A 57,671-nucleotide genomic window follows, 5' to 3' on the forward strand; every position below is an offset into this window, starting at 1 on the left:
GTGCAGGCCCGCCGCGACCAGACCGGCGAAGTGGGCCATGTCGACCCACAGGTACGCCTCGACCTCGTCGGCGATCCGCCGGAACTCGGCGAAGTCCAGCTGCCGCGGGTACGCCGACCAGCCGGCGATGATCACCTTCGGCTTGTGCTCCTTGGCGAGCTTCTCGACCTCGGCCATGTCGACCAGACCGGTGGCGGGGTCCACGTGGTACGGGACCACCTTGAACTGCTTGCCGGAGAAGTTCAGCCGCATGCCGTGGGTGAGGTGGCCGCCGTGGGCCAGGTCCAGGCCGAGGATGGTGTCGCCGGGCTGGGCCAGCGCGAACAGGGCGGCCTGGTTCGCGGAGGCGCCGGAGTGCGGTTGCACATTCGCATACTCGGCGCCGAACAGCTCCTTGACCCGGTCGATGGCGATCTGCTCGGCGACGTCGACGTGCTCGCAGCCGCCGTAATAGCGGCGGCCCGGGTAGCCCTCGGCGTACTTGTTGGTGGCGACCGAACCCTGGGCCTCCATGACCGCGACCGGCGCGAAGTTCTCGGAGGCGATCATCTCCAGGGTCGACTGCTGGCGCTCCAGCTCGGCGTCGAGCGCGGCGGCGATGGCCGGGTCCAGCTCGTGCAGGGGCGTGTTCAGAAGCGACTTGTCAGACATAAGGGGCGTTACTCCTCAGCCGGCGGTGTGGGCGACGTACTCGTCGGCGGAGAGCAGGTCGGCCGGCTCCTCCGTGACGCGCACCTTGAACAGCCAGCCGCCCTCGAAGGGGGCGGAGTTCACCAGCGCCGGGTCGTTCACGACGTCCTCGTTGATCTCGGTGACCTCGCCGGTGACCGGGGAGTACAGGTCGGACACCGACTTGGTCGACTCCAGCTCACCGCAGGTGTCACCCGCGGTCACGGTCGAGCCGACCTCGGGGAGCTGGGCGTAGACGACATCGCCGAGCGCGTTGGCCGCGAACTCGGTGATGCCGACCGTCGACACGCCGTCCTCGGCGGTCGACAGCCACTCGTGCTCCTTGCTGTAGCGCAGCTGCTGGGGGTTGCTCATGGCCTGAATTCTCCTGTACGCGCGGGAGTGGTGATGAATGGGGGACTGCTGGAAACGCATGTGAGCAGCGCGAATGTGCGCAGGGTCACGCACGGGGCCGCTGTCGGTCTCCACTTGTGGGCCGGTCTCCGGATCTGGGCCAGTCTTCGCGTCTGGGCCAGTCTCTCGGTACGGCGTTACTTCTGCCGCTTGTAGAACGGCAGCGCCACGACCTCGTACGGCTCGTGGCTGCCCCGGATGTCCACGCCGACCCCGGCCGTGCCCGGCGCCGAGTGCGCGGCGTCGACGTACGCCATCGCGATCGGCCTGCCCAGGGTGGGGGAGGGCGCGCCGGAGGTGACCTCGCCGATGACCTCGCCGCCGGCGACGACCGGGTACCCGGCGCGCGGGACGCGGCGGCCCTCGGCGATCAGGCCGACGAGCACGCGGGGCGGGTTCTCCGAGGCGCGGGAGGCGGCGGCGGCGAGCGCCTCGCGCCCGACGAAGTCGCCCTCCTTCTCGAACTTCACCACCCGGCCGAGCCCGGCGTCGAAGGGGGTGAGGGAGGTCGAGAGCTCGTTGCCGTACAGCGGCATGCCCGCCTCCAGCCGCAGCGTGTCCCGGCAGGACAGGCCGCACGGGACCAGACCGACGCCTTCGCCCGCCTTGGTCAGCGCCTGCCACAGCTCGACGGCGTGCTCCGGCTTCACGAACAGCTCGAAGCCGTCCTCGCCGGTGTAGCCGGTGCGCGCGATGAGGGCGGGGACGCCGGCGACGGTGCCGGGCAGGCCGGCGTAGTACTTCAGGCCGTCGAGGTCGGCGTCGGTGAGCGACTTCAGGATGCCCGGGGACTCGGGGCCCTGGACGGCGATCAGCGCGTACGCGTCCCGGTCGTCGCGGACCTCGGCGTCGAAGCCGGTCACGCGCTCGGTCAGCGCGTCCAGCACGACCTGGGCGTTGGAGGCGTTGGCGACGACCATGTACTCCGTGTCGGCGAGCCGGTAGACGATCAGGTCGTCGAGGATGCCGCCGTCGGCCTGGCAGATCATGGTGTAGCGGGCGCGGCCGACGCCGACGGAGGCGATGTTGCCGACCAGGGCGTGGTTCAGGAAGGCGGCGGCCTCGGGGCCGGTGACGGTGATCTCGCCCATGTGGGAGAGGTCGAAGAGCCCGGCCTTCGTCCGCACGGCGTTGTGCTCGTCGCGCTCGGAGCCGTAGCGCAGGGGCATGTCCCAGCCGGCGAAGTCGGTCATCGTCGCGCCGAGCGAGCGATGCAGGGCATCGAGCGCGGTACGACGGGGTTCAGTGCTGCTCATCGGACGTTGTCTCCCAGGGCATGACGGGCGAGGTCGTTCCTCCCCATCTGTCATCGGAACCTGAGAGGTTCGCCGGGACCGCCACAGGGACGATCAACGGCTTGCACCTTGGGTGGAGCCGCGCGTCCCGGGCAGGGACGGAGCGGCCCGCTTTTCAGATGTGCCTCGCCCGCGCGGTAACGGGGCCTGAGAGATTCAAGGGAGGGACTTGCTCCTTCGGCGCCCCGGCGATGGACTGCTGGGGACTCTCCCGCGCGGATTCAAACGGCCGGTATGCAGTTGGCGCGCACATCATTGCACGGCCACGCCCGTCAACGGCAGGCCGTGTCTGTAACCGGGTTGTGGCAGGAAGTGAACGAAAATGCGGGAGATCATCCATTACCTTCTCTTTACGCTCAGTGGGGATGGGGAATCCTGACCCCGGAGGAGGACGATGACGGTGAACCGCACCACGGCCTACGCCACGACCTCGGGCATGGCGCTGCCCAAGCAGCCCGCGGCCCCGGCGGCCGAAGCCGGCGGCACGTACCTCGCACCCGTGGTCCGTGATCTGCGCGAGCGCTCCGGTCGCAGCCCGCGCGCGCTGCTCTTCGGCCCGCGGGACCTCGTCGTGATCACCGGCCTGCCCGGCAGCGGCAAGTCCACGCTGATGAAGCGGGCCGTGCAGGGCCCCCGCATCGACTCGCAGGACACCCGGGACCGCTGGGACACCCGCATGCCCCGCTTCCTCCCGTACGCCGTCTACCGCCCCCTGGTCCGTCTCGCGCACTACGCCGGACTGCGCCGCGCCGTGCGCTCCGGCGAGGGTGTCGTCGTGCACGACTGCGGCACGCAGGCATGGGTGCGTGGCTGGCTGGCCCGCGAGGCCCGCCGACGCGGCGGCAGCCTGCACCTGCTGCTGCTCGACGTCGCCCCGGACACGGCCCTGGAGGGCCAGCGCGAGCGCGGCCGAGGCGTCTCCCGTTACGCCTTTCTGCGCCATCGCCGAGCCGCGGCCCACCTGCTGAGCTCGGTGGAGCAGGGCAGCCTGCCCCAGGGCTGCGGGTCGGCGGTGCTGATCGATCGGGAGGCGGCGGACACTCTGTGCCGGATCGGTTTCACGGGCTGAATGGTCGCGGGGCTGTGCGGGGCGGACACCGGATAGCCTTCTGAGCCACATACGTGGTTCACAGCAGGCGGTCAGACAGATGGACTTCGCAGCGGATCTCCCCGCGGACTTCCCGGCAGGGGCACACCTCCACGCGCACGGCGGTTGGCCCGGCAACGAACTGGAGGAGGTGCTCTCGGCCTCCCTCGGCCTCCCCTCGGCCGGCGGCCGGATCATCGAGGTGCTGGGCCGCAGCTTCGTCTGGGTGCCGCTGCCCAACGGCGGCGGCCCCACCAGCGGTCCGCTGGACCTGCCGACCGTGGAGATTGCGGGCCAGGCGTACGTCCCGGTCTTCAGCTCCGAGGAACAGTTCCGCCAGGTCGTCGGGGCCCATATGTCGTACACCGTCGCCCCCGCCGTCGAATTCGCCCGCGGTCTGCCCCCGCAGGTGGGCATCGCCGTCAACCCCGACGGCACGGTCGGCGTCCCCCTGCCCCCGGCCGCGGTGGCCGAGCTCTGCCGGGTGGGCCGCACCCCGCTGGACGGCCTCACCACCGGCGGCCGCGTCAAGCTCTACGAACCCGACTGGCAGGACGACCCGGTCGACTTCCTCGCGGCAGCCTCGGCCGAGTTCGCCGAGACCGGCGTCGTCACCACGGCCCGCCGCTGTCTGGCGGCGATCGAGACGGCCCACCCGGTGATGTTCGTCGGCGTGGAACTCTCCCAGTGGGAGGGCGACTTGCGCGCGGCCCCCATGGACGCCCTCGCCCGAGCCCTGGGCCGCACCCCCACCCCCTGGCCGGTCAACCTGGTCCTCCTGGACGTGGCCCAGGACCCGGTGATCGACTGGATGAGGCAGAAGGTACGCCCGTTCTATCAGCGGGATTTCTAGGCGCCGGTGACGGGCAGCGCCCCCTTGGGGGCGCGGGGCTGTATCGATATGCGGCTCCGCCGCGGGGCGCGACAAGCCACGCACGACCCGCAGTCCGCAGACGACAATGGGCCCCGAGCTCTCAGCGGCTCCCCCAGCGGAGCGCCTAAGCTGGGCTCGAAACCCACGTTCCCCGAAAGGGCGGTAAAAGGTGAGCGCGAGCGGCACCGCGGCGACCGGCCAGGTCGAGCACATGCTGCGCCAGGTGACGCCGGGGCGTTACGACGCCTATGAGGCGCTCCTCCGCGCCCTCGCCACCCCGAACACCGGCCAGGTCTGGATGCTGCTGTGGCACGGCCAGGCCGGCTCCCCGGACGCCCAGTACGGAAACATGGAGGTCGACGGCCACGGCTACGCCCCGTGCGTCACCTCCGCCCAGGAGCTGTCGGCCAGCGGCTGGAACCGCTCCTACGAGGTCGTCGACGGCATCGACGTGGCCCGCACCCTCTACCCGGACCACTTCGGCCTCTGGCTGAACCCGCACGCCCCGGGCGGCGGCGTCGGCATCCCGTGGCTCGACCTGCGCCGCATCGCCACCGGCCTGGACCGCCAGCCCGCCGGCCCGCTCCGCCTGTCGGAGCCCGGCATCGAGATCCCGCAGTTCTACGCCCTGCTCGCGCAGAACGCCCACCGCACCCCCGCCGTCCGCTCCCTGCGCCGCGCCTGGGTGCAGCCGGCGCTCGGCGCGCCGTATCTGGCGATCGGGCTCGACGTGTACGACACCAGCCCGCCCGCCGTGGACTCGGTGCGCTCGATGATGCTCCAGTCCATCGGCGCGGTCCCGGACGGGCTGCCCGTCTCGACGGTGGCGATGTCCGACGAGGACGACCCGGTCGCGATGTGGATGCGGGCGACCGCCCGTCCGTTCTACGACCGCGAAGCACACGCCGCCGCTCCGGCGCAGGCTCCGGCGGCCGGCTACGGCTACCCACCGCCACAGGGCCGTTACTGATCATTCATGGGCTAACCTACCGAGCGGTCGGCAACCCTACTGTCGTAGGCGCAACGCACCCCCGGCTGCGGTTTCCCAGGTGAATCTCCGCGCGTAGATGCGATCGGAAGGTCCCGGTCCGCCCTCATACGCCCCAACTGGCGCGCGTCCGCCCCCCGTTACCCGCTGTTCGGATAACGGAACCCCGCAGACAGCATCACGGTTGCGCATACTTTCCTCGCCAGCTCTGGCAACAGATCGCCAAAGCGTTGAAGACTCCCGGTCAAGACACGGGGCGGCAGGCCCCGTGTGCGAGTTGGAGCAACCGCTACCGCGGCAGCCAGGGGGGCCGACAACCGTCGGCCGAGAGGGGTCAGACTCACCGTGACGGCACCGATCGAGACCACCGGATCGCAGGCCGACGCCCAGCCGGAGGCCGTGCTGAAGGGGGTCGAGGCCAAGAAGATCGAGGGCCGGTCACTCGGGCAGATCGCCTGGTCCCGCTTCAAGCGGGACAAAGTGGCGGTCGTGGGCGGCATCGTTGTCGTGCTGCTCATCCTCGTGGCGGCCCTGTCCCGTCCGCTCCAGGCCCTGTTGGGGCTCGACCCCAACGCCTTCCACCAGGACCTGATCGACCCCAACACCTCGCTGCCCAAGGGTGACTTCGGCGGGATGAGCTGGGACCACCCGCTGGGCGTCGAGCCGAAGTTCGGCCGGGACATCCTCGCGCGCATCCTGGAGGGCTCCTGGGTCTCCCTGGTCGTCGCCTTCGGCGCGACGCTGCTGTCCGTCGTCATCGGAACCGTGATGGGCCTGGTCGCCGGCTACTACGGCGGGCGGGTCGACACCGTCGTCAGCCGCCTGATGGACACCTTCCTCGCGTTCCCGCTGCTCCTGTTCGCCATCGCCATCTCCGCGACGCTCCAGGGCGGTGCCTTCGGCCTCGAAGGGCTGCCCCTGCACATCTCCGTGCTGATCTTCGTCATCGGCTTCTTCAACTGGCCCTACATGGGGCGCATCGTGCGCGGTCAGACCCTGGCCCTGCGCGAGCGGGAGTTCGTCGACGCCTCCCGGGGGATGGGGGCCGGCGGCCCGTACATCCTCTTCAAGGAACTGCTGCCCAACCTCGTCGCGCCGATCATCGTCTACTCGACGCTGCTCATCCCGACGAACATCCTCTTCGAAGCCTCGCTGAGCTTCCTCGGTGTGGGCATCCAGCCGCCCCAGGCGTCCTGGGGCGGAATGCTCAACCAGGCCGTCGACTTCTTCGAGGTCGACCCGCAGTACATGATCGTCCCCGGCCTGGCGATCTTCATCACGGTGCTGGCCTTCAACCTCCTCGGTGACGGCCTGAGGGACGCACTCGACCCCCGCAGCCGCTGACGTCCGCGGTCGCGACACCCGTCCGCGACCCGACGTCCCACCCAAGTGTCCACCTACGAAGGGGAATCCGACCATCATGCGAAGGTCAGCAATGGCCGCGATTGCGGTCGCCAGTAGCGCCGGCCTGCTTCTCGCGGGCTGCAGCAAGGCCGACGACGGCGCCGACACGCCCAAGGGCGCCGGCGTGAACGCCGCGACCAAGGGAGTGGTGAACGCCTCCACCCACAAGGGCGGAACGGTCACCTACGCCAGCTCCGACGCTCCCGAGTCGCTGGACCCGGGCAACATGTACTACGCCTACGGCTACAACTTCAGCCGCCTCTACGCGCGTCCCCTGATGACCTTCAAGCCCGCCCCCGGCGAGGCGGGCAACGAACTCGTCCCGGACCTCGCCGAGGGCGCGGGCACGCCCAGCGACGGCGGCAAGACCTGGACGTACAAGATCCGTCAGGGCGTCAAGTACGAGGACGGGACCGCGGTCACCTCCAAGGACGTCAAGTACGCGGTGGAGCGTTCGAACTTCGCGCGTGACGTGCTCTCGCTCGGCCCCAACTACTTCCAGAACCTGCTGGACAACCCGGACGACTACAAGGGCCCGTACAAGGACAAGAGCGAAAAGGGCATCTCGTCCATCGAGACCCCGGACGACCAGACGATCGTCTTCCACCTGAACAAGGCCTTCGCGGAGTTCGACTACCTCGTCAGCGCCCCGCAGACGGCCCCCGTGCCGAGGGCCAAGGACACGGGTGTCGACTACACCAAGAAGGTCGTCTCCTCCGGCTCGTACAAGTTCGAGAAGTACGAGGAGGGCAAGCAGATCGTCCTGGTCCGCAACCCCGAGTGGGACGCCAAAACGGACCCCCTGCGCAAGCAGTACCCGGACAAGATCGTGGTGAACCTCAAGGTCAACAAGGCCACGATCGACAAGGACGTGATGTCCGGGGACACGATGATCGACATCCAGGGAACGGGTGTCGACGCGCAGACCCAGGCGCAGATCCTGGGCAAGAAGGACGAGATGGCCAACACGGACAACGCGTTGGGCGGTCGTCTCATCTACGCGGCGATCAACACCAAGCTGGCGCCGTTCAACAACGTCGAGTGCCGCAAGGCCGTCGAGTACGCGATCGACAAGACCGCCGTGCAGACCGCGATGGGCGGCCCGATCCGCGGTGACATCGCCACCACGGTCCTGCCGACCGACGTCTCGGGTTACGAGAAGGCCGACCAGTACGCCACCCCGGGCAACAAGGGTGACGTCGCCAAGGCCAAGGAGCACCTGAAGGCCTGCGGCAAGGAGGGCGGCTTCAAGACCTCCATCTCGGCCCGCACCGACCGGCAGGGCGAGGTCGACGCGGCCACCGCGATCGTCGGCGCGCTGAAGAAGGTCGGCATCGACGCGGACATCAAGCAGTACCCGTCCGGCAAGTACTTCTCCGACTACGCGGGCGTGCCCAAGTTCAACGAGAAGAACAACATCGGCCTGATGATGATGCAGTGGGGCGCCGACTGGCCCACCGGCTACGGCTTCCTACAGCAGATCGCGCACGGCAAGGCCATCAGCCAGTCGGGTAACACCAACCTGTCCGAGCTGGACAACCCCGAGATCAACAAGCTGCTGGACGACGCGATCGGCAACACCGACGAGGCCGCCCGCACCAAGGCGTACACCGAGGTCGACCAGAAGGTCATGGAGCAGGCCGCCATCGTGCCGCTGACCTACTTCAAGGTCCTGCTGTACCGCACGCCGCACGCCACCAACCTGGTGTCGACGTCCGCCTTCAGCGGTCAGTACGACTACCTCAACGTCGGCACCGCCGAGAAGTAGCCCCGGAAGGCAGGTGAAGGCATTGGCGCCCGCGGACTAAAGTCATCCGCGGGCGCCCGCGCCGGTCCTCGTGATCTCGTACATCATCCGCCGGACGATCGCGGCACTGGTCCTGCTGCTCGTCGTCACCGCGGTCACCTTCGGCATCTTCTTCATCCTGCCGAAGCTCGCCGGGCAGACCGCCGACCAGCTGGCACAGCAGTACATCGGCAAGAACCCGACCCCCGAGGACATCGCGGCGGTCAAGGCGAACCTCGGTCTCGACCAGCCGGTCTACGTCCAGTACTGGGACTTCATCAAGGGGATCGTCTCCGGCGCCACCTACGACCTCGGCCCCACCACCGTCCGCTGTGACGCCCCCTGCTTCGGCTACTCCTTCAAGGACCACATCGAGGTCTGGCCCCAGCTGACCGAACGGCTGCCGGTCACCCTCTCGCTGGCTGTCGGCGCCGCCGTGCTGTGGTTGGTCGGCGGGATCGCGGCCGGTGTCATCTCCGCTCTCAAACCGGGCTCGTTCTTCGACCGGTCCGCCATGGGCGTGGCCCTCGCGGGCGTCTCCCTGCCCATGTTCTTCACCGGGCAGCTGGCCCTGCTGTTGTTCAGCTACAAGCTGGAGATCTTCGGCAGAACGTACGTCCCCTTCACCGAGAACCCGTCCCAGTGGGCCAACACCCTGTTCCTGCCGTGGTGTTCGCTGGCGCTGCTCTACTCGGCCATCTACGCCCGGCTGACCCGCTCGGGCATGCTGGAGACCATGAACGAGGACTTCATCCGCACCGCTCGGGCCAAGGGTCTGCGGGAGCGCAAGGTCGTCGTCCGACACGGTCTGCGGGCCGCGTTGACCCCGCTGGTGACAGTCTTCGGCATGGACATCGGCCTGCTGCTCGGCGGTGCCGTCATCACCGAGACGGTGTTCTCCCTGCACGGCATCGGCGAGTACGCGGTCCAGGCGATCACCGCCAACGACCTGCCCCCGATCCTCGGGGTGACCCTGCTCGCGGCGTTCTTCGTCGTCTTCATGAACCTGGTGGTGGACCTGTTGTACGCCACGATCGACCCGCGGGTGAGGCTCTCGTGACCGACCTGTCCAAGACCGGGGCCGCCGTGGGCGAGCCCGTGCGTGCCGGCGAGCCGCCCCGGGCGTTCCTCGAAGTGCGCGACCTGAAGGTGCACTTCCCGACCGACGACGGCCTGGTCAAGTCCGTGGACGGTCTCTCCTTCCAGCTGGAGAAGGGCAAGACCCTCGGCATCGTGGGCGAGTCCGGCTCCGGCAAGTCCGTGACCTCGCTGGCCGTGATGGGCCTGCACCGCCTCGGCAACCGCGGCAAGAACGTGCGGATGTCCGGCGAGATCTGGCTCGACGGCAAGGAGCTCGTCTCGGCGAGCCCCGACGAGGTGCGCCGGATGCGCGGCCGGCAGATGGCGATGATCTTCCAGGACCCGCTGTCCGCCATGCACCCGTACTACACGGTCGGCAGCCAGATCGTGGAGGCGTACCGGGTCCACAACAAGGTCGACAAGAAGACCGCCCGCCGCCGCGCCGTCGAACTCCTCGACCGCGTCGGCATCCCGGAGCCGGACAAGCGCGTGGACATGTACCCGCACGAGTTCTCCGGCGGTATGCGCCAGCGCGCCATGATCGCCATGGCGCTGGTGAACAACCCCGAACTGCTGATCGCGGACGAGCCGACCACCGCGCTCGACGTGACCGTGCAGGCGCAGATCCTCGACCTGATCCGGGATCTTCAGAAGGAGTTCGGCTCCGCGGTCGTCATCATCACGCACGATCTCGGCGTGGTCGCCGAGATCGCCGACGACATCCTCGTGATGTACGGCGGACGCTGCGTGGAGCGCGGCCCGGTCGACAGGATCTTCCACGAGCCGTCGCACCCCTACACCTGGGGCCTGCTCGGCTCCATGCCGCGGATCGACCGCGCGCAGACCGACCGGCTCATCCCGGTCAAGGGCCAGCCGCCGAGCCTCATCAACGTCCCCTCCGGCTGCGCCTTCAACCCGCGCTGCCCGTACGCGGACGTCCCCAAGGGCGGGATCACCCGCACCGAGCGCCCCGAGCTGCGCGAGGTCGGCAGCAGGCACTTCACCGCCTGCCACCTGTCGCAGGAGGACCGCACCCGGATCTGGACCGAAGAGATTGCGCCGAAGCTGTGAGCGAGACTGAGACCGGGGCCGCGGCGGCGGCCGTGAAAGCCGCGCCGGCCGACGACGAGAAACCGCTGCTCAAGGTCGAGGGCCTGGTCAAGCACTTCCCCATCAAGAAGGGCCTGCTCCAGCGGCAGGTCGGGGCGGTCAAGGCCGTGGACGGCATCGACTTCGAGGTGCGCCGGGGCGAGACCCTCGGCGTCGTGGGCGAGTCCGGCTGCGGCAAGTCGACCATGGGCCGGCTGATCACCCGGCTGCTGGAGCCGAGCGGCGGCAAGATCGAGTTCGACGGCACGGACATCACGCACCTCGACACCAGCGGCATGCGCCCGCTGCGCCGCGACGTGCAGATGATCTTCCAGGACCCGTACGGCTCGCTGAACCCCCGGCACACCATCGGCAACATCGTCTCGGCGCCGTTCCGGCTCCAGGGCGTCGAGCCCGAGGGCGGCGTCAAGAAGGAGGTCCAGCGCCTCCTCGAACTGGTGGGCCTGAGCCCCGAGCACTACAACCGCTACCCGCACGAGTTCTCCGGCGGCCAGCGTCAGCGCATCGGCATCGCCCGCGCCCTGGCCCTCAAGCCCCGGATGGTCGTGGCCGACGAGCCGGTCTCCGCGCTCGACGTGTCGATCCAGGCACAGGTCGTCAACCTGATGGACGACCTCCAGGACGAGCTCGGGCTGACGTACGTGATCATCGCGCACGACCTGTCCGTCGTCCGGCATGTCTCGGACCGCATCGCGGTGATGTACCTCGGCAAGATCGTGGAGCTGGCCGACCGGGACGCGCTGTACGCGTCGCCGATGCACCCGTACACCAAGGCCCTGCTGTCGGCGGTGCCGATCCCGGATCCCAAGCGGCGCGCGGAGAAGAGCGAGCGCATCCTGCTCCGCGGCGACGTGCCCTCGCCGATCGCCCCGCCGAGCGGCTGCCGCTTCCACACGCGGTGCTGGAAGGCCACGGAGATCTGCCGCACGACCGAGCCCCCGCTGGCCGAGCTGCGCCCCGGCCAGCGCGTGGCCTGCCACCACCCGGAGGACTTCGCGGACCAGCAGCCCCAGGACACGGTCCTGCTCTCCGTGGCCAAGGAGGCAGCGGAGCTGGTGTCCGACGAGGTGCTGGCGGAGTCGGCGCCCGCCAAGGACTCCGAGCCTGCTGCGAAGAAGCTCAAGGCGTCGGCGACGGACTCCGAGGCCGCCCCCGCGGCGGACCCCGACCCCGCTGCCGAGGAGTCCACCGAGAAGTAGCCCGGCATCGAGCCCCCGCCTTCCTTTGCAAGGCGGGGGCTTTGCGCTGCGCAAGAATGTACGAGTGCTACAGCAATTGTTCAGCCCGTCCGTCCAGCACACGCTCGACCTGATCGGCATCTTCGTCTTCGCCATCTCCGGCGCCCTGCTGGCGGTCCGCAAGAACTTCGACGTCTTCGGCATCGCCGTCCTCGCCGAGGTCACCGCCCTGGGCGGCGGGCTGTTCCGGGACGTGATCATTGGCGCCGTACCCCCGGCCGCCTTCACCGATCTGGGGTACTTCCTGACCCCGCTGCTCGCCGCGCTGCTGGTGATCTTCCTCCACCCGCACGTGGAGCGCATCCAGACCGGCGTGAACGTCTTCGACGCGGCGGGCCTCGGTCTGTTCTGCGTCGCCGGGACGGCGAAGGCGTACGACTACGGACTCAACCTCACCGCGTCCGCCACCCTCGGCCTCGCGACCGCCGTCGGCGGCGGTGTGCTGCGCGACGTCCTCGCCAACGAGGTGCCGTCACTGCTGCGCTGGGACCGCGACCTGTACGCGGTCCCGGCGATCGTCGGCGCCACGATGACCGTCCTGTGCATCCACTACGACGCCCTGACCCCGCTCACCAGCACCCTCGCGGCCGTCACGGCCTTCGTGCTGCGTCTGCTCGCGATGCGATTCCACTGGCGAGCTCCGCGGGCCTGGAACCGGCGGTCGACGGTGCGAGAGGAGTAGCCCCCGACGCCGTCCGGGTCCGGTGCCCGGTACCCATCACCTCGGTCAGCCAGCGGAACGCCGGCACCACCTGCGGCTTCCACAGCGCCATGGTGTGGCCGCCCGCGCTCTTCGGGATGAACACCACGTCCACGGTCGTCGGCGCCTTCGCGATCCGCTTGAGGGCCATGCCCGCCTCGTACCCGTCACGTGGCTGACCGGACATATAGAGTGCGACGCGCGGCGGGACATGGGCACCCTTGAGCAGCACATACGGGTTGTTCGCGGCCCGCAGCGCCTGCGTCTTCGCGGCGATCGACTTGCGTTCGACGACGGGGTCGTTGTAGCCGGACAGGCTGACCGCGGCCCGGTAGCGGTCGGGGTGGGCGACGGCCAGCTTCGCCGCGCAGTGCGCGCCCGCCGAGTACCCGGCGACCGCCCAGCCGTCCGGCGCGGCCTGCGCCCGGAAGTTGTCCATGACCATCTTCGGCACGTCGATGCTGAGCCAGCTGTCGGCGTTCACCTTGCCGGGGACGTTCGCGCAGCCGGTGTCCTGGCCGGGCAGCAGCGAGGTGCGCGGCGAGACGATGATGAACGGCGCGATCCGCCCGCTGCGCATCAGCGGGGCCAGCTGCTGGGTCACGTCCATCGACCCGAACCACGCCTTCGACGAGCCCGGATAGCCCGCCAGCACCTCGACGACCGGGAACTTGTAATTGCGGTAGGCGGGATCGTGGTACTGCGGCGGCAGCCAGACGTTGACCTCGCCCCGCACTCCGGACACCCGGCCCTTGAGCTGGGTGGTGAGCACCCCGCCCTCCGCGCGCATGCCCGGCCCCTTGCCCGGCTTGAAGGCCTGCCGGACCTTGGGCAGCTTCTCCAGCGCGATCCCGCCGGTGCCGCTCGCCCCGAGGTCGGCGGCCTCCTGCACATGGTCGCTGGTGCCGAGCAGGTCGCCCCAGTTGTCGTACAGCTGGTTGGAGTTGTTGACCATCGTGAAGACGAGGGCGACCGCGGTGCCCTGGGCGAACAGCACCATCAGCACCCGGGCGACGGCCCGTACGGCCTTGGGCCCGCGCACCCGCGACCAGAGGACCAGCGGCAGCGCGACGGCGACTACGCACAGCGCGATCAGCGTGTAGAGGAACGGGCTCCCGGTGAGACTCATGTCCTCATAGAGGGGGAGATCGGGCTCCGGGTTTCGGACGAGCGGTGATACTTACCGAAAAGTTGCTCACATCTCACCCACGGCCTCGCCCAAAAAGCTACCGCTTAGTAGTTTGCTGCTGTACCGTTCACCCATGCCAGAAGCAGCCTTCGCCCCGACGGCCCCGACGGCCCCGCGGGCCACGATCGGCGACAGCGAGTTCGACCGCGACACCGCGCTCACCCTGCGCGAGCCCGGCGTCTACGACATCGACCTCTCCGCCGGCTGGACCATCATCAGCGCCGTCAACGGCGGCTATCTGCTGGCCGTGCTCGGCCGCGCCCTCGCGGACGCCCTTCCGCACAGCGACCCGTTCACGATCTCCGCGCACTATCTGACGGCGTCCCAGCCCGGCCCCGCGGTGGTCCGCACGGACGTGGTGCGCACGGGGCGGACCCTGTCGACCGGCCAGGCCTCGCTCTTCCAGTTCGACGAACAGGGCCGAGAGGTCGAGCGGATCCGCGTCCTCGCCTCGTACGGCGACCTCGACGCACTCCCCGACGACGTCCGTACGACGGCCAGGCCGCCGGCGTTCCCGCCCATGGAGCACTGCTTCGGCCCCGAGGACACTGCATCTGATGTCCGACCACCGTCGGGTGGCGCCCCGGTCGACGGCAGCTCGGCCATCGCCGACCGCCTGATGCTCAAGCTCGACCCGTCCACCCTGGGCTGGGCGCTCGGGCAGCCTTCGGGCAAGGGCGAGATGCGGGCCTGGTTCGGCCTCGCGGACGGCCGCGACGCCGATCCGCTCTCGCTGCTCCTGGCGGTCGACGCCCTGCCCCCGACCGCGTTCGAGATCGGCATCTCCGGCTGGGTCCCGACGGTCGAACTGACCGTCCACATACGCTGCCACCCGGCTCCCGGCCCGCTGCGAGTGTCGATCACGACCCGCAACCTCGCGGGCGGCTTCCTGGAGGAGGACGCGGAGGTCTGGGACAGCGCGGACCGGCTGGTGGCCCAGTCGAGGCAGCTGGCGCGGGTGCGGTTGGCCTGAGGGCCGCATGGCCTGACGGCCGTGCGGGGGGATCGGTGCGGGCCGAGACCGTGGTGGGCTGAGATCGTGGTGGGCTGAGATCGTGGTGGAGTGAAGTCCGACCGGCTCCTGTCGATCCTCCTGCTCCTCCAGACGCGCGGCCGAGTGACCGCGCCAGAACTCGCCGAGCGGCTGGAGGTGTCGGTCCGCACCATCTACCGGGACGTGGAAGCCCTGTCGGCATCCGGCGTCCCGGTCTACGCCGAGCGCGGGCGGCACGGCGGTATCGAACTCCTCGCCGGATTCCGTACGGACGTCACGGGCCTGACCGCCGACGAATCGCGCGCCCTGTTCATCCTGGCCGCACAGGGCGCGCATGCCGCCCTCGGCCTGGACGAGGCGCTCGGCTCTGCGCTGCGCAAGGTGATGGCGGCCCTGCCGGCACCGCACCGCCCGGCTGCCGAGGTGACCTCACGCCGCATCCTCGTCGACGCCACACGCTGGAAGGGCGGCCCCCAACCCGCCCTGGACCTGGACGCGTTGCAGGACGCCGTCTTCGCCGACCGGCGCCTCAGGCTGCGCTACCGGCACAGCGGCGAGCGGGAGCAGCGGACGTACACCGTCGACCCGTACGGCCTGGTCTCGAAGGCCGGTGTCTGGTACCTGGTCGCCGACCGGCGAGGCGGGCCGCAGCTGTTCCGCGCGGACCGGGTGCGGTCGGCACGCGTCCTGGAGGACGTGGTGCGGCGTCGGCCGGGCGTCGAACTCGCCGACGTCTGGGAGGTGTTGCGCCGCCAGGTGGAGGAGCGGCCGGGCGGTATCGACGTGACGGTGCGCGTACGGCGCGACCGGCTCGATCTGTTCCTGCGGCTCATGGCGTCCTCGCTGGTCTCGCTCCCCGAGGGCGAGGGCACGGCCGGGGACGAGTGGGCCACCGTCCGTCTCTCGCTGGGAGTTGTCGGCGAGGCGCGTCAACTCCTCCAGTTCTCGGACCGGGTGGAAGTCCTCTCACCGCCCGAGGTACGGGACGAACTGGCGCGCGCGGCGGCTTCTGTCACGGCCTTGTACCAGTGAGTAGGGTGAGGCGTCGAGGAAACCCGCAGGTCAGCGGGGTGACTTGAGGGCGCTTTGCCCGGCGCACAGGCCGTCGACGGCGGAGCCCCAAGGGAGCCCTTCCAAGTGGGGTACCTTCGGCCCGGAACGACAGCGGTACGACAGCGGTACGACAGCGGTGCGAGAGGGGCTGCACTCCCGGTGAACGGGGGGGGGCAGCCCCTGTCGTGTCCTGGCGGCTCAATCCAGCCAGTGTTCCCGGCCGATGCTGATCAACCGCATCTGGCGCGTGGCGACCTGGGCGACGCGCCGGCGCTCCTCCTCCGGCGCCTCCAGGGCGTCCAGGAACAGCGAGGCCGTCATCAGCATCTGGTCGACGTAGAGGTGGGCGAGCATGAGGAGATCGTCGTCGTTCCAGCCTTCGGAGACCGGGTCCTTGGCCAGTGCGGCCTTGACCTCCTCGGCGAAACGGGCCAGCTGGTCCTGGATGGCCTGCCGCACCGACTGCACCCCGCCGTGCCGCTCACGGGCGATGAAACGGACGTGGGCCGGGTGCGTCTCGACGTGGTGGGCGATCAACCCGACGGCCCGCTCTATGCGTTGGTCGCTGTCGCCGGCCGAGGAGACGGTCGTACGGATCATGGGGTGGAGGCTGCCCAGCGCCTCCTCGACCAGGGCCACGCCGAGGTCGGCGGTGGACCGGAAGTGCCGGTAGAAGGCCGTCGGCGCGACGCCGACGGCGCGCGTGACCTCGCGCAGGCCCAGGCTGCTCAGGCTCTGCTCCTCCAGCAGTCCCAATGCCGCGTCCAGGAGCGCCTGCCGGGTCTTCTGCTTCTGGGCCTGCCGGATACCGAGGGTGTGACTCATACCATGCAGTTAACAACTGTTCTCTGGAATTGAAAAGCCGTGGGGCGCGCTAGACTTCGAAGTCAGTGAACAACTGTAACTACAACTGTTCACCAAAACGTAACGAGTGAGATCAACGAGAGAGATCTCAGAGGGGGATCCGATCCCATGTTGTTCCTCGTCGCCGCACTCCTGCTGCTGGGCGTGCTGCTGGGCACCGTGGCCCACGCGCCGCTCGCCTTCACCGCCGTGGCCGCCGCCGTCATCGCCGTCTGGCTGGGCATCTTCGCCGCCCGCGAGCGCCGCGCCCGCCGCAACTGACCCCGCCCACCGCACCACACCGACTTCTCGGGAGCTGACACCCATGCAACTCACCGCCCCGGCCACCGGCCGCCCCGCCACCCGCACGCGCACCCGCGACGCCGACGGCATGGCCGTGGCGTCCTTCATCCTCGGCCTCCTGGGCCTCCTCGTCTTCAACCTCTTCCTCGGCCCGACCGCCATCGTCCTGGCCGCGGTGTCCCTGTGGCGCGGCACCCAGCGCAAGGGCCGGGCCTACCTGGGCATGGGCCTGGGCGTCGCCGACCTGCTGGTACTGCTGGCGTTCGTGCAGATGGACAACACGCTGTCCTGGAGCTTCTAGCCACCGTCGCCACCGCCGCCGACGGGACCGCCTACCGCCGTGGGCAAACGTTCCGCAGGGGGGAACGGGTGGGCACTCCCCGCAGCGCCGGGTGCCACGCGATCGACGTCAAGCCCAACGCAGTCAAGGCGCCGCCCCGCTCAAGCCCAGCGCAGCCGCCGCGCAGCGGCGACGTAGAATCGTCGCCACCATGGCTTACCTCGACCACGCCGCGACGACCCCCATGCTTCCGGAGGCGGCAGAGGCGCTGACCGCCCAGCTGAGCGTCACCGGCAACGCCTCCTCCCTCCACGCATCCGGCCGCCGCGCGAGGCGCGCCGTCGAGGAGGCCCGCGAGACCCTCGCGGAAGCGCTCGGCGCCCGCCCCAGCGAGGTCGTCTTCACCTCCGGCGGCACCGAGGCCGACAACCTCGCGGTCAAGGGCCTGTACTGGTCCCGCCGCGACGCCGACCCGGCACGGCCGCGCACCCGCGTCCTGGCCAGCCCCGTTGAGCATCACGCCGTCCTCGACGCAGTCCACTGGCTCGGCGAGCACGAGGGCGCGAACGTCGAGTACCTCCCTGTCGACCCCCACGGACGGGTCCACCCGGACGCCCTGCGCGAGGCCATCGCCCGCAACCCCGACGACGTCGCCCTGGCCACCGTGATGTGGGCCAACAACGAGATCGGCACCGTCATGCCGGTCCGTGAACTGGCCGACGTGGCAAGGGAGTTCGACGTCCCCCTGCATGCCGACGCGGTCCAGGCCTTCGGACAGGTCCCGGTCGACTTCGCCGCCTCCGGCCTCGCCGCGATGACCGTCTCCGGGCACAAGATCGGCGGCCCGTACGGAATCGGCGCCCTGCTGCTCGGCCGCGACCAGACCCCCGTCCCCGTCCTGCACGGCGGCGGCCAGGAACGGCACGTCCGCTCCGGCACCCTCGACGTCCCCGCCGTCACCTCCTTCGCCGTCGCCGGCCGACTCGCCGCCGAACAGCGCGAATGGTTCGCGTCCGAGATCGGTGCCCTGCGCGACGCCCTGGTCGAAGCCGTCCGTACGGCCGTCCCGGACGCGATCCTCGGTGGCGACCCGGCACCCGGCGGCCGCCTCCCGGCCAACGCGCACTTCACCTTCCCGGGCTGCGAGGGCGACTCCCTGCTGCTGCTCCTGGACGCCCAGGGCATCGAGTGCTCCACCGGCTCGGCCTGCACCGCCGGCGTCGCCCAGCCCAGCCACGTCCTCCTGGCCACCGGCACCGACCCCGACCTGGCCCGCGGCACCCTGCGCTTCTCCCTCGGCCACACCTCCACGGAGGCCGACGTCGAGGCGGTCGCCAAGGCGATCGGCCCGGCGGTGGAACGCGCGCGGGCGGCCGGACTCACGTAGCTCGCTACGCGGGCGCCGTACGCGCCGCCCGCACGAGCTTCATGTACCGGTCCCAGTCCCAGTGCTTGCCTGGGTCCGTGTGGTCCGTCCCCGGCACCTCCACGTGCCCGATGATGTGCTCGCGGTCGACGGGGATGTCGTAGCGGGCGCATATTCGGGCCGTGAGCCGGGCCGAGGCCTCGTACATCTCGTCCGTGAGGTCCTGCGGCCGGTCCACGAAGCCCTCGTGCTCGATGCCGACACTGCGCTCGTTGTAGTCGCGGTTGCCCGCGTGGTACGCCACGTCCAGCTCGCGGATCATCTGCGTGATGTGGCCGTCCTTGCGGACGATGTAGTGCGCGGCCGCACCGTGCTCCGGGTCCTGGAACACCTTCACCGCGCTGTCGAAGCTGCCCTGGGTGACATGGATGATCACCATGTCGATGCCGTAGTCGTCCGGACGGTCGGCCATCCTCCAGTTCGCGTCCGACGCCGCCACCCACCGCGCGTCGATGTAGTCGACCTCGCCCTCCTTGCGCGGCTTCTCCACGCCGGGCACCCGCCACCACAGGCGCGCGAGTTCGTCGCGGGCCAGCACGGCCGAGCCCGCCGCTGCCACCGTCCCGCCGATCAGCAACGCGCGACGCCCGACCTTCCGGTCGCCGTCCTTCGGAGCCTTCCGCTGTCCCATGTGATCGTCAACGGATACTCGCGGGCCCTGGTTCCCGCGCCCCGTACCCTGGAAGGGTTATGACTGACACCGCGCAGCCCTCCCGCCCCCTCCGCGTCCTCGCCGCCATGTCCGGCGGGGTCGACTCCGCCGTCGCCGCCGCCCGCGCGGCCGAAGCGGGCCACGACGTGACCGGCGTCCACCTCGCGCTCTCCGCGAACCCCCAATCCTTCCGCACGGGCGCGCGGGGCTGTTGCACCATCGAGGACTCCCGGGACGCCCGCCGCGCCGCCGACGTCATCGGCATCCCGTTCTACGTGTGGGACCTCGCCGACCGCTTCCGCGAGGACGTCGTCGAGGACTTCGTCGCCGAGTACGAGGCGGGCCGCACCCCGAACCCCTGCCTGCGCTGCAACGAGAAGATCAAGTTCGCCGCCCTGCTGGACAAGGCGCTGGCGCTGGGCTTCGACGCCGTCTGCACCGGCCACTACGCGCAGGTCGTCCTGCGCGAGGACGGCACCCGCGAGCTGCACCGCGCCTCCGACATGGCCAAGGACCAGTCGTACGTCCTCGGCGTCCTGGACGACCGGCAGCTGGCGCACGCCATGTTCCCGCTCGGCGACACGGTGACGACCAAGGACGAGATCCGCGCGGAGGCCGAGCGCCGGGGCCTCGCGGTCGCCAAGAAGCCCGACTCGCACGACATCTGCTTCATCGCCGACGGCGACACCCAGGGCTTCCTCGCGAACCGCCTCGGCAAGGCCGAGGGCGACATCGTCGACGAGTCCGGCGCCAAGCTCGGCACCCACGAGGGCGCGTACGGCTTCACCATCGGCCAGCGCAAGGGCCTGCGCATCGGCACCCCGGCAGCCGACGGCAAGCCGCGCTACGTCCTCGACATCTCGCCCGTGAACAACACGGTGACGGTCGGCCCGGCGGCCGCCCTGGACGTCAGCGCCCTCACCGCGATCAAGCCCCGCTGGTGCGGCGCCGCCCCGACCGGCCCCGGCATCTACACCGCCCAGCTGCGCGCCCACGGCGGCGAGACCGAGGTGAGCGCCGAACTGATCGACGGCTCCCTGGAGGTCACCTTCACCGAGCCCGTCCGCGGCGTCGCCCCCGGCCAGGCGATCGTCCTGTACGACGGCACGCGCGTGGTGGGCTCGGCGACGATCGCGTCGACGGTGCGGGCGACGCCGACGGCCGTCTGAGACGACGGCCCGACCGCCGACCCGACCGCCGACGGGGCGCCCGGTCACTGCGCGAAGAACTCCGTCAGCACCGGTGCGAGCACGTCCGGCTCCACCATGTGGGTCTGCCCCTCAAGGCTCCGGTACGACCCGCCCGGTACCGACTGCGCGACCGCGCGTGCCGCCTCGTGCATCCACGCGGGGCTGGCGCTGCCCGCGACGGCCAGCACCGGCGCGGTGATCGACGCGAGCCGGTCCCGGGGCACCAGGCCGTCGCCCATCACGGCGTTGTCGTGGGCGAGGCTCGGTGCGATCGTCTCCATCCCGGCCCACATGGGGGACCGGCGGGCGCCCTGGATCACCTGCTCGGCCATTCCGGTCAGCCGCAGGAACAGCTCGACGGCATCCCCGCGGCGGCCCTCGCCGAGCGCCTCGGTCAGCCGCTCGGTGTACTCGGCGCGCTCCTGCGCACCGCCCTCGTACACGGCGAACGGCACCTCGTAGACCGCGCCCCGACGCACCGGCAGCCCGCTCGCCGCCGCGCGGAGCACCAGCGCGCCACCCGAGGAGGTGCCGTACAGCGACGCCTCGCCGCCCACCGCGTCGATCAGCGCGGCGAGGTCCTCGACCTCGCGCTCCACCGCGTACGGCGACGCCTCACCACTCGCGCCGCGCCCGCGTCGGTCGTACACGACGACCCTGAAGTGCTCCGACAGGGGTACGGCCAGCGGAGCCACCGTACCCCCGGTGGACATCGCCCCACTGACGAGGATCACCGCCGGGCCGTCACCGCTGGTCTCGTACGCGATGGAGGTGCCGTCGGCCGAATTGGTGTTCTTATCCATGTCTGTGGAGATTGCCGTACGGCGTGGAACTAATCGCTCACGACACTTCGACTTCGTAGAAGCAAAGGTGGTCCTTGATCTCGGACACGTCCGGCTTCGGGTCCGGGTACGACCAGACGAGGTCCGCCGCGTCCGGCAGCGACCAGTAGGAGGCCGTTCCCTTGAACGGGCAGTACGTGTGCGTGTCGGAGGGGGTCAGCAGGTCCAGGCGCACGTCCTCGGCGGGGATGTAGTAGCGCGCGGGGCAGCCCGTCTCGCGCAGGACGAGGGCGCGGTCGGTCTCCGCGAGGACCTCGTCGCCGTGAACGGCCCGTACGCGTCGCGTGCCCTGTTCGATCGTGATCGTGTGTCCATCAGCCATAACCGGAAAGCACTCGCGGACGCCGGGTTCTTCCCGCGTACGGTGGCTCCATGCGAATCTGCGTCTTCCTCTCCGCCGCCGACCTCGACGACCGCTACACACGCCCCGCGCGCGAGTTCGCGAAACTGCTGGGCAAGGGCGGGCACACGCTCGTGTGGGGCGGCTCCGACGTGGGTCTGATGAAGGTCGTGGCCGACGGCGTGCAGGAGGCGGGCGGCCGGCTGGCCGGGGTCTCCGTGGAGTTCCTGGCCGCCAAGGTGCGCCCCGGAGTCGACGAGATGGTGATCGCCAAGGACCTGGCCGAGCGCAAGAAGCTGCTCCTGGAGAAGGCCGACGCCGTCGTGATCATGGTCGGCGGCACCGGGACCCTGGACGAGGCGACCGAGATCCTGGAGCTGAAGAAGCACGGCCACACCGACAAGCCGGTCGTCCTGCTCAACACCGCGGGCTTCTACGACGGCCTGAAGGAACAGTTCCGCCGCATGGAGGACGAGGGCTTCCTGCCCCGTCCGCTGAGCGACCTGGTGTTCTTCGCGGAGGAGCCGGTGGGGGCGCTGGCCTACCTGGAGGAGAGCCGGGGAGTGGCGTGACGGTCGGCTGATGCGAGCATGGCGGGCATGGCTACACATGTGATCACCGGAGCGGGCTCCGGCATCGGCGCGGCCGTCGCCCGCCGTCTGCACACGCGCGGGGACGATCTCGTCCTCCACGCGCGCGACGCCGGCCGTGCGAAGGAGCTGGCTGCTCAGTTCCCCGGAGCGAAGACGCTGGTCGGCGACCTGGCGGACCCGGACAAGCTGTCGTGGGCCTTCTCCCACCAGTCCCTCCCCGACCGTGTGGACTCCCTGCTCCACATCGCGGGCGTCGTGGACCTCGGTCCGGTCGGCGACCTGACCCCGAAGTCCTGGCGCCACCAGCTGAACGTCAACCTGATCTCCCCGGCCGAGCTGACCCGCCACTTCCTTCCCCAGCTCCGTGCCGCCCGCGGCCACGTCCTCTTCGTGAACTCGGGCGCCGGACTCAACGCCCACGCCGACTGGTCCGCGTACGCCGCGTCCAAGCACGGTCTGAAGGCCCTCGCGGACTCCCTCCGCCACGAGGAGCACGGCAACGGTGTCCGGGTCACCACCGTCTACCCCGGCCGCACGGCGAGCCCCATGCAGGCCAAGGTCCACCAGCAGGAGGGCAAGGAGTACGACGCGTCGAAGTGGATCGACCCCGAGTCGGTCGCGACGACGATCCTCATGGCCCTGGACCTCCCGAGAGACGCGGAGGTGAACGACCTGACGGTACGTCCGGGCAGGTAACCGCAGCTCCTGGCCCCCGCCGCCCCAGACCCCGCCTCAAACGCCGGAGGGGCTGGGTATTTCAGCCCGTCCGGCGTTTGAGGACGAGGCCCGCAGGGCCGACAGCGGGGGGCTGGGGGCGCAGCCCCCAGGGACGGCACGGGTAGGGGCGGCGGGGGCGAAAACATAGGCTGCACATGTGAACGCAGATATCCGCTTCGGCGCAGCCACCGCCATCGGCTCCATGCCCGGCGTGGACGCCCGCGAGGCAGCCAAGACCGTCACCGGCTCCTTCGAGGACTTCCCCCACCTCCCCGAGCTCCCCGCCCGCGGCCCCGGCGCGGACATGATCGGCCGCACCGCGGGAATGCTCGTCGAGCTGTACGCACGCGTGGAGCCCAGCGGTTGGCGCATCGGAGACCGCCCGGGCCGGGACACCAGGCGCGCCCGCTCCTGGCTGGGCGAGGACCTCGACGCCCTGGAGGAGTTCACCCAGGGATACGAGGGGCAGCTGAAGATCCAGGCAGTCGGTCCCTGGACCTTGGCCGCCGCACTGGAGTTGAAGAACGGAGAAGTGGCCCTCTCCGACCCCGGAGCCTGCCGCGACCTCACCGCGTCCCTCGCCGAGGGCCTGCGCCTGCACCTGGAGGAGGTCCACCGCCGAGTCCCCGGCGCGCAGCTCGTCCTCCAGCTCGACGAACCGTCCCTCGTCGCCGTACTCCGCGGACAGGTCAAGTCGGCCAGCGGCTACCGCACCCACCGCGCCGTGGACCGGCAGATCGTCGAGGCCGGCCTGCGCGACGTCGTCGGGGTTCACGGCGACGGCCCCGTCGTGGTCCACTCGTGCGCACCGGACGTCCCGTTCGCCCTGCTGCGCCGGTCGGGCGCGGCGGCGGTCTCCTTCGACTTCTCCCTCCTCACCGAGCGTGACGACGACGCGATCGGCGAGGCGGTGGAAGCGGGGACGCGGCTCTTCGCCGGTGTCGTCCCGGGCACGGACGGCCGATTGTCAGACCCTGCCGGTAGCGTCATGGGTGTCAGGACGCTGTGGCGCAGGTTGGGGCTGGCACCGGGGCTTCTCACGGAGGCGGTCACCATCACGCCGTCGTGCGGACTCGCGGGCGCCTCCCCGGAGTACGCGCGCACGGCTCTCGCCCACTGCGTCCGGGCGGCGAGATCCCTCGCGGACAACCCAGAGTAACGGGAGGACAATACGGTGGCCGGCGACAAGCAGGCGGAGACGACGGCGGTGCCCGCCGAGGCCCGCGAGAAGCACGCGCAGCTGGCGGAGCAGGTCGAGGAGCACCGCTTCCGGTACTACGTGAAGGACGCGCCCGTCATCAGCGACGCGGACTTCGACAAGCTGCTGGAGGCGCTGGAGGCGCTGGAGGAGAAGCACCCGGAGCTGCGTACACCGGATTCGCCGACCCAGAAGGTCGCGGGGTCCTACGAGACGGAGTTCACGGCGGTCGAGCACCGCCAGCGGATGCTGTCGCTCGACAACACCTTCAACGACGACGAACTCGCCGCCTGGGTCGACCGCATCGCCCGGGAGCTGGGCGAGCAGGAGTACCACTTCCTGTGCGAGCTGAAGGTGGACGGCCTCGCCGTCAACCTCACCTACGAGAACGGCCGTCTCACCCGCGCGGCCACCCGTGGCGACGGCCGCACCGGTGAGGACATCACCCCGAACGTCCGCACCATCGCGGAGATCCCGGACCGTCTCCAGGGCGAGAAGGTCCCCGACCTGGTGGAGATCCGCGGCGAGGTCTACTTCCCGATGGAGAAGTTCCTCGAGCTCAACGAGCGCCTGGTCGCGGCGGGCGACAAGCCCTTCGCCAACCCCCGTAACGCCGCCGCCGGTTCGCTGCGCCAGAAGGACCCGCGCGTCACCGCCACCCGCCCGCTGCACATGGTCGTCCACGGCATCGGCGCCCTGGAGGGCTTCACGGGCATGACCCGTCTCTCCCAGGCCTACGACCTCCTCAAAACCTGGGGCCTGCCCACCTCGCGGCACAACCGCGTGGTCGACGACCTCGGCGGCGTACGGGAGTTCATCACTTACTACGGCGAGAACCGCCACTCCGTGGAGCACGAGATCGACGGAGTCGTCGTCAAGCTCGACGAGATCCGCCTCCAGGGCCGCCTCGGCTCCACCGCGCGCGCCCCACGCTGGGCGATCGCCTACAAGTACGCGCCGGAGGAGGTCAACACCAGGCTCGTCGACATCAAGGTCGGCGTCGGCCGCACCGGCCGGGTCACACCGTACGCCCAGGTCGAGCCGGTCACGGTCGCGGGCAGTGAGGTCGAGTTCGCGACCCTGCACAACCAGGAGGTCGTCAAGGCCAAGGGCGTGCTCATCGGCGACACCGTGGTCATCCGCAAGGCCGGCGACGTCATCCCGGAGATCCTCGGCCCGGTCGTCGACCTGCGCGACGGCAGCGAGCGGGAGTTCGTGATGCCGAGTGAGTGCCCCGAGTGCGGTACGGCGCTCAGGCCCATGAAGGAGGGCGACATCGACCTCCGCTGCCCCAACGCCCGTACCTGCCCTGCCCAGTTGCGCGAACGCGTCTCCTATCTCGCGGGCCGTGAGTGCCTGGACATCGAGCACTTCGGTGGGGTGGCCGCCGCGGCGCTCACCCGTCCGCTGGAGCCGGCCGACCCGCCGCTGGTCGACGAGGGCGACCTGTTCGACCTGACGGTGGAGAAGCTGCTACCCATCAAGGCCTATGTCCTCGACCAGGACAGCGGTCTGCCCAAGCGCGACCCCAAGACGGGCGAGGAGAAGGTCGTCACGGTCTTCGCCAACCAGAAGGGTGAGCCGAAGAAGAACACCCTCGCGCTGCTGGAGCACATCGAAGCGGCCAAGCAGCGCCCGCTCGCCCGGTTCCTCAACGGGCTGTCCATCCGCCATGTCGGGCCGGTGGCGGCGCAGGCCCTCGCGCGCGAGTTCCGCTCGGTCGACCGCATCGAACAGGCCACTGAGGAGGAGCTGGCGGCGACCGACGGTGTCGGGCCCATCATCGCCGCCGCGCTCAAGGAGTGGTTCGCCGAGGACTGGCACCGCGAGATCGTCCGTAAGTGGAAGGCCGCCGGGGTCCCGCTGGAGGAGCAGTCGACCGGCGAGGACGAGGGGCCACGTCCGCTGGAAGGGCTTACCGTCGTCGTCACCGGCACGCTGGAGCAGTTCACCCGCGACGGCGCCAAGGAGGCGTTGCAGAGTCGCGGAGCGAAAGTGACCGGTTCCGTTTCGAAGAAGACATCTTTCGTGGTGGTGGGTGACAGTCCGGGGTCCAAGTACGACAAGGCCATGCAGCTCAAGGTGCCTGTTCTGAACGAGGACGGCTTCACCGTTCTCCTGGAACAGGGACCGGACGCGGCGGCCGAAGTTGCTCTCCCCACGGGGGAGTAGCGGTTGAAGGCCCCCCGATCGGCGCATACCAGATGCATACGGGTGCCTGGGGCGCATTCGGGCAACCGTCGACGACCGCTGCCCGTGGAAGCCTTCTGCGGCCTACTGTTGAGGTGTGCGCCTGCCGTGCCCAGCTGCGGTTGGGGCATCCCCTTGCTCTTCACGAGCCTTGAAGGACGGGGGAAGGGTTTTCCAACGCGGTGCCGTTGAAGGTTGTTGTCGGGCATCGGGCCGCGTGGCGTGGGCACCGCCGGCTGTGAGAGGGACGGGAATGGAACCGACCGAGAGCGCCGCCCCCGACTCACGGCTGCGCCGGATGGCCGGCGCGTGGCGGGGATGGGCGGCGCGAAGCGCGGAGCGTTCGCGCATGGAAAGAGACGCCACGAGCGGCACCGGGCAGCGCACCGCGGCGGACGGCCACGCCTCCGTGCGGCTCGACGCCGAACGCACCGCCGGGCTGCCCGACTCCGACCACGGCGGGCACCTGTCCTGGCCCGCGCTGCCCGCGGCCGTCGTCGCGGCGGCCGGGTTCGTCCTCGGCGCCGGGTTCTACCGGGCGTTCACCGGCGACCACGCCCTCTTCCCGTCCGGCACCGTCGGCTGGTCCCTGGCCGTGCTGACCGGCATCATCGTCGGCCACCTGGTCGCACTCGGCCGCGCCCGCTGGTGGGGCGGCACCGGCTCCGGCGCCGCCCTCACCCTCGCCGTGCTGATGCTGTACGGCTGGGTCCCCGCCGGCATGGTCAGCCTCACCGTGGTGGTGCTGGTCGGCATCGCCCGCCGGGGCCGCTGGCGGCAGGGCGTGCTGCACGGCGCGGTGGACATCCTCGGCATCGCCGCCGGCGCCCTGGTGCTGGCCGCCTTCGGCCGCGTGCCGACCGTCGAGACCCCCTGGGACCCGGACACCTGGACGCTCTACACCGCACCCGGCGTGGTGCTCGTCGCCGCCGCCTATCTCGCGGTCACCCGGGTTCTGCTCTGGTATCTGAACGCCCCGCGCGGCGGCCTGCCCACCGTCGCCCGCACCGCCCTGGTCCGACAGGGCCTGGTCGCGGTCGCGCTGCTCGGCATCGCGCCGCTGGTGTGTGTGGTCGCCCTCGCCAAGCCCCTGCTGCTGCCGCTGTTCGCCATCCCGCTCATCGCCCTCGACTCCACCCTGTGGATCGCTCGGGCGCGCGCGGAGGAGCAGCTGCGCGACCCGCTGACCGGGCTGCCCAACCGGCAGTGGCTGCTGGAACGGATCTGGACCGCGCTCGACGACGCCGAGCGCATCGGCGCCCGGTCCGCCCTGATGCTGATCGACCTCGACCGTTTCCGATCGGTCAACGACACGCTCGGTCATCTCGCCGGAGACCGGTTGCTGTTGCAGATAGCAGACCGGCTGCGCCTCGCCCTGCCGCGCGGAGCGGAGGCCGCACGGCTCGGCGGCGACGAGTTCGCCGTCTTACTGCCGGTCGCCGACTCCACGACGTCCGCGACCCGGGTGGCCCGCAGTCTGGTCGCCGCCCTCAGCTCCCCGCTCGACCTCGACGGCCTCACCCTGGTGCTGGAAGCCAGTGCCGGCGTCGCGGTCTTCCCCGACCACGCCCTTGACGCGGAGGGGTTGCTGCGGCGCGCGGACGTGGCGATGTACCAGGCGAAGCGGGACCGTACGGGCGTAGAGGTCTACGAGTCGAAGCGGGACTCGAACACCCCGGACCGGCTGGGCCTGCTGGGGGATCTGCGCCGCGCCCTGGACGCGCACGAGGTCGAGCTGCACTACCAGCCGAAGGTCCGCTTCGACGGTCAGGTCGCCGGCCTGGAGGCCCTGGTGCGCTGGGTGCATCCGGAGCGCGGGAAGGTGCCGCCGGACGAGTTCATAGCGATCGCCGAGACGTCGGGGCTGATGCCGCATCTCACGGAGTACGTGCTGGAGACGGCGCTCGGGCAGGTGGCGCGGTGGCGTGCCCAGGGCCTGTACGTGCCGGTCGCGGTCAACGTCTCTCCCCGCGACGTCCACACCCCCGGATTCGCCGGCTCCGTCGCAGCGCGGCTCGCCCGGCACGGCGTCCCGGCGGGAGCGCTCCAACTGGAGATAACGGAACACGTCCTGCTGGAGGACCCGCAGCGCGCCGCCGACACCCTCGCCGGGCTGACCGGGCACGGCGTGAAGATGTCCCTGGACGACTTCGGCACCGGCTACTCCTCCCTCGTGCACCTCAGACGCCTGCCCGTGAGCGAGCTGAAGATCGACCGCTCGTTCGTGGCGCGGCTCGCGGTGGACAACGAGGACGCGGAGATCGTGCGCTGCACCGTCGACCTGGCGCACTCCCTGGGCCTGCTCGTGGTCGCCGAGGGCGTCGAGGACGACGAGACCTGGGAACGCCTGCGGGACCTGCGCTGTGACGCCGTACAGGGGTGGCTGGTCGCGGCGGCGATGCCGCCGGAGGAGACCACGGCGTGGCTGCTGGCCCGCGGCTCCCGGGGTTGGCAGCGGCCCCGCGCCGCACTGCCCGCCGCCGAGTGACTTCCGTCGACGGCCGACGCCTCGCCCCCGCTACACCCCCGCCGTGAAGTGCCGCGTCAGCAGCTCCAGTCGCCGCTGATGCGCCCCCTCCGGTAGCCGGCCGCTGCGCGTCAGGGTCACCAGGCCGTGCAGGGCGGCCCAGTACGTCTCCGTGAGCAGACCGGGATCGTCGCCCTCGGCGGCGATCGGCCCGACCGCCGCCAGCAGCTCGCCGAAGGCCTCCTGGAGGGCCGCCGGGGCCTCGGGCGTGGCGAACGGCAGATCCACCCGATGGGTGAACATCGCGTCGTACAGGGCCGGTCGGCGCCGTGCGAACGCCGTGTACGCCTCGCCCACCGCCGCCAGCGCCCCGCGCCTGCCCTTCGCCGCCGTCCGGGCCGTACGCAACTCGGCGGCCATCTCGGCGCAGCCCTGCACCGCGACCGCCGCCATGATCGCGTCCTTGCCCTTGAAGTGGCTGTAGAGGACGGGCTGGCTGTACTCGATCTCGGCCGCCAGCCGACGCGTGGTGACCGCCTCCCAGCCCTCGGCCTCCGCCAGCTCCCGCGCGGCCGTGACGATCAGCCGCTCGCGTTCCGCTCGTTCGCGCTCCCGGCGCGTCTGGATCGACATACCAGGAATTCTAGCAGTGCTAGCCATCCTGTCGCCGCTCTGCTAGCTTCGCTCCTGTCCCTAGCGTTGCTAGCGAGGAGTGAAGACATGACCGTGACCGCGTACACCCTGGCCGTCGTGCTCGATCTGTTCTGTGTGTTCCTCGGGTACCGGTTCCTGTTCCAGCCCGCCTCGGCCGCCACCGGCTACGGCGTCCCGGCCCGGCCGGACGGCGACGCCGGCGCCTACCTCTCGATCAAGGGCCTGCGCGACGGCACCTTCGGCCTGCTGGGCCTGGCGCTGCTGTTCTTCGTCGGCGCCCGCGCCGAGGCCTGGTTCATGCTCGCCGTGGCGATCGTGCCGCTCTTCGACACGCTGATAGTGCTGCGGCACGGCGGTACGAAGGCCGTCGCCTTCGGCATTCACTTCGCCACGGCGATCGTCGTACTCATCAGCGCCGTCCTGCTGTTCCTCGTCTGAGACCGAGTCCGGACGGGCGCCGCCGGTGACCGCGAACGGGGCCCGGCGAAACCGTTTAACGGGCACGGTCCCCCGCCCCATAGGATTGGGGCCAGTCGTCCCATTCCCGTCTGTCGCGCGACGCCTGGCACGCACGCTCGCCGCGTTGCCGAATCGTCCACGTGGCTCCGCCACGAGGACGCTCCGGCGCTTTGCGATCGCACGCACCAGACACCGCGCGACCCGCCCTACGGGCGGACGACGGGAATGGGACGACTAGCCCCAGCCCCAAACCACACACACTCACCCCAGAGGATCGCTGCATGCCTGGCATCACGCGCGAGGAGGTCGCCCACCTCGCCCGGCTGGCGCGTCTGGAGCTGAAGCCCGAAGAGCTCGAGCACTTCGCGGGACAGCTGGACGACATCATCGGCGCGGTCGCACGCGTCAGTGAGGTCGCCGACCAAGACGTACCGCCGACCTCGCACCCGCTCCCGCTGACGAACGTCATGCGCAAGGACGAGGTCCGTCCCTCGCTCACCCCCGAGCAGGCGCTCTCCGGCGCCCCGGCCCAGGAGCAGCAGCGTTTCAAGGTGCCGCAGATCCTGGGGGAGGACTAACCGCCATGACGGACAACATCATCAAGCTCACGGCCGCCGAGACCGCCGCGAAGATCGCTTCCGGTGAGCTCACTGCCGTGCAGGTCACCGAGGCGCACCTCGCCCGTATCGAGGCCGTCGACGAGAAGGTGCACGCCTTCCTGTACGTCGACCGCGAGGGCGCCCTGGCCCAGGCGCGTGCCGTCGACGAGAAGCGGGAGAAGGGCGAGAAGCTCGGACCGCTCGCCGGTGTTCCCCTCGCCCTCAAGGACATCTTCACCACCGAGGGCATCCCGACGACCGTCGGTTCGAAGATCCTGGAAGGGTGGATTCCGCCGTACGACGCCACCCTCACCAAGCGCCTCAAGGCCGCTGACGTCGTCATCCTCGGCAAGACCAACATGGACGAGTTCGCCATGGGGTCGTCGACGGAGAACAGCGCCTACGGGCCGACCGGCAACCCCTGGGACCTCACCAAGATCCCCGGCGGCTCCGGCGGTGGCTCGTCCGCCGCGCTCGCCTCCTTCCAGGCACCCCTCGCCATCGGCACCGACACCGGCGGCTCCATCCGCCAGCCGGCCGCCGTCACCGGCACGGTCGGTGTGAAGCCGACGTACGGGGCCGTCTCGCGCTACGGCATGGTCGCGTTCTCCAGCTCGCTGGACCAGGGCGGGCCCTGTGCGCGTACGGTGCTCGATGCGGCGCTCCTGCACGAGGTCATCGCCGGGCACGACCCGCTGGACTCGACGTCCATCGACGCCCCGGTCCCGCCGGTCGTCGAGGCCGCCCGCAACGGCAGCGTCCAGGGCATGCGCGTCGGCGTCGTCAAGCAGTTCCGCGGCGAGGGCTACCAGGCCGGCGTCATCCAGCGTTTCGACGAGTCCGTCGAGCTCCTCAAGGAGCTGGGCGCGGAGATCGTCGAGCTGGACTGCCCGTCCTTCGACCTCGCGCTCTCCGCGTACTACCTGATCGCGCCCTCCGAGTGCTCCTCCAACCTCGCCCGCTTCGACGGCCTGCGCTACGGCCTGCGGACCGGCGACGACGGCTCGAACTCCGCCGAGGCGGTCACGTCGCTCACCCGTGAGGCGGGCTTCGGCCCCGAGGTCAAGCGCCGCATCATGCTCGGCACGTACGCCCTGTCGAGCGGGTACTACGACGCGTACTACGGCTCCGCGCAGAAGGTCCGTACGCTCATCACCCGCGACTTCGAGAAGGCCTTCGAGCAGGTCGACGTCATCGTCTCGCCGACGACGCCGACCACCGCCTTCGCGATCGGCGAGCGGGCCGACGACCCGATGGCGATGTACCTCGCGGACCTCTGCACCATCCCGACGAACCTCGCGGGCAACGCGGCCATGTCGCTGCCCTGCGGTCTCGCACCGGAGGACAACCTCCCGGTCGGCCTCCAGATCATCGCCCCGGCGCTGAAGGACGACCGGCTGTACAAGGTCGGGGCGGCCGTCGAGGCGGCCTTCGTGGAAAAGTGGGGGCACCCGCTGATCGAGGAGGCTCCGTCGCTGTGAGTAAGGCAATGTCCAAGGCCAAGGGCTTCAAGAACTCCAAGTCCGGTCTGTACCTGTCCATGGCCACCACCGCGTTCGGTGCGGTCAACGTCGTCAAGCAGGCCAAGAAGGCCCGCGTGGAGAGCGACACGCTCCGTCTGATCGACGCCGCCGTGTCCGCCACCGCGATCGTCACCGGACTCGCCATCCTCTACCGCGAGCTGAAGCGGCTGGGCGACGACGACGTCCTGCTGGGCTGAGAGGGAAGTTTCACCGTGACCACCACGACCGACCTGGTGTCGTACGAGGACGCACTCGCGTCGTACGACCCCGTCATGGGCCTTGAGGTCCATGTCGAACTCGGCACCAAGACCAAGATGTTCTGCGGTTGCTCGACCGAACTCGGTCAGGACGCCAACACGCAGACCTGCCCCGTCTGCCTCGGCCTGCCCGGCGCGCTCCCGGTCGTCAACGCGACCGGCGTCGAGTCCGCGATCAAGATCGGTCTCGCGCTGAACTGCGAGATCGCCGAGTGGTGCCGTTTCGCCCGGAAGAACTACTTCTATCCGGACATGCCGAAGAACTTCCAGACCTCCCAGTACGACGAGCCGATCGCCTTCAACGGCTATCTCGACGTACAGCTGGAGGACGGCGAGACCTTCCGCGTGGAGATCGAGCGTGCGCATATGGAGGAGGACACCGGCAAGTCGACCCACGTCGGCGGCGCGACGGGCCGTATCCACGGCGCCTCGCACTCGCTGCTGGACTACAACCGCGCCGGCATCCCGCTCATCGAGATCGTCACCAAGCCGATCGAGGGCGCGGGCGAGCGGGCTCCCGAGGTGGCGAAGGCGTACGTCCGTGAGCTGCGCGAGCTCATCAAGGCGCTCGGTGTGTCGGAAGCCCGCATGGAGATGGGGCAGATGCGCTGCGACGTGAACCTGTCGCTGCGCCCGAACGGCACCGAGAAGTTCGGTACCCGCTCGGAGACGAAGAACGTCAACTCGCTGCGGTCCGTGGAGCGCGCGGCCCGCTTCGAGATCCAGCGTCACGCGGCCGTGCTGTCGTCCGGCGGGACGATCATCCAGGAGACCCGGCACTTCCACGAGGACACCGGGTCGACGACCTCGGGACGTGTGAAGGAAGAGGCCGAGGACTACCGGTACTTCCCCGAGCCGGACCTGGTGCCGGTGGCCCCCTCGCGCGAGTGGGTCGAGGAGATCCGGGCGGCCCTGCCCGAGCTGCCGCTGGCCCGTCGTACCCGGCTCCTCGCGGAGTGGGGCATCTCGGCCACCGACATGCAGGCGATCCTCAACGCCGGTGCGCTGGACCCGATCGTCGCCACGATCGACGCCGGTGCCGACGCCGCGTCCGCGCGTAAGTGGTGGATGGGCGAACTGGCGCGCAGCGCCAACGAGTCGGGCAAGGCGCTGGACGAGCTGGCCATCACGCCGGAGCAGGTCGCCAGGGTCACGGCCCTGGTCAACGAGGGCTCCCTGAACGACAAGCTGGCCCGCCAGGTCATCGAGGGCGTCCTCGCGGGCGAAGGCACCCCGGACGAGGTCGTCGACAAGCGCGGTCTGAAGGTCGTCTCCGACGAGGGCGCCCTGGGTGCCGCCGTCGACGAGGCCATCGCCGGCAACCCGGGCATCGCCGACAAGATCCGCTCCGGCAAGGTCGCCGCGGCCGGCGCCCTGGTCGGCGCGGTCATGAAGGCGACTCGCGGTCAGGCGGACGCGGCGCGCGTCAAGGAGCTGATCCTGGAGAAGCTGGGTGTGAGTGAGGGCTGAGCCCAGTTCCCACACAGCCGCTGGGGTGATGCACCGGACCTGGTGCATCACCCCAGCTGTGCTCAGATACGGCGTCCTGTGACCCGTACGAAACCGAGATGGCGGCCCTCGTCGATCCGCAGCATCTCGGCGGAGCGTCGGGACATGTCCCGATGGAACGCCTCGGGGCTCTCCTCGGCGCACGCCTCGCTCCACAGCAGCCAGTCGCGCCAGCCGTCGGCCAGCCAGTCGGCCGTCTCGACCTCCACGACGCCGGTGCGCGTCCAGTTGCGCCGCCACCAGTCGGCGGTGTGGAACGCCCAGAATCCCGGATCGCCGAACGCCGCCAGATGCTGCGGCAGTTCGACGCCCTCCAGCTCCTCGCGGAGCGCGGGCACGACGACACCGATCCGCCCGCCCGGCTTCAGCAGCCGGGCCAGCGTGGGCAGGTACAGGTCGTTGGTTCCGAAGTAGTGGTACGCGTCGATGCTCACGATCGCGTCGAAGCTGCCCTCGGCGAACGGCAGGTCGTGGGCCTCGGCGTGCACGGGCAGCACCCGGTCGCCGAAGCCGGCCTCGGCGATGCGCCGGGCGTTGTCGTCGGGCTTGATCCACAGGTCGGCGGCGGTGACCTGGGCGTCGTACTCCCTGGCCAGGAAGACCGAGGTCATCGCCCGGCCGCAGCCCAGGTCGAGGACGCGGGCGCAGGGGCGCAGGGCGTCCAGGCCGAGGGCGGGGGCCAGCCACTCCAGCAGCCACAGTGCGTTCGGGCCCATCTGGTTCTCGATGACCCAGCGGACGTCGTAGCTGTTGCTGCGCGGGTAGCGGGCGTGGGTCAGCCGCTTGGTGAGGTCCTCATCCGAGGTCCTCGGGGTGATGTCTGGCATCGGTGAACGGGCTCCTTGAGTCCGGGGAAGCGGAAAGGGATACGGAGGAGCTCGGTCGGACGCTCAAACAATGCACCTGCCCAGGTCGGCGGCGGTGTGCCGCGGGAACAGCGGACCTTCGGACGCTAGCAGCCCGCCCCTCGGACCGGCATCCGATTTACCGGCGCGACGCGCTACGCTCGCCCGCCATGAGTGGACGCGGTGATTCCGAGATATCCGAGACGCGGAAGGAGCAGTCCGAGAAGCCTGAGCACAACCACGCCGAGGAGCTGGTGGACGCCGAGGAACCGGACGACCCAGAAGGTCCGGCGGACGACGTCGAAGATCCGGCGGACGGCGAAGAAGACCTCGACGAGCCGGCGCAGGTCGCGCGGCGGGCCCGTTGGACCGCGGCCGTGACCGGGGCGCTCCTCGCCCTCGCGGGGCTGGCCGCCTCGACGCTCCGGGCCACCGGTTCCGCTCCGGTTCTCGTCCCGGCCGCCTATGCACTCGGCGCCGCCGTCTGCGCGCTCGCCGCGTTCCTCGGCTCGCGCGGCCGTACCCGGCGGGCCCTGTGGCTGCTTGTCACCGGGGTGATGGTGATGGCGCTGGGGGACCAGTTCGACTGAGAAGTTCCCGGTACGACCGCGCAATTCTGTGAGAGACGCCACCTGCGACGACAGAGTGGCCGTTGCTGTCCTGTGACCTGCCTCCCACTTGTGTGAATAAACCCACGAACGAGGCAAATGATCACTGGCGCCTGCGAGAGTTTGCTTCACATCGCTCATGCGTTCTTTGCGGGCTGTTCACTTCATGAACGACGTTTCGGCGTCTCCCGGTCAAAGATCCACATAACGCCCCCGGGAGCACGTTCGTGGCAGCCCTTGCACGCTGGTGTGTCCAACGCCGCCTCGTCGCCGTACTGCTCTGGCTCCTCGCCTTCGGCGGGGTGACCGCGGCCGCCGCCGTGACCGGCTCCGCGTACTCGAACGACTACGAGGTTCCCGGTACCGAATCGGGCCGCGCCACCCAGCTGTTGCGGGACGGCTTCCCGGGACTCGGCGGCGACAGCGACACCGTCGTCTGGCACACCGCGTCCGGCACCGTCCGCGCCGCCGACGTCGAACAGACCATGACGCGCACCCTCGGCGACATCGCGGAGCTGCCCGGGGTCGCCGCCGTGGGCAGCCCGTACGACAAGCAGGGCGCCGCCCAGATCAGCGAGGACGGGCACACGGCGTACGCCACCGTCACCTTCGACGCCGGCGCCGAGAGCCTCGGCAAGGGCGAGGCACAGGCCGTCGTGAGCGCGGCCAAGTCCGCCGAGGCCGACGGGCTCCAGGTGGAGCTCGGCGGCAGCGCCGTCGGGCTCACCGAGTCGCCGCAGGGGCACATCGCCGAGGTCGTCGGCGTGGCCGTGGCCGCCGCCGTACTCTTCCTCGCCTTCGGATCGCTCGCCGCCTCCCTGCTGCCGATCGCCACCGCGCTGGTGAGCGTGGGCACCGCGTACGCCGGCACAGCGCTGCTCGGGCACGCCATGACCGTGGCCGACTTCGCGCCCATGCTCGGCATGCTCATCGGGCTCGGCGTCGGCATCGACTACGCGCTGTTCATCGTCACCCGGCACCGGCGCGGCCTGAAACGCGGCCTGCCCGTCACCGAGTCGATCACCAACGCCGTGGCGACCACCGGACGGGCCGTCGTCTTCGCGGGCGCGACCGTGTGCATCGCCCTGCTCGGGATGCTGATCCTTCAGCTGAGCTTCCTCAACGGCGTCGCGATAGCCGCGTCCCTGACCGTGATCCTGACGGTCGCCGCCTCCGTGACCCTGCTGCCCGCCCTGCTGTCCTTCATCGGGATGCGCGCCCTGAGCCGACGCGAGCGACGCCGGCTGACGGAGCACGGGCCCGAGCCCGAGCTGCCGACCGGGTTCGCCGCCCGCTGGTCGGCGTTCGTGGAGCGCCACCCCAGAACGCTCGGCGTGATCGCCCTGGCCGTCATCACCGTCCTCGCCCTGCCCACCCTCGGCCTGCGCCTGGGCACCTCCGACCAGGGCAACAACCCGGAGTCCTCCACCACCCGCCAGGCCTACGACCTCCTCGCCGACGGCTTCGGCCCCGGCGTGAACGGCCCGCTCACCCTGGTCACCGAGATCGACGGCGGCGACGACAAGCTCGCCCTCGACAACCTCGACGCGCGCCTGCGCACCACCGACGGCGTCGCGTCGGTGACCCCGGTGACGTACAACACCGGCGGCGACACCGCGTATCTCACCGTCGTACCCGACTCCTCCCCGCAGTCACGGCAGACCAGCGACCTCGTCGACCGGCTGCGCGACGAGGTCCTGCCGCGCGCCGAGACCGGCACCTCGCTCGACGTGCAGGTCGGCGGCATGACCGCCGGCTACGACGACTTCGCCGAGGTGATCGTCGGCAAGCTGCCGCTGTTCGTCGGCGTCGTCATCGGCCTGGGCTGTCTGCTGCTCCTGCTCGCCTTCCGGTCCGTCGGCATCCCGCTGAAGGCCGCCGCGATGAACGTGGCGGCCGTCGCAGCCGCCTTCGGTGTCGTCGTCGCGATCTTCCAGTGGGGCTGGGGCAGCGAGCTGCTGGGCCTGGGCCGTGCGGGCCCGATCGAGCCGTTCCTCCCGGTCATCATGGTGTCCGTCCTCTTCGGCCTCTCCATGGACTACCAGGTCTTCCTGGTCAGCCGGATGTACGAGGAGTGGCTGGAGACCGGCGACAACCGGCGGGCCGTCCGGATCGGCCTCGCGGAGACCGGCCGGGTGATCAACTCCGCCGCGGTCATCATGATCTCGGTCTTCCTCGCCTTCGTCCTCAGCGGCGACCGCGTGATCGCCATGTTCGGCATCGCCCTCGCCGCCGCGGTCGCCCTCGACGCCTTCGTTCTGCGCACCCTCCTCGTCCCCGCCCTGATGCACCTGCTCGGCGGCGCCAACTGGTGGCTGCCCCGCTGGCTCGACCGGCGCCTGCCCCGCATCAGCATCGAACCGCCCGAGTCCCGCGCCGCCCATGAGAGGCTCACCGACGTCGTGTCGGAACTGGAGAAGGAGCAACGGGGCGATGTACGCGATACCGCTGGGTGATGACGGAGCCGAGCTCAGGCCCCTGGAGCCGTGGCACGCCGAGGAGTTCCTGGCACACCTGGAGCGGGGCCGGGAGTTCATCGGGCAGTACATCCCGTTCGGCTCGAACGCCACCGACCCGGCGTCGGCACGCGAGACCCTCCAGCGGTACGCCGACCTGCGCGCCGCGGACACGGCGTCGTACCACGGCATCTGGCTGGACGGAAAACTCGTCGGCGGCGTCCTCACCCTGAACTTCGACGCGGCCACCGGCAACTGCGAGGTCGGGTGCTGGCTGGAGCCCGCCGCGACCGGACGCGGGCTCATCACCCGGGCGATGCGGGTACTGATCGACTGGGCGGTCGAGAAGCGCGGCATCCACCGCGTCGAATGGGTCGCGGCGTCCGGCAACACGCCCAGCCTGAACGTCGCCCGGCGGCTCGGCATGACCCGCGACGGCGTACGCCGCGAGGCCCACCCCTATGGTGGGGTGCGGCACGACCTGGAGGTGTGGTCGATCCTCGCCCCTCAGTGGCGCGAAGCACGCGCGCGTGCCGAGCAGAAGGATCATTAAGACACTTCTCAGAGAGCGTCCGTACGGTGCGAGACATGGGAACGAAGACAGTGGACGAGACCGCGACCGAGACCAAGACCGACGACGAGACCGTGGACGTCACCAAGGCGACCGAGGCCGAGACCGAGACCGAGACCGAGGCCGTCGACGGGGACGAGCACGAGGAGGTGGCCGCCGAGGCGACGGAAGCGGCGCCCTCCGGCGTCGGCCAGGGCGCGGCCGCGGTCGTCTCCGCGGCGCTCGGCCTCGTCTCCCTGAACGGCAGCTGGCTCGGTACGGTGGCCGCTGAGCGGCAGTCCGTCGTGGCCCAGCTGGAATCCGCGACGTCGAATTCCCCGGACGTCGCCAAGCTGCTGGATGACAGGTACGGGGATGTCTGGCATGTCACCGCCCTGAGCGCGGGCGCGTTCGCCCTGGCCGCGCTGATCGTCGGCGTCCTCGTGCTCGTCCGGCCCGCGTTCGGTGCGCCGGGCAAGCCGCAGCCCGTATGGATCAAGTCGGTCGCCTGGGGCGGCGTCTCGCTGGGCGTCATCGGCCTGCTGCTGGCTGTGCTCAAGTACACCGACATCCTGCTCGGCGTGCCATCAGTGGGCTGAGTCACCTCAGGTCCCTGAGGGGCCTCAGGGCCGCCGTAAGCACTTCGGACGGCGCCCTGAGGCCCCTCACGCGCGTCTAAGGCCCCGTCGGCGGCCCGAAGATGCGGAACTCTCCCGATGTGGCGGACCCCCCTGGCGGACGAAGGTTGAGGCATGGGCGTAACGACGCCAATACCCGCCTCTCACCAGGGAAGACGAGGGACCTGCCATGCACGGCTACGAACTCCACCACCTCCGCTCCGCCGAACTGATCCGCCAGGCCGAGCACGACCGCCAGGCCCGCGAGGCGGTGCGCCTGCGCCGCGCCGCCCGCCGCGAGGCCGCGGAACGCTCCACTGAGGGTGCGGCGACGGAGGAACATACGTCCCGCTTCCGCAGGCACCGGCAGCCACGCACCGCGTGATGGCCGATGCCGGGCGGTCTCTTTCAGCCCGTCCGGCGCTTGAGGACGAGACCCTCTCGGGGCCGAAGCCGGGGTCCGGGGGCGGCAGCCCCCGGAAAACCGGTGCCGGACTGTCAGCGCCACGTGCGATGCTCGCCCCTGTGGAGAGCAGGTCCGTAAGCCCCGTGTTCGTCGGTCGCGCAACCGAGTTGGAGACGCTGCACGACGCCCTCGCCCAGGCCGCCGCAGGCAACCCGCAGGCGCTGGTCATCGGCGGCGAGGCCGGCGTCGGCAAGACGCGCCTCGTCGAGGAGTTCGCGGCCGCCGCGGCCCGCGAGGGCGCCGTCGTCGTGGTCGGCGGCTGCGTCGAGATCGGCGCCGACGGGCTGCCGTTCGCCCCGTTCTCCACCGCACTGCGCGCCCTGCGCCGCGAGTTGCCCGACGAGCTGGCCGCGGCCGCGGCGGGCCAGGAGGAGGAACTGGCCCGGCTGCTGCCCGAGTTGGCGGACACGGCACCGGTCCGGGAGGCGAACCGTTCCGACGAGGAGGGCATGGCCCGCCTCTTCGAGCTCACCGCCCGCCTCCTGGAGCGCGCCGGCGCCGGTCGCGCGGTCGTCGTCGCCCTGGAGGACCTGCACTGGGCCGACGCCTCCACCCGCCACCTCCTCGCCTATCTCCTCCGCACCCTGCGCACCGGCCGCCTCGTCGTCCTCGCCACCTACCGCTCCGACGACATCCACCGCCGGCACCCCCTGCGCCCGCTCCTCGCCGAACTCGACCGTCTGCGCACGGTCCGCCGTATCGAACTCGGCCGCTTCAACCGCGCCGAGGTCGGCCGCCAGATCGCCGGCATCCTCGCCACCGAACCCGACCCCGGCCAGGTCGACGAGATCTTCGAACGCTCCGACGGCAACGCCTTCTTCGTCGAGGAACTCGCCGTCGCCGCCCACGAGGGCTGCTGCACCGGCCTCACCGACACCCTGCGCGACCTGCTCCTCGTACGGGTGGAGCGGCTGCCCGAGGCCGCCCAGAGGGTCGCCCGGATCGTCGCCGAGGGCGGCTCCACCGTCGAGTACCGGCTGATCGAGGCCGTCGCCCGGCTCACCGAGGACGATCTCATCGAGGCGCTGCGGGCCGCGGTCAACGCCAACATCCTCACCGCCGCACCCGGCGGCGACGGCTACCGCTTCCGCCACTCCCTGGTCCGCGAGGCCGTCGGCGACGACCTGCTGCCCGGCGAACGCTCCCGCCTCAACCGCCGCTACGCCGAAGCGCTGGAGGCCGACCCGACGCTCGTCCCGGCCGACGAACGCGCCATGCGGCTGGCCAGCTACTGGTACCACGCCCACGACCCGGCCAAGGCCCTGCCCGCCGTCCTGGACGCCTCCGTCACCGCCCGCCGCAGGCACGCCCACTCCGAGCAGCTACGGCTCCTGGAACGGGCGATGGAGCTGTGGGACTCCGCCCCCGAGGACATCCGCGCCACCCTGCGTCCCGTCGACTACGCCGAGGCCTATCCGCCCTGCGGCTGCGACCCCGCCACCACACCCCTGCGCTACCTCGACCTCATGGCCGAGGCCGCCGTCGCCGGACGGCTCTGCGGAGAGCGCGAACGCGCCCTGAAGATCACCAAGCGGGCCCTGCACCTGCTGGAGGACGAGGGCGATCCCCTGCGCGCCGCCTGGTTCTGGGTCCAGCGCTCCCGGCTGGTCCAGGCGCAGGCCCGCGGTGACGGCTGGAAGGAGCTGGGCACCGCACAGGAACTGGTGCGCGGCCTGCCGCCGTCCGAGGTGCACGCCGAGGTGCTGGCCACCGCGGCCAACTGGTCGATGCTCCGCGACCCCGGCCCCGACGCCATGTCGGCCGCCGAACGGGCCGTCGAGTACGCGCGCATGGTCGGCGCCGAGGACATCGAACTGAACGCGCGCCTCACCCTGGGCGGCCTCATGGTCGAAGCCGGGGACATCGAGACCGGACTGGCCCAGATGCACGAGGTCAGGGACGAGGTACTGGTCCGTGGCCTCACCGCCGTGGTGGGCCGCAGCCATGTGAACCTGCCGTCCGTCCTCGAAGGCGTCGGCCGCTCCGAGGACGCCGTAGGCATCCTGCGCGAGGGCCTGCGGCTCACGCAGCAGTGGGGCCTGCGCGACTCCGAGGCCTGGATCTGGGCGAACCTCGCCGAGTCATTGATCTCCCTGGGCCGCTGGGAGGAGGCTGCCGACGCCGCGGTGAACGCCCAGCGCACGGGGCAGGCGGCGAAGCCGCGCGGCGGCGGCTCGAACAGCCTGGCACGCCTCGCGCTCGCCCGCGGCGACATCGCCGAGGCCGGCCGTCATCTGGCCGCCGCGCGCGCCTTCTACGGCACGCACGACCCCATGCCGCAGAACAACCTGCCGATGTCCTACGTCGCCCTCGGTGTATCCGCCGCCGAGGGCCGCCTCCTCGATGCCCGCACGGAGACCGACCGGGCCCTGAGCGCCGGCTTCCCGCCCGGCACTCAGCGCTACGCCTGGCCCCTGCTGCTGGCCGCCGCCATCGCCGAGTCCGACGCCCGCGCCTACGCGCTGCCCGCCGCACAGGAGGGCCGTACCGCCTTCCTGGACCGGCTCTTCGAGGCCGTCCGCAAGCTCACCACGGGCGCGCCCCTGTGGCTGGCGTACGAGAAGTGGACCCGAGCCGAACTCGACCGGGCCGCGAACCGGGCCCTCGCGCCCGACACCTGGTCGGACGTGGTCACCGCCTTCGAAGCCCTGGAGCGCCCCTACGACCTCGCCCAGGTCCGCCATCGTCTGGCCGAGGCGCTGCTCGCGATCGGCGGGGACGACGAACGGGCCCGCGCCACGGAACTGCTCCGTCTGACCCGGGCCGCCGCCACCCATCTGGGTGCCCGCCCGCTCGTCGACGCCACGACCCGCCTGGCCCAGCGAGCCCGTCTCACCCTCACGGCAGCCCCGCCACCGCCCCCGACCGGCCCCGCCGACTCCCTCGGCCTCACCACCCGCGAACGCGACGTCCTCCGTCTGGTCTCCGCCGGCCGCACCAACCGCCAGATCGCCGAGGAACTCTTCATCTCCCCGAAGACGGCCAGCGTCCATGTGTCGAACATCCTGGGCAAGCTCGGCGTCTCCGGGAGGGGCGAGGCCGCTGCGCTGGTGCATCGGATGGGGCTGTTCGTGTCCGAATCTCTCAGCTCGGGGGCGTAGGTCCGAGGTTTACGCTGTAAGGGACATCGGCCCTGGGAGGTTCCGTGTTCAACGCGTTCGAGGAACTCTTCGCGCCCGGCCGCAAGCACACCCGCGACGAACAGAACCGTCTGGAACTGACCCGTGAGGACGTCGGGGACAGCGACCCCGTGCGCGGGCCGATAGACCTCGCCTCCGGGAAGGTCGTCGTACGGATGCCGGACCCGTCGGCCGGGGAGGACGCCACCGAGGGCGAGGGCGAGGGCGAGGGCGAGGGCGAGGGGGAGGGGGAGAGGAAGGCCGACGGAACGGGGTGAGGTCGCTCAGCTCACCTGCACCTCCAGAATCCGGTCGTCCCCGCCCTTCGGGTCGCCCCGCCCGTCGGTGTTGCTCGTCGTCACCCACAGCTTGTCGCCGCCGGCCGCGACGACCGTCCGCAGCCGGCCGTACTCGCCCTCCAGGAAGGCCTGCGGGTCCGCCGACGCCTCTGTGCCGTTCAGAGGGACCCGCCACAGACGCTGGCCCTTCAGGCCCGCCATCCAGACACACCCCTCGGCATGGGCGATGCCGCTGGGGGAGGCGTCGTCCGTGCCCCACTGGGCCAGCGGGTTGTGGTACTTGGCGTCGTCGGACCTGCCCTCCACCTCGGGCCAGCCGTAGTTGTCGCCCGGCTTGATCGCGTTCAGCTCGTCCCAGGTGTCCTGGCCGAACTCCGCGGCGAACAGGCGCTGTTCGGAGTCCCAGGTCAGGCCCTGGACATTGCGGTGGCCGTACGAGTACACGGGGGAGTCGGTGAAGGCGTTGCCCGGAGCCGGTTCGCCCTCCGGCGTCAGGCGGAGGATCTTGCCGCCCAGGGACTCCTTGTCCTGGGACAGGCCCGTGTCACCGCTTTCGCCCGTGCCCGCGTACAGCATCTTGTCCGGGCCGAACGCGATCCGGCCGCCGTTGTGGATGAAGCCCTTGGGGATGCCCTTGAGGATGGTGTCGGGTGCGCCCAGCTGCTCGCCGCTCGGCTTCTGCTCGTCGTACAGCATGCGGACGATGCGGTTGTCCGAGGCCGAGGTGAAGTACGCGTAGACCATGCGGTCCGAGGCGTAGTCCGGCGACAGCGCCAGGCCCATGAGGCCGCCCTCACCCGCCGGCGACACCCCCGGCACCTCGCCCAGCTCGGTCTTCTTGCCGGTCTCCCCGTCGATCCGGGTGATCGTGGCGTCGTCGCGGGAGGACACGAGCAGATCGCCGCCGGGGAGCGGGGCCAAGCCCCAAGGGGTGGCCAGTCCCTCGGCGACCGTACGCACCACCTTCACGGACCCCTGCGCCGGCGGCGTCTCCTCGGCGGCCCGCCCAGTGGGCGACGCCCCCTTGTCACTGCTCGACGCCGCGGCCCCGCCGCCACCCGGCGATCCCCCGTCGTCGGAGGAACAACCGGCCGTCAGCACAAGTACGGCCGCGGCCATTACGGCCGTCACAACTCGACGTGGCACGATCACGGTCCCTTCGACGCGGCAGTTTCTACTTTTCTTACACCGCTCGAGCCTCACAGGTTCCCGATCCACGAATCGTGAATCACCCCGCCCGGCGACCGCGCGACGTCAGTCCCAGGACCCCAGCGCCCCCGGCAGCTCCGCCACCTCGGCCAGGTCCTCTGTCGTCAGCCGGAGGCTTGCGGCTGTCGCGTTCTCGGTGATCCAACGTTCCTGTTTGGTGCCGGGGAGCGCGATCACGTGCCGACCCTGGGACAGCACCCAGGCCAGCGCGATCTGGGCCGGGGTGGTCTCGGTGCCGTGGCGGGCCGCGATGCGGCGCAGGCCGGCGACTATGGGCTGGTTGGCTGCCATCATCTCCGCGGTGAAGCGGGGGTGCCGGGCGCGGACGTCGTCCGGTTCGAAGCCCTGGCCGGGAGTGAGTGTGCCGGTCAGGAAGCCGTTGCCCAGCGGCATCGCCGCGAGGAAGCCCACGCCGCGTGCCTCGCACCACGGCAGGAGGGCCTCCAGGGCGTCGGGCGACCACACCGACAACTCGGCCTGTACGGCGCTCACCGGGAAGACCTGCTGCACGCGGTGCAGTTGGCGGATCGTCGCGTCGTACAGACGGGTCCCGGAGCGGCGGCCGCCTCGAGCGCCCACGGCGCAGAACCCCAACGCCCGTACTTTTCCGGCCTGGACGAGCTCCGCCATCGCGCCCCACGTCTCCTCGACGGGAACCTCGGGGTCCGCGCGGTGCAGTTGGTAGAGGTCGATCACGTCCGTCTGGAGGCGGCGCAGAGAGGCGTCGCAGGCCCGCTTCACATAGCCGGGGCGGCCGTTGGCCACGATGTGCTGCTCGCCCACCAGCAGGCCGACCTTGGTCGACACGAACGCGTCCTGGCGGCGCTCCTTCAACACCCGCCCCACCAGCAGCTCGTTGGTGAACGGGCCGTACATGTCGGCCGTGTCCAGCAGCGTCGAGCCCAGGTCGAGCGCCCGGTGCACCGCCCTGACCGACTCCTCGCCCCGCTGCCGCGACGAGCTGTACGCCCAGCTCATCGGCATGCACCCGAGCCCGACGGCTCCCACCGCGAGTGCCGCCGCGCCGATCGTCCTGCGCTCCACCTGGCCGTAACCCTCCCTCTTCCGGCACCCCAACCTAACCTCTGCACACCTGTTCGCCTGACCGAGGGCTCCCCGGCGGAGCATGTCGGCGTCGCGGGGTCTGGCACGCCCATCTGCCGCGTTGCCGCACGCGCAGACCCTGCTCACCTGCGCCGACAAGGAACCGTTGCTCGAAGCCGACCTGGTCCGCCGGGGGAGGCCCTAGCCTCCTGACCATGACTGCTGACGTGTGGCTCCCCATCCCGCCGGACGAGATCGAAGGCCTCCCCGAGGGCCCCGCATACCGCTTCTGGAACGGTGCCGAGGACTTTCCCGCGGACCCGGCCGCCTGCGCCTTCTACGTCGTCCCGTACATGAAGCCGCCCGCGCTCGGGCAGCGTCCCCTGCCGGAGATGACCCGGGTGGAGGTGGTCCAGACGCTCTCCGCCGGCATCGACCACGTCGAGCCGGGCCTGAAGCACCTTCGGCCCGGCGTGCGGCTGTGCAACGCGCGCGGGGTGCACGAGGCGAGCACCGGTGAGCTCACGCTCACGCTGATCCTCGCCTCGCTGCGCGGTATCCCCGATTTCGTGCGAGCCCAGGACAAGGGGGAGTGGCTAGGCGGATTCCGGCCGGCGCTGGCGGACAAGAACGTCCTCATCGTGGGATACGGCTCGATCGGCGCCGCCATCGAGGACCGGCTCGCACCCTTTGAACTCGCGCGGGTGGCACGCGTCGCGCGCTCTGAGCGCACCACGGCGCGCGGCGAAGTGCATCCGCTCACCGAACTGCCCGCCCTCCTCCCGGAAGCGGACGTCGTGATCGTCTCCACGCCCCTGACGGAGACCACCCGCCACCTGGTCGACGCCGACTTCCTCGCCCGCATGAAGGACGGCGCGCTGCTGGTCAACGTCGCCCGCGGACCCGTCGTGGACACCAAGGCGCTGCTGGCCGAGCTGGAGGCCGGGCGCCTCACCGCCGCCCTGGACGTCACCGACCCCGAACCACTGCCCCGCGACCACGCCCTGTGGCGTGCGCCGGGCGTGCTGATCAGCCCGCACGTGGGCGGGCCGACCTCCGCGTTCCTGCCCCGCGCCAAGCGGCTGCTGGTGGACCAGTTGACGCGGTTCGTGAACCGCGAGCCCCTGCGCAACGTGATCCTTACGACGGGCGCGACACGCGCGTGACGTTCATCGACTGAGCGTCGAGCGCGCCTCGCGCACGCCGCGAGCAACAGACCGGAAATCCGCTTCGAGTACCGTCCGCAACCCCCCGGAAGCGGTCCGTACTCGCATATGCGCTGGTCGTCACGGAGCGTAGAGGTGCTATGTCCCTGAGTGACGAGACTGGTGTATCGTCCCGACAGGGGCTGCGCCGCGCACTGTTCGGCGCCGGGGATGGACATTTCAGATTTGTGAGGGGGGCGACGGGCGATGCACGGCCTATGGACGAGCGATCCGACGCGGCGGGGCCGTCGACGGCGACCCTGGCGAACGGCCGCGCGCAGGCGCGGCCGCCACGGCACTCCCAGCTGCCGTCACACTCACCACCACCGCGGACACAGTGCCCGCGGGCGGCATGCGCGCCCAGCGCACCGGGACCCTCGGGACCCGCGAGCGGTGCGGACCGGGAGGACCCGGTGAGCTCGCCGACGCCCTCCACGAGCACGCTCGACGCAGGGCTGCGGGTACAGCCTTCGTCGGCGGCGACACTGCCCCGCCCCTCGTTCGGGGGCGGCACGGGATTCGTCCCGCAACTCGTTCTGGCCGTGGTGTGCGCGGGATACGCCCTCGGTTCCGCGCTCGGCTGGGGTTCGGACCAAGTCGCGCTGATCATGGGCGACTTCGGGCTGGCGGCCGCGGCCGGCGTCGCCGCCGTCTCCTGCTTCCACTACGCCCGTAGCCGCCGTATCCGCTTTCGACCCGCCTGGCTGCTGTTCGCCCTCTCCTCCGCGATGGCGGCTCTGGGAAACCTGGTCTGGGGGTGGTACGAGGTCGTTCTCCACAGGCCCGTGCCCAGCCCGTCCTACGCCGACGGGTTCTTCCTGTGCTTTGCGCCGCCCGCCATCGTGGGACTCCTGGTGCTCGCCAAGCGTCCGGTGACGAAGGCAGGCTGGGTCTGCCTCGGCCTGGACGCCTGGCTCATCGGCGGCTCGCTGCTGACGCTGGCCTGGAGCCTGGCCCTCGCCCAGGCGGCCAAGATCGACTCCAGCGGCGGCGAGAGCGTGGCGCACACCGCGCTCTCACTCGCCTACCCACTGCTCGACATCGCCCTGGTCAGCATGGTGCTCGCGCTGCACTTCCGTCGCTCCTCGGCGAACCGCACCGCGGTCAACACCGCGATCGGCGCACTCGCCCTGACCGTGATGTGCGACGCCCTGTTCACCTCGCCGCTGCTGCACAACAGCTACCGCTCCGGCCAGTTGCTCGACGCGGGCTGGTTCGCCGGCTCGCTGCTCCTGGCGTACGCCCCGTGGGCCGCGCCGAGAAACGCGGACGGCGAACGGCACGACGGGGCCGGGCACACGCGTGTGGTGCACGAGCACGTGCCCGGACAGCGCGGCGCAAGCCACCACCACACGCCGCCCGCTCAGGGGGGTGATCACACCCGGTACCCGGTCACCAGGCCGATCGCCGGCTCCCTGGCCGCGCTCACGCCGTACCTCGCCGCCGCCGTCTGCACCCTGGGGATCCTCTACAACGTCCTCAACGGCCGCAGCGTCGACCGCGTGGTGCTCATCACCGGCGGCACGGTCGTGCTCGCCCTCGTGATGCGCCAGGGCATCATGCTGCTCGACAACATCACCCTCACCCAGGAACTGGCGCAGAAGGAGAACCACTTCCGCTCCCTGGTGCAGGGCTCCAGCGACGTCATCATGATCGCCGCACCCAGCGGCATCCTCCGGTACGTCTCCCCGGCCGCCGCCGGGGTCTACGGCCGCTCCGCCGAGGAACTGGTGGGCACGGAACTGGCCAATCTCATCCACCCGGAGGACCTGGGCTGCGTGGTGCACGAGGTGCGCCGCTTCCTCGCCGCCAGCCCACTTGAGGAACCCACTACGCGCATCGAATGCCGCTTCCGCTCCGGCGACGACGGCTGGCTCAACGTCGAATCGACCGTCAACCGGCACCACGGCGGCCTCATCTTCAACAGCCGGGACGTGACCGAAAGAGTGCGCCTCCAGGCGCAGCTCCAGCACAACGCCGAGCACGACCCGCTCACCGACCTGCCCAACCGCGCCCTGTTCACCAAGCGGGTCCAGCAGGCCCTGTCCGGCCGCCGCGCCTCCGACCGGGGCGTCGCCCTGCGCAACACGGCCGTGCTCTTCATCGACCTCGACGGCTTCAAGGGCGTCAACGACACCATCGGGCACCAGGCCGGGGACGAGCTGCTGGTCCAGGCCGCCCGCAGACTCCAGGACGCCGTCCGGGGCGGGGACACCGCGTCCCGGCTCGGCGGCGACGAGTTCGCGGCCCTGATCGCCGGCGACGGCACCCGCGACCGCACCGCACGCGAGCGGCACATCCTGGAGCTCGCCGACCGCCTCAGAGTGACCCTGTCCCAGCCGTACCTCATCGACGGCAACGATGTCCGTGTCAACGCCTCCATCGGCGTCGCCTTCGCCGAGCCGGGCCTCGGCGCGGGGGAGCTGCTGCGCAACGCCGACCTGGCGATGTACCGAGCCAAGGCGGGCGGCAAGGGCCGCGTCGAGCTGTACAAGCCGCAGATGCAGCAGGATGTCGTACGCAAGGCGGAGCTGGCCACGCGCCTGCGTGCCGCGCTGCACGACGGTGAGTTCGCGCTGCTGCACCAGCCGGTGGTGTGCCTGGAGAACGGCCGGATCACGTCGGTCGTCACCCAGGCGCGCTGGCGGTCCTCGCAAGGGGTCCTGTTCACGCCCGCCGAGTTCCTACGGGTGGCCGAGGACAGCGACAAGACCGCCGAGCTGGGCCGCTGGATGCTTCAGGAGGCCGTGGAGCAGGCCGCCGAGCGCACCGCGACCGGGCTCGCCGTACCCGTGGCCGTACGGATGAGCGCGCGCCGGCTGCTCGACCGGTCGATGCCGCTCGGCTCGATCGAGACGCTGCTCACCCGGCACGGGCTGCCGCCCGGGTCGCTGATCATCGAGCTGTCCGACCTCGACCCCCGTGTCTCACTGGACGAGCTGGAGCGCCGGCTGAGCGGTCTGCGCCGACTCGGCGTCCGGATCGCCCTGGACGGCTTCGGCAGCGGATACGCGGCGATCACGGCCCTGCGGAGGCTCCCCGTCGACGTACTCAAACTCGACCGTGGTCTGGTCGAGGGGGTCGTCGAGTCCGCGCGGCTGCACAAGATCACCGGCGGGCTGCTGCGGATCGCCGGCGACCTCGGGCTACAGTCCGTGGCCGACGGCGTGGACCTGCCGGAACAGGTCGTCGCCCTGCGCGCGATGGGGTGCACGCACGGGCAGGGCATGGCGTTCTCCGGGCCCCTGGACGAGTACCGGCTGCGCCGGGCGATCGGTGCCGGCCGCTATCCGGTGCCGCACGGGGCGGAGGAGCCCGCGTTCGCGGCCTCGACGCCGACAGTGGTGCCCGGGAGGTGAGCGACCATGGAAAGGAGCGGTTCCGGGGTGTACACCAGTGGTGTGCCCGCCGTTCCGGGAGGCGGAAGTGCCCTGCGTTCACATAATGAGACTCCCGTCCCACCTACTTGACAGTGGGTGTGCGCCGGGGAGAGGGTCAGTGCCATGCGCACCCGAATTCTCGTACTTGGAAAGCGCGTCGGCTGAAGCTGGTGACGTCCGGACAGGCCCGGAACTCCCAGCGACCCCACCCGGCGCGCTCCCCTCGCTTGCCTTTTGGCACGAGGGGTTTTTTGTTGCACAGGCACCAGTCGTGCAGCATCGAAACTCCGCTCAAACCTCGCAAAAACCCTCAGCATCGAGAAGAGAATGCCGATGACCGAGCAGGCCACCGGGGCCCATAATCCGCAGCCGCGGCCCCGATCCGGAGGACACCAGTCCGCCCCCGAGCACGTCACGGGTGCGCAGTCCCTCATCCGTTCGCTCGAGGAGGTCGGCGCCGACACGGTATTCGGCATTCCCGGGGGCACCATCCTGCCGGCGTACGACCCGCTGATGGACTCCACGCGGGTGCGCCACGTGCTGGTCCGTCACGAGCAGGGCGCCGGCCACGCGGCCACCGGTTACGCGCAGGCCACCGGCAAGGTCGGGGTGTGCATGGCCACGTCCGGGCCGGGCGCCACCAACCTGGTCACGCCGATCGCGGACGCGCACATGGACTCGGTGCCGCTGGTCGCGATCACCGGGCAGGTCGTGTCCAAGGCGATCGGTACGGACGCCTTCCAGGAGGCGGACATCGTCGGCATCACGATGCCGATCACGAAGCACAGCTTCCTGGTCACGAAGGCGGAGGACATCCCCCGGGCGATCGCGCAGGCGTTCCACATCGCCTCCACCGGCCGTCCGGGACCGGTTCTGGTCGACATCCCCAAGGACATCCTCCAGGCGAAGACCACCTTCTCCTGGCCGCCCGCCATGGACCTGCCCGGCTACCGGCCCGTCACCAAGCCGCACGCCAAGCAGATCCGCGAGGCCGCCAAGCTGATCACCGCCGCGAAGCGGCCGGTCCTGTACGTCGGCGGCGGTGTGATCAAGGCCGGTGCCACCGCCGAGCTGAAGGTCCTCGCCGAACTCACCGGAGCGCCCGTCACCACCACCCTGATGGCGCTCGGCGCATTCCCCGACGGCCACCCGCTGCACGTGGGAATGCCGGGCATGCACGGTGCGGTCACCGCCGTCACCGCGCTACAGAAGGCCGACCTGATCGTCGCCCTCGGAGCCCGCTTCGACGACCGCGTCACCGGCAAGCTGGACAGCTTCGCCCCTTACGCCAAGATCGTCCACGCCGACATCGACCCGGCCGAGATCGGCAAGAACCGCGCCGCCGACGTGCCGATCGTCGGGGACGCCCGCGAAGTCATCGCCGACCTGGTCCAGGCGGTCCAGAAGGAGCACGCCGAGGGCCACCAGGGCGACTACAGCGCCTGGTGGAAGGACCTCTCCCGCTGGCGCGAGACCTACCCGCTCGGCTACGACCAGCCCGAGGACGGCTCGCTGTCCCCGCAGCAGGTCATCGAGCGCATCGGCCAACTCGCCCCGGAGGGCACGGTCTTCGCGGCGGGCGTCGGCCAGCACCAGATGTGGGCCGCGCACTTCATCCAGTACGACAGGCCCGCCACCTGGCTGAACTCCGGCGGCGCCGGAACCATGGGCTACGCGGTCCCGGCCGCGATGGGCGCCAAGGCCGGAGCCCCGGACAAGGCCGTCTGGGCGATCGACGGCGACGGCTGCTTCCAGATGACCAACCAGGAGCTCACCACCTGCGCCCTGAACAACATCCCGATCAAGGTCGCCATCATCAACAACGGCGCCCTCGGGATGGTCCGTCAGTGGCAGACCCTCTTCTACAACCAGCGCTACTCCAACACCGTGCTGCACAGCGGCCCGGAGGCGGACGGCAAGCAGCCGAGCGCCGGCACCCGCGTCCCCGACTTCGTGAAGCTGTCGGAGGCCATGGGCTGCTACGCGATCCGCTGCGAGCGGCCGGAGGACCTCGACAAGGTCATCGAAGAGGCGAACTCCATCAACGACCGCCCCGTCGTCATCGACTTCATCGTCCACGAGGACGCCATGGTGTGGCCGATGGTCGCCGCCGGCACCTCCAACGACGAGATCATGGCCGCCCGGGACGTCCGCCCCGACTTCGGCGACAACGAAGACGACTGAGCGAGAGAGACGTAAAAGATCATGTCCAAGCACACGCTCTCCGTCCTGGTGGAGAACACGCCGGGCATCCTCGCCCGGATCGCCGCACTGTTCTCCCGCCGCGGCTTCAACATCGACTCGCTCGCGGTCGGTGTCACCGAGCACCCCGACATCTCCCGCATCACCATCGTGGTGAGCGTCGCCGACCTCCCGCTGGAGCAGGTGACCAAGCAGCTCAACAAGCTCGTCAACGTGCTGAAGATCGTCGAGCTGGAGCCCGGCTCGGCCGTTCAGCGTGAACTCGTCCTGGTGAAGGTCCGCGCCGACAACGAGACCCGCTCCCAGATCATCGAGATCGTCCAGCTCTTCCGCGCCAAGACCGTCGACGTCTCCCCGGAGGCCGTCACCATCGAGGCCACCGGCTCCAGCGACAAGCTGGAGGCCATGCTGAAGATGCTGGAGCCGTTCGGCATCAAGGAGCTCGTCCAGTCCGGCACCATCGCGATCGGCCGCGGCGCCCGCTCGATCACGGACCGCTCGCTGCGCGCGCTCGACCGGTCGGCGTAAGGACGCGTTCGGACGGTCGGGTGACACCGGCCGTCCGGATTCCGCCCGTATAGCGAGACCCCGAAACTTCCCTTCCCCTCACCGTCATACGGTGGGACGCAACACCTGCACACAAGGAGAGAACCCAAAGTGGCCGAGCTGTTCTACGACGCCGACGCCGACCTGTCCATCATCCAGGGCCGCAAGGTCGCGGTCATCGGTTACGGCAGCCAGGGCCACGCCCACGCGCTGTCGCTCCGTGACTCGGGTGTCGACGTCCGTGTCGGTCTGCACGAGGGCTCCAAGTCCAAGGCGAAGGCCGAGGAGCAGGGCCTGCGCGTGGTGAGCCCGTCGGAGGCCGCCGCCGAGGCCGACGTCATCATGATCCTTGTCCCGGACCCGATCCAGGCCCAGGTCTACGAGGAGCACATCGCCCCGAACCTGAAGGACGGCGACGCGCTGTTCTTCGGCCACGGCCTGAACATCCGCTACGGCTTCATCAAGCCCCCGGCCGGCGTCGACGTCTGCATGGTCGCCCCCAAGGGCCCGGGCCACCTGGTCCGCCGCCAGTACGAGGAGGGCCGCGGCGTTCCGTGTATCGCGGCCGTCGAGCAGGACGCCTCCGGCAACGCCTTCGCGCTGGCCCTGTCGTACGCCAAGGGCATCGGCGGCACCCGCGCCGGCGTCATCAAGACGACCTTCACCGAGGAGACCGAGACCGACCTGTTCGGTGAGCAGGCGGTCCTCTGCGGTGGTACGGCCGCGCTGGTGAAGGCCGGTTTCGAGACGCTGACCGAGGCCGGCTACCAGCCGGAGATCGCGTACTTCGAGTGCCTGCACGAGCTGAAGCTGATCGTGGACCTCATGTACGAGGGCGGCCTGGAGAAGATGCGCTGGTCGATCTCCGAGACCGCCGAGTGGGGCGACTACGTCACCGGCCCGCGGATCATCACGGACGCCACCAAGGCCGAGATGAAGAAGGTCCTCGCCGAGATCCAGGACGGCACCTTCGCGAGGCAGTGGATGGACGAGTACCACGGCGGTCTGAAGAAGTACAACGAGTACAAGAAGCAGGACTCCGAGCACCTGCTGGAGACCACCGGCAAGCAGCTGCGCAAGCTGATGAGCTGGGTCGACGAAGAGGCGTGAGCGACGCCTTCCGTGGCGGTACCCTCGGCTGGGGGTACCGCCACGGGGCTTTGCCCCGGACCCAACCCAGAGACCCCCTGCAAAATGGCGTTTCTCGTCCGGGTGATCCTTCCGCAGAGGCGTAAGACGCCCTCCGCCACGGCACTACACTGCCGTACTACATACGCGTCAGGCCCACAGCGTCGTGCGTCTTCCACGCGGCAAGCCCCCTCCACCGCATGCGGCCGTCGGGACGGCCGTCCGCAATGGACATGTGAGGACTCACGTGAGCTCGAAACCCGTCGTACTCATCGCTGAAGAGCTGTCGCCCGCCACCGTCGACGCGCTTGGCCCCGACTTCGAGATCCGCCACTGCAACGGAGCAGACCGAGCCGAACTGCTCCCGGCCATCGCCGAAGTGGACGCGATCCTGATCCGCTCCGCCACCAAGGTCGACGCCGAGGCCATCGCCGCCGCGAACAAACTGAAGGTCGTCGCCCGCGCCGGTGTCGGCCTGGACAACGTCGACGTCTCCGCCGCCACCAAGGCCGGCGTGATGGTCGTCAACGCCCCCACATCGAACATCGTGACCGCCGCCGAGCTGGCCTGCGGTCTCCTGGTCGCCACCGCCCGCCACATCCCGCAGGCCAACGCCGCGCTGAAGAACGGCGAGTGGAAGCGCAGCAAGTACACGGGTGTGGAGCTCGCCGAGAAGACCCTCGGTGTCGTGGGTCTGGGCCGGATCGGCGCGCTGGTCGCCCAGCGCATGTCCGGCTTCGGGATGAAGGTCGTCGCCTACGACCCCTACATCCAGCCCGCTCGCGCCGCCCAGATGGGCGTCAAGGTGCTGTCGCTGGACGAGCTGCTCGAGGTCTCCGACTTCATCACCGTCCACCTGCCCAAGACGCCCGAGACCGTCGGCCTCATCGGCGACGAGGCGCTGCGCAAGGTCAAGCCGAGCGTGCGCATCGTCAACGCCGCGCGCGGCGGGATCGTCGACGAGGAGGCGCTGTACTCCGCCCTCAAGGAGGGCCGGGTCGCCGGTGCCGGCCTCGACGTGTACGCGAAGGAGCCCTGCACGGACTCCCCGCTGTTCGAGTTCGACCAGGTCGTCGCCACCCCGCACCTCGGTGCCTCCACCGACGAGGCGCAGGAGAAGGCTGGTATCGCCGTCGCCCGCTCGGTGCGCCTCGCCCTCGCCGGTGAGCTCGTGCCGGACGCGGTGAACGTCCAGGGCGGTGTCATCGCCGAGGACGTCAAGCCGGGTCTGCCGCTCGCCGAGCGCCTCGGCCGTATCTTCACGGCGCTCGCCGGTGAGGTCGCGGTCCGCCTCGACGTCGAGGTGTACGGCGAGATCACCCAGCACGATGTGAAGGTGCTGGAGCTCAGCGCCCTCAAGGGTGTCTTCGAGGACGTCGTCGACGAGACGGTGTCGTACGTCAACGCCCCGCTGTTCGCGCAGGAGCGCGGCGTCGAGGTGCGGCTGACGACCAGCTCGGAGTCGCCCGACCACCGCAATGTCGTCACCGTGCGCGGCACGCTCGGCAACGGCGAGGAGGTGTCGGTCTCCGGCACGCTGGCCGGCCCCAAGCACCTCCAGAAGATCGTCGCGGTCGGCGACTACGACGTGGACCTCGCGCTCGCCGACCACATGGTCGTCCTGAAGTACGAGGACCGTCCGGGTGTCGTCGGCACGGTCGGCCGGGTCTTCGGCGAGGCGGGCATCAACATCGCCGGCATGCAGGTCTCGCGTGCCGTCGCCGGTGGTGAGGCGCTGGCCGTCCTGACCGTCGACGACACGGTGCCCTCCGGGGTGTTGACCGAGGTTGCCGAGGAGATCGGGGCTACGTCGGCTCGTGCGGTGAACCTGGCCTAGGTTGCCGTGACCGGGGGCTGCCGCCCCCGGACCCCGCATCGGCCCTGAACGGGCCTCGTCCTCAAACGCCGGACGGGCTGAGGTGACTCGGCCCGTCCGGCGTTTCGCGTGCGGGTTGGCCGAGGTGACCGGGCTCGTCCGGCGTTTCGCAGGCGCGCTTCGGCACCTCGACCCGCCGCAGCGTCACCGCCGCCAGCACCGCGGCGCCCGCGAGCAGCACCGCTCCCGCGATCGCCGCCCCCTGCATCCCGTTGGTGAACGCCTCCCGCGCGGCGGTGGCCAGGCCCGGGACCCGATCGGCGACCGCCAGCGCTCCGCCGAGCGTCTCGTGTGCCGCGTCCGGGGCCGACGCCGGGATCTCGTGGCGGTAGACCGCCGTACCGATCGAGCCGAGGACGGCCATGCCGAGGGCGCCGCCGAACTCGGCGCCGGTCTCCAGCAGGGAGGACGCGGAGCCCGCCCGTTCCACCGGGGCGGAGCCCATCGCGAGGTCCATGATCTGGGACATCACCGTGACGCCTCCGACGGCGATCACCGCGCACGCGGTCAGCACCAGCCACAGCGAGTCCGTGCCGGCGAGGGACAGCAGCGCGAAACCGGCCGCGGAGATCGCGAAGCCCGCGGTGACGACGTAGGCACGGTTGACGCCCCGCTGCACCAGTTGCGTCGCGAGCGGTCCCGCCGCCCCGATCGGCACCGAGGGCAGCAGCGCCCACAGGGCCGCCTCCAGCGCGCCCATGCCGAGCACCGACTGAAGGTACTGCGTGGTGAAGTAGGACGAGCCCAGCACGCCGAACATGCAGACGAGGTTGAGGACCACGGAGGGCGCGAAGCCGCGTCCGCGGAACAGGTCCGGGGAGATCATCGGGGTCGCGGCGGTGCGCTGACGGTGGACGAAGAGAGCCGCGAACAGCAGGCCGACGGTGATCGAGACGACGTAGAGGACGTTCCAGCCCTCGGACGGGATCTCCTTCAGGCCGTAGACCACGGGCAGCACCGCCGCCATGGACAGCGGGATGCTCGGCCAGTCGAAGCGGCTGGGCGCGGGGTTCCGCGACTCGGGGAGCAGTAGGGGGCCGAGGAGCAGCAGGAGTGCCATCGCGGGCAGGTTGACCAGGAAGACCGAGCCCCACCAGAAGTGCTCGACCAGAACCCCGCTCATCACCGAACCGAGGGCGACCCCGGCCGTCATCACGCCGGACCACATGCCGATCGCCTTCGCGCGCTGCGCGGGATCGGTGAACATCGTGCGCAGGATGGCCATGGTCGCCGGCATCAGGGTCGCGCCGCCGATGCCGAGGACCGCGCGGGCCGCGATCAGGATCTCGGCGCTGTGCGCGTACGCCGCCATGAGCGAGGCGCCGCCGAAGGCGGTGGCGCCGGTCAGCAGGAGGCGGCGGTGGCCGATGCGGTCGCCGAGTGAACCCATGGTCATCAGCAGGCCGGCCAGGACGAAGCCGTAGATGTCGAAGATCCACAGCTGCTGGGTGCCGCTCGGCTCCAGGTCCGCGCTGATCGCCGGGACGGCGAAGTACAGGACCGAGACGTCCATGGAGACCAGCAGCAGCGGAAGCATCAGGACGCCCAGAGCAATCCATTCGCGGCGCCCGGCGCGGGTGCCCGTCGAAGGGCTCGTCAGGTTGGTTGTCATGGCGGTGAATGTACGCGCGTCTTAAACGCTTGTCTAGAACGACTGTATAGGACGGCCGTATGGATCGGAGGTAGGGTGGGTCGTCATGGGACACCGTGAGGATCTGCTCGAAGGCGCCAAGCGCTGCCTGCTGGCGAAGGGGTTCGCGCGCACGACCGCGCGCGACATCGTCAAGGAGTCGGGGACCAACCTCGCCTCGATCGGTTACCACTACGGATCGAAGGACGCGCTGCTGGCAGAGGCCTACCTGGCGTTGGTCGGGGAGCTGTCCGAGGCCTTCGACGGCGAACAGGGCGAGGCCGACGCCGAACCCGGCTCGATCGAGCGGTTCCGGCAGGTGTGGTCGAACATCATCGGCACCATGCGGGGGCCGGGGTCGATGTGGCACCTCAGCATCGAGATCGTGGCCATGGGTGATCAGCTGCCCGCGGTCCGTGATCACCTGGCACGGCAGCAGCGGGACGCCGAGCGCGCTCTGGTCGCGCTGTTCACGGGCGTGCCGGAGGAGGAGGTGTCGGACAGGACCCTGGACACCCTCGGCCGGTTCTACACGACCCTCATGACGGGGCTCATCGCGCAATGGAAC

51 protein-coding genes, 1 pseudogene and 1 riboswitch (1 of these 53 running past the window's edge) are annotated in these 57,671 nt (G+C 70.4%); of the genes and pseudogenes, 39 read left to right on the top strand and 13 right to left on the bottom strand.

The window, feature by feature from the left end; translation table 11 throughout:
- The 3 genes from KUM44_RS41790 to gcvT all read right to left on the bottom strand — a co-directional run.
- The coding region (locus KUM44_RS41790; protein ID WP_217214993.1) for an aminotransferase class I/II-fold pyridoxal phosphate-dependent enzyme at positions 1-651 on the bottom strand (651 nt) is incomplete at its 3' end.
- A gap of 15 nt (positions 652-666) precedes the next feature.
- Positions 667-1,044 (bottom strand): glycine cleavage system protein GcvH, encoded by a 378-nt coding sequence (gcvH, locus tag KUM44_RS41795; RefSeq protein ID WP_062717581.1) that lies wholly within the window; start codon positions 1,042-1,044, stop codon positions 667-669.
- A gap of 176 nt (positions 1,045-1,220) precedes the next feature.
- Positions 1,221-2,339, bottom strand: coding sequence for a glycine cleavage system aminomethyltransferase GcvT (gcvT, locus tag KUM44_RS41800; RefSeq protein ID WP_217214994.1), 1,119 nt, complete (start codon positions 2,337-2,339; stop codon positions 1,221-1,223).
- Positions 2,340-2,503: 164 nt separating this feature from the next.
- A riboswitch (glycine riboswitch) is annotated at positions 2,504-2,602 on the bottom strand.
- Between the two features lie 170 nt (positions 2,603-2,772).
- On the opposite strand from gcvT, the gene KUM44_RS41805 reads away from it, so the two are divergent.
- From KUM44_RS41805 to KUM44_RS41845, 9 genes are all read left to right on the top strand, one after another.
- Positions 2,773-3,447 (top strand): AAA family ATPase, encoded by a 675-nt coding sequence (locus tag KUM44_RS41805; RefSeq protein ID WP_217214995.1) that lies wholly within the window; start codon positions 2,773-2,775, stop codon positions 3,445-3,447.
- Between the two features lie 79 nt (positions 3,448-3,526).
- Complete coding sequence (locus KUM44_RS41810; protein ID WP_217214996.1) at positions 3,527-4,318, top strand: enhanced serine sensitivity protein SseB; 792 nt, start codon at positions 3,527-3,529, stop codon at positions 4,316-4,318.
- Between the two features lie 190 nt (positions 4,319-4,508).
- The gene (locus tag KUM44_RS41815) at positions 4,509-5,309 is read left to right on the top strand and encodes an enhanced serine sensitivity protein SseB C-terminal domain-containing protein (protein WP_217214997.1); all 801 of its coding nucleotides are present in this window, start codon (positions 4,509-4,511) and stop codon (positions 5,307-5,309) included.
- A gap of 363 nt (positions 5,310-5,672) precedes the next feature.
- Positions 5,673-6,671, top strand: a complete 999-nt coding sequence (locus tag KUM44_RS41820) for an ABC transporter permease (protein ID WP_217214998.1) — start codon at positions 5,673-5,675, stop codon at positions 6,669-6,671.
- Positions 6,672-6,747: 76 nt separating this feature from the next.
- Positions 6,748-8,499 carry an ABC transporter substrate-binding protein gene (locus tag KUM44_RS41825; protein ID WP_217214999.1) on the top strand — a complete coding sequence of 584 codons (1,752 nt, stop codon included), beginning with the start codon at positions 6,748-6,750 and terminating at the stop codon, positions 8,497-8,499.
- 70 nt (positions 8,500-8,569) lie between these two features.
- Positions 8,570-9,577 (top strand): ABC transporter permease, encoded by a 1,008-nt coding sequence (locus KUM44_RS41830; protein ID WP_217215000.1) that lies wholly within the window; start codon positions 8,570-8,572, stop codon positions 9,575-9,577.
- On the top strand, positions 9,574-10,668 hold the full coding sequence (locus KUM44_RS41835) for an ABC transporter ATP-binding protein (RefSeq protein WP_217215001.1): 1,095 nt from the start codon (positions 9,574-9,576) through the stop codon (positions 10,666-10,668). The genes KUM44_RS41830 and KUM44_RS41835 overlap by 4 nt, the downstream gene beginning before the upstream one ends.
- Positions 10,665-11,906: an ABC transporter ATP-binding protein gene (locus tag KUM44_RS41840; RefSeq protein ID WP_217215002.1), complete on the top strand. Its 1,242-nt coding sequence runs from the start codon at positions 10,665-10,667 to the stop codon at positions 11,904-11,906. Before KUM44_RS41835 ends, KUM44_RS41840 begins: the two co-directional genes overlap by 4 nt.
- Positions 11,907-11,970: 64 nt before the next feature.
- A complete protein-coding gene (locus tag KUM44_RS41845) occupies positions 11,971-12,627 on the top strand; it encodes a trimeric intracellular cation channel family protein (protein WP_217215003.1) in 657 nt (218 codons plus the stop codon).
- Here the strand turns inward: KUM44_RS41845 and KUM44_RS41850 are convergent.
- A complete protein-coding gene (locus tag KUM44_RS41850; RefSeq protein ID WP_217215004.1) occupies positions 12,536-13,774 on the bottom strand; it encodes an esterase family protein in 1,239 nt (412 codons plus the stop codon). The two genes, KUM44_RS41845 and KUM44_RS41850, sit on opposite strands and share 92 nt — an antisense overlap.
- Before the next feature lie 133 nt (positions 13,775-13,907).
- Between KUM44_RS41850 and KUM44_RS41855 the strand changes: the two genes are divergently transcribed.
- Together KUM44_RS41855 and KUM44_RS41860 are read left to right on the top strand one after the other, a co-directional pair.
- Entirely contained in the window at positions 13,908-14,807 is a 900-nt protein-coding gene (locus tag KUM44_RS41855) for a thioesterase family protein (protein WP_217215005.1), read from the top strand.
- A gap of 90 nt (positions 14,808-14,897) precedes the next feature.
- On the top strand, positions 14,898-15,860 hold the full coding sequence (locus KUM44_RS41860) for a YafY family protein (protein ID WP_217215006.1): 963 nt from the start codon (positions 14,898-14,900) through the stop codon (positions 15,858-15,860).
- Between the two features lie 219 nt (positions 15,861-16,079).
- On the opposite strand, the gene KUM44_RS41865 is transcribed toward KUM44_RS41860, so the two are convergent.
- Positions 16,080-16,706 (bottom strand): TetR family transcriptional regulator, encoded by a 627-nt coding sequence (locus KUM44_RS41865; RefSeq protein ID WP_217215007.1) that lies wholly within the window; start codon positions 16,704-16,706, stop codon positions 16,080-16,082.
- Between the two features lie 147 nt (positions 16,707-16,853).
- On the opposite strand from KUM44_RS41865, the gene KUM44_RS41870 reads away from it, so the two are divergent.
- The 3 genes from KUM44_RS41870 (at position 16,854) to KUM44_RS41880 (ending at position 18,694) form a co-directional block, all read left to right on the top strand.
- Complete coding sequence (locus KUM44_RS41870; protein ID WP_167366195.1) at positions 16,854-17,006, top strand: hypothetical protein; 153 nt, start codon at positions 16,854-16,856, stop codon at positions 17,004-17,006.
- A 43-nt stretch (positions 17,007-17,049) separates the two neighbouring features.
- Positions 17,050-17,328: a DUF4190 domain-containing protein gene (locus tag KUM44_RS41875; RefSeq protein WP_217215008.1), complete on the top strand. Its 279-nt coding sequence runs from the start codon at positions 17,050-17,052 to the stop codon at positions 17,326-17,328.
- A gap of 190 nt (positions 17,329-17,518) precedes the next feature.
- Entirely contained in the window at positions 17,519-18,694 is a 1,176-nt protein-coding gene (locus tag KUM44_RS41880) for a cysteine desulfurase family protein (RefSeq protein WP_217215009.1), read from the top strand.
- A 4-nt stretch (positions 18,695-18,698) separates the two neighbouring features.
- Here KUM44_RS41880 and KUM44_RS41885 read toward each other — a convergent pair whose 3' ends face one another.
- Positions 18,699-19,364: an N-acetylmuramoyl-L-alanine amidase gene (locus KUM44_RS41885; protein WP_217215010.1), complete on the bottom strand. Its 666-nt coding sequence runs from the start codon at positions 19,362-19,364 to the stop codon at positions 18,699-18,701.
- Between the two features lie 59 nt (positions 19,365-19,423).
- Here KUM44_RS41885 and mnmA point away from each other — a divergent pair, with 59 nt between their 5' ends.
- Positions 19,424-20,554, top strand: a complete 1,131-nt coding sequence (mnmA, locus tag KUM44_RS41890; protein WP_217215011.1) for a tRNA 2-thiouridine(34) synthase MnmA — start codon at positions 19,424-19,426, stop codon at positions 20,552-20,554.
- Between the two features lie 44 nt (positions 20,555-20,598).
- On the opposite strand, the gene KUM44_RS41895 is transcribed toward mnmA, so the two are convergent.
- Positions 20,599-21,378 carry an alpha/beta fold hydrolase gene (locus KUM44_RS41895; protein ID WP_217215012.1) on the bottom strand — a complete coding sequence of 260 codons (780 nt, stop codon included), beginning with the start codon at positions 21,376-21,378 and terminating at the stop codon, positions 20,599-20,601.
- Positions 21,379-21,415: 37 nt separating this feature from the next.
- A complete protein-coding gene (locus KUM44_RS41900) occupies positions 21,416-21,739 on the bottom strand; it encodes a DUF427 domain-containing protein (protein WP_217215013.1) in 324 nt (107 codons plus the stop codon).
- Between the two features lie 50 nt (positions 21,740-21,789).
- Here KUM44_RS41900 and KUM44_RS41905 point away from each other — a divergent pair, with 50 nt between their 5' ends.
- The 5 genes from KUM44_RS41905 (at position 21,790) to KUM44_RS41925 (ending at position 28,943) form a co-directional block, all read left to right on the top strand.
- Positions 21,790-22,329: a TIGR00730 family Rossman fold protein gene (locus KUM44_RS41905; protein ID WP_217215014.1), complete on the top strand. Its 540-nt coding sequence runs from the start codon at positions 21,790-21,792 to the stop codon at positions 22,327-22,329.
- A 27-nt stretch (positions 22,330-22,356) separates the two neighbouring features.
- Complete coding sequence (locus tag KUM44_RS41910; protein ID WP_217215015.1) at positions 22,357-23,046, top strand: SDR family oxidoreductase; 690 nt, start codon at positions 22,357-22,359, stop codon at positions 23,044-23,046.
- Between the two features lie 178 nt (positions 23,047-23,224).
- Positions 23,225-24,226, top strand: coding sequence for a methionine synthase (locus tag KUM44_RS41915; protein ID WP_217215016.1), 1,002 nt, complete (start codon positions 23,225-23,227; stop codon positions 24,224-24,226).
- A 15-nt stretch (positions 24,227-24,241) separates the two neighbouring features.
- Complete coding sequence (ligA, locus tag KUM44_RS41920; protein ID WP_217215017.1) at positions 24,242-26,437, top strand: NAD-dependent DNA ligase LigA; 2,196 nt, start codon at positions 24,242-24,244, stop codon at positions 26,435-26,437.
- A 271-nt stretch (positions 26,438-26,708) separates the two neighbouring features.
- Positions 26,709-28,943, top strand: a complete 2,235-nt coding sequence (locus tag KUM44_RS41925) for a bifunctional diguanylate cyclase/phosphodiesterase (RefSeq protein ID WP_217215018.1) — start codon at positions 26,709-26,711, stop codon at positions 28,941-28,943.
- Between the two features lie 30 nt (positions 28,944-28,973).
- Here KUM44_RS41925 and KUM44_RS41930 read toward each other — a convergent pair whose 3' ends face one another.
- A complete protein-coding gene (locus KUM44_RS41930) occupies positions 28,974-29,555 on the bottom strand; it encodes a TetR/AcrR family transcriptional regulator (protein ID WP_217215019.1) in 582 nt (193 codons plus the stop codon).
- A gap of 87 nt (positions 29,556-29,642) precedes the next feature.
- Between KUM44_RS41930 and KUM44_RS41935 the strand changes: the two genes are divergently transcribed.
- From KUM44_RS41935 to gatB, 5 genes are all read left to right on the top strand, one after another.
- Positions 29,643-30,014: a DUF4267 domain-containing protein gene (locus KUM44_RS41935; RefSeq protein ID WP_217215020.1), complete on the top strand. Its 372-nt coding sequence runs from the start codon at positions 29,643-29,645 to the stop codon at positions 30,012-30,014.
- 302 nt (positions 30,015-30,316) lie between these two features.
- Positions 30,317-30,613, top strand: a complete 297-nt coding sequence (gene gatC / locus KUM44_RS41940; protein ID WP_030851400.1) for an Asp-tRNA(Asn)/Glu-tRNA(Gln) amidotransferase subunit GatC — start codon at positions 30,317-30,319, stop codon at positions 30,611-30,613.
- A gap of 5 nt (positions 30,614-30,618) precedes the next feature.
- Complete coding sequence (gene gatA, locus KUM44_RS41945; protein ID WP_217215021.1) at positions 30,619-32,115, top strand: Asp-tRNA(Asn)/Glu-tRNA(Gln) amidotransferase subunit GatA; 1,497 nt, start codon at positions 30,619-30,621, stop codon at positions 32,113-32,115.
- A complete protein-coding gene (locus tag KUM44_RS41950) occupies positions 32,112-32,354 on the top strand; it encodes a hypothetical protein (RefSeq protein WP_079055846.1) in 243 nt (80 codons plus the stop codon). The genes gatA and KUM44_RS41950 overlap by 4 nt, the downstream gene beginning before the upstream one ends.
- 15 nt (positions 32,355-32,369) lie before the next feature.
- Positions 32,370-33,884 carry an Asp-tRNA(Asn)/Glu-tRNA(Gln) amidotransferase subunit GatB gene (gene gatB, locus KUM44_RS41955; RefSeq protein WP_217215022.1) on the top strand — a complete coding sequence of 505 codons (1,515 nt, stop codon included), beginning with the start codon at positions 32,370-32,372 and terminating at the stop codon, positions 33,882-33,884.
- A gap of 62 nt (positions 33,885-33,946) precedes the next feature.
- Here gatB and KUM44_RS41960 read toward each other — a convergent pair whose 3' ends face one another.
- Positions 33,947-34,750 carry a cyclopropane-fatty-acyl-phospholipid synthase family protein gene (locus tag KUM44_RS41960; protein ID WP_217215023.1) on the bottom strand — a complete coding sequence of 268 codons (804 nt, stop codon included), beginning with the start codon at positions 34,748-34,750 and terminating at the stop codon, positions 33,947-33,949.
- A gap of 188 nt (positions 34,751-34,938) precedes the next feature.
- Here KUM44_RS41960 and KUM44_RS41965 point away from each other — a divergent pair, with 188 nt between their 5' ends.
- The 7 genes from KUM44_RS41965 (at position 34,939) to KUM44_RS41995 (ending at position 42,862) form a co-directional block, all read left to right on the top strand.
- Positions 34,939-35,358: a DUF1275 domain-containing protein gene (locus KUM44_RS41965; RefSeq protein WP_217215024.1), complete on the top strand. Its 420-nt coding sequence runs from the start codon at positions 34,939-34,941 to the stop codon at positions 35,356-35,358.
- Between the two features lie 245 nt (positions 35,359-35,603).
- The gene (locus KUM44_RS41970) at positions 35,604-37,832 is read left to right on the top strand and encodes an MMPL family transporter (protein WP_217215025.1); all 2,229 of its coding nucleotides are present in this window, start codon (positions 35,604-35,606) and stop codon (positions 37,830-37,832) included.
- Positions 37,810-38,385, top strand: coding sequence for a GNAT family N-acetyltransferase (locus tag KUM44_RS41975; RefSeq protein WP_217215026.1), 576 nt, complete (start codon positions 37,810-37,812; stop codon positions 38,383-38,385). Before KUM44_RS41970 ends, KUM44_RS41975 begins: the two co-directional genes overlap by 23 nt.
- Positions 38,386-38,420: 35 nt before the next feature.
- Positions 38,421-38,981, top strand: a complete 561-nt coding sequence (locus KUM44_RS41980) for a hypothetical protein (protein WP_217215027.1) — start codon at positions 38,421-38,423, stop codon at positions 38,979-38,981.
- Between the two features lie 208 nt (positions 38,982-39,189).
- Positions 39,190-39,384, top strand: coding sequence for a hypothetical protein (locus KUM44_RS41985; protein ID WP_217215028.1), 195 nt, complete (start codon positions 39,190-39,192; stop codon positions 39,382-39,384).
- A 128-nt stretch (positions 39,385-39,512) separates the two neighbouring features.
- Positions 39,513-42,566, top strand: coding sequence for a helix-turn-helix transcriptional regulator (locus KUM44_RS41990; RefSeq protein ID WP_217215029.1), 3,054 nt, complete (start codon positions 39,513-39,515; stop codon positions 42,564-42,566).
- Between the two features lie 44 nt (positions 42,567-42,610).
- Positions 42,611-42,862, top strand: coding sequence for a DUF6191 domain-containing protein (locus KUM44_RS41995; protein WP_217215030.1), 252 nt, complete (start codon positions 42,611-42,613; stop codon positions 42,860-42,862).
- A gap of 6 nt (positions 42,863-42,868) precedes the next feature.
- On the opposite strand, the gene KUM44_RS42000 is transcribed toward KUM44_RS41995, so the two are convergent.
- On the bottom strand, positions 42,869-44,002 hold the full coding sequence (locus tag KUM44_RS42000) for a sorbosone dehydrogenase family protein (RefSeq protein WP_217215165.1): 1,134 nt from the start codon (positions 44,000-44,002) through the stop codon (positions 42,869-42,871).
- Positions 44,003-44,137: 135 nt separating this feature from the next.
- Positions 44,138-45,136 (bottom strand): aldo/keto reductase, encoded by a 999-nt coding sequence (locus KUM44_RS42005; RefSeq protein WP_217215031.1) that lies wholly within the window; start codon positions 45,134-45,136, stop codon positions 44,138-44,140.
- A gap of 215 nt (positions 45,137-45,351) precedes the next feature.
- On the opposite strand from KUM44_RS42005, the gene KUM44_RS42010 reads away from it, so the two are divergent.
- The 6 genes and pseudogenes from KUM44_RS42010 to serA all read left to right on the top strand — a co-directional run bounded on the left by KUM44_RS42010 (position 45,352) and on the right by serA (position 55,434).
- Positions 45,352-46,302 carry a 2-hydroxyacid dehydrogenase gene (locus KUM44_RS42010; protein ID WP_217215032.1) on the top strand — a complete coding sequence of 317 codons (951 nt, stop codon included), beginning with the start codon at positions 45,352-45,354 and terminating at the stop codon, positions 46,300-46,302.
- A gap of 452 nt (positions 46,303-46,754) precedes the next feature.
- Positions 46,755-49,811: pseudogene (locus tag KUM44_RS42015) on the top strand (putative bifunctional diguanylate cyclase/phosphodiesterase).
- A gap of 243 nt (positions 49,812-50,054) precedes the next feature.
- Positions 50,055-51,905, top strand: a complete 1,851-nt coding sequence (locus KUM44_RS42020; protein ID WP_217215033.1) for an acetolactate synthase large subunit — start codon at positions 50,055-50,057, stop codon at positions 51,903-51,905.
- Positions 51,906-51,926: 21 nt separating this feature from the next.
- Entirely contained in the window at positions 51,927-52,451 is a 525-nt protein-coding gene (gene ilvN / locus KUM44_RS42025) for an acetolactate synthase small subunit (RefSeq protein ID WP_030051183.1), read from the top strand.
- A gap of 129 nt (positions 52,452-52,580) precedes the next feature.
- Positions 52,581-53,579 carry a ketol-acid reductoisomerase gene (ilvC, locus tag KUM44_RS42030; protein ID WP_217215034.1) on the top strand — a complete coding sequence of 333 codons (999 nt, stop codon included), beginning with the start codon at positions 52,581-52,583 and terminating at the stop codon, positions 53,577-53,579.
- 265 nt (positions 53,580-53,844) lie between these two features.
- Positions 53,845-55,434: a phosphoglycerate dehydrogenase gene (serA, locus tag KUM44_RS42035; RefSeq protein WP_217215035.1), complete on the top strand. Its 1,590-nt coding sequence runs from the start codon at positions 53,845-53,847 to the stop codon at positions 55,432-55,434.
- Positions 55,435-55,495: 61 nt separating this feature from the next.
- On the opposite strand, the gene KUM44_RS42040 is transcribed toward serA, so the two are convergent.
- Entirely contained in the window at positions 55,496-57,085 is a 1,590-nt protein-coding gene (locus KUM44_RS42040; RefSeq protein ID WP_217215036.1) for an MFS transporter, read from the bottom strand.
- An 85-nt stretch (positions 57,086-57,170) separates the two neighbouring features.
- Here KUM44_RS42040 and KUM44_RS42045 point away from each other — a divergent pair, with 85 nt between their 5' ends.
- On the top strand, positions 57,171-57,671 hold the 5' portion of the coding sequence (locus KUM44_RS42045) for a TetR/AcrR family transcriptional regulator (RefSeq protein ID WP_217215037.1). The gene runs 81 nt beyond the window's last position; the window shows 501 of its 582 coding nt (coding positions 1-501); it begins with the start codon at positions 57,171-57,173; its stop codon lies beyond the right edge, outside the window.

The organism is Streptomyces sp. AC550_RSS872, from assembly GCF_019049285.1.
Lineage (GTDB): Bacteria > Actinomycetota > Actinomycetes > Streptomycetales > Streptomycetaceae > Streptomyces.

Bases quoted from the DNA above. Each gene is read 5' to 3' on its own strand.
- KUM44_RS41965 (WP_217215024.1), top strand. From the start codon at position 34,939: ATGAGTGGACGCGGTGATTCCGAGATATCCGAGACGCGGAAGGAGCAG.
- mnmA (WP_217215011.1), top strand. From the start codon at position 19,424: ATGACTGACACCGCGCAGCCCTCCCGCCCCCTCCGCGTCCTCGCCGCC.
- KUM44_RS41980 (WP_217215027.1), top strand. From the start codon at position 38,421: ATGGGAACGAAGACAGTGGACGAGACCGCGACCGAGACCAAGACCGAC.
- KUM44_RS41870 (WP_167366195.1), top strand. From the start codon at position 16,854: ATGTTGTTCCTCGTCGCCGCACTCCTGCTGCTGGGCGTGCTGCTGGGC.
- KUM44_RS41810 (WP_217214996.1), top strand. From the start codon at position 3,527: ATGGACTTCGCAGCGGATCTCCCCGCGGACTTCCCGGCAGGGGCACAC.
- KUM44_RS42000 (WP_217215165.1), bottom strand. From the start codon at position 44,002: ATGGCCGCGGCCGTACTTGTGCTGACGGCCGGTTGTTCCTCCGACGAC.
- KUM44_RS41855 (WP_217215005.1), top strand. From the start codon at position 13,908: ATGCCAGAAGCAGCCTTCGCCCCGACGGCCCCGACGGCCCCGCGGGCC.
- KUM44_RS41895 (WP_217215012.1), bottom strand. From the start codon at position 21,378: ATGGATAAGAACACCAATTCGGCCGACGGCACCTCCATCGCGTACGAG.
- KUM44_RS41930 (WP_217215019.1), bottom strand. From the start codon at position 29,555: ATGTCGATCCAGACGCGCCGGGAGCGCGAACGAGCGGAACGCGAGCGG.
- gatA (WP_217215021.1), top strand. From the start codon at position 30,619: ATGACGGACAACATCATCAAGCTCACGGCCGCCGAGACCGCCGCGAAG.
- KUM44_RS41925 (WP_217215018.1), top strand. From the start codon at position 26,709: ATGGAACCGACCGAGAGCGCCGCCCCCGACTCACGGCTGCGCCGGATG.
- KUM44_RS41985 (WP_217215028.1), top strand. From the start codon at position 39,190: ATGCACGGCTACGAACTCCACCACCTCCGCTCCGCCGAACTGATCCGC.
- KUM44_RS41850 (WP_217215004.1), bottom strand. From the start codon at position 13,774: ATGAGTCTCACCGGGAGCCCGTTCCTCTACACGCTGATCGCGCTGTGC.
- KUM44_RS41875 (WP_217215008.1), top strand. From the start codon at position 17,050: ATGCAACTCACCGCCCCGGCCACCGGCCGCCCCGCCACCCGCACGCGC.
- KUM44_RS41900 (WP_217215013.1), bottom strand. From the start codon at position 21,739: ATGGCTGATGGACACACGATCACGATCGAACAGGGCACGCGACGCGTA.
- KUM44_RS41885 (WP_217215010.1), bottom strand. From the start codon at position 19,364: ATGGGACAGCGGAAGGCTCCGAAGGACGGCGACCGGAAGGTCGGGCGT.
- KUM44_RS41975 (WP_217215026.1), top strand. From the start codon at position 37,810: ATGTACGCGATACCGCTGGGTGATGACGGAGCCGAGCTCAGGCCCCTG.
- KUM44_RS41990 (WP_217215029.1), top strand. From the start codon at position 39,513: ATGCTCGCCCCTGTGGAGAGCAGGTCCGTAAGCCCCGTGTTCGTCGGT.
- KUM44_RS41910 (WP_217215015.1), top strand. From the start codon at position 22,357: ATGGCTACACATGTGATCACCGGAGCGGGCTCCGGCATCGGCGCGGCC.
- gatC (WP_030851400.1), top strand. From the start codon at position 30,317: ATGCCTGGCATCACGCGCGAGGAGGTCGCCCACCTCGCCCGGCTGGCG.
- gcvH (WP_062717581.1), bottom strand. From the start codon at position 1,044: ATGAGCAACCCCCAGCAGCTGCGCTACAGCAAGGAGCACGAGTGGCTG.
- KUM44_RS41880 (WP_217215009.1), top strand. From the start codon at position 17,519: ATGGCTTACCTCGACCACGCCGCGACGACCCCCATGCTTCCGGAGGCG.
- KUM44_RS41825 (WP_217214999.1), top strand. From the start codon at position 6,748: ATGCGAAGGTCAGCAATGGCCGCGATTGCGGTCGCCAGTAGCGCCGGC.
- KUM44_RS42010 (WP_217215032.1), top strand. From the start codon at position 45,352: ATGACTGCTGACGTGTGGCTCCCCATCCCGCCGGACGAGATCGAAGGC.
- KUM44_RS41865 (WP_217215007.1), bottom strand. From the start codon at position 16,706: ATGAGTCACACCCTCGGTATCCGGCAGGCCCAGAAGCAGAAGACCCGG.
- KUM44_RS42040 (WP_217215036.1), bottom strand. From the start codon at position 57,085: ATGACAACCAACCTGACGAGCCCTTCGACGGGCACCCGCGCCGGGCGC.
- KUM44_RS41935 (WP_217215020.1), top strand. From the start codon at position 29,643: ATGACCGTGACCGCGTACACCCTGGCCGTCGTGCTCGATCTGTTCTGT.
- KUM44_RS41905 (WP_217215014.1), top strand. From the start codon at position 21,790: ATGCGAATCTGCGTCTTCCTCTCCGCCGCCGACCTCGACGACCGCTAC.
- ilvN (WP_030051183.1), top strand. From the start codon at position 51,927: ATGTCCAAGCACACGCTCTCCGTCCTGGTGGAGAACACGCCGGGCATC.
- gcvT (WP_217214994.1), bottom strand. From the start codon at position 2,339: ATGAGCAGCACTGAACCCCGTCGTACCGCGCTCGATGCCCTGCATCGC.
- KUM44_RS41960 (WP_217215023.1), bottom strand. From the start codon at position 34,750: ATGCCAGACATCACCCCGAGGACCTCGGATGAGGACCTCACCAAGCGG.
- KUM44_RS42020 (WP_217215033.1), top strand. From the start codon at position 50,055: ATGACCGAGCAGGCCACCGGGGCCCATAATCCGCAGCCGCGGCCCCGA.
- KUM44_RS41805 (WP_217214995.1), top strand. From the start codon at position 2,773: ATGACGGTGAACCGCACCACGGCCTACGCCACGACCTCGGGCATGGCG.